Here is a 57,671-nt window from a genome sequence, read left to right as displayed (position 1 = left end):
AGATAATCCATGTTCTTTGCGAAGCGAATTTTCACAAAGAGTTCCCCCTTCAATGGTCCAATACTCCTCAGCTGACGGCCCATAACTATACATGGAGTTTGTAGGATATAAGGCTTGCATTAAGGGGTCATCAGTATATTTTGGCCCATGGAAAAAAGGCGCAAAATTATGCCTCGCTTTGCCAGTAAGATTGTGCAGGGCGTGAATCAGCTCATGACCTAATAAAATAAAGGGTGGGCCAATATCCGTTAGTCCTTTGCCAGGTGAAGCATATACTTCTAAATTTAAGGCGGAAATTTTATCATTATAGTGATAATCTACACCAATGTTCACTCGTGCCGTACCGGTTCCGCGAACGGTCTCTCTTTTAAAAATCGCTTTAAAATCTTGCTCGGATGTTATCGATTTTCTGGCATATTCTGGACTGGTTTTTGCGAGTCCACCTGCAGCCATTGAGCATTCAAAATTATTGCTGGGCTTTAATATTAATTGGGCGTCTTTAGTAGTCAGTAAATAATTTAGTTTTACAATCAACTTTATTCCTTCGGGTCTGGAAGCCAGTTGCATTAATAGAGAGTTAACATAATTAAATTCCTTTTTATTTAGTGAATTATTTTTACTTATATTAGCAAGGAGTTGATAAAAATTGGCTCGTACGATTTCTTTAGGTTCTTTCTCTTTTAACTCTGGAAGAATGTATTGAGGGTTTAATGCAATTTCTTGTTCATCATGAATATAGAGCGCTGAACTTGCATATAAATTTTCTGTTAAGTCATTATGGACAACTTGTAAGTCCCTCAAGATGTTTTTTATCGCAAGAATTTTTTGGGAAAATATAATTTGCTCATCTTTAGATGCTTGAGGGTTAAATTGAGCATATTGCGCTTCGATAGCGTCGTATGCCACGTGATTTAACTGCTCAATATAAGCCGCTCGTTGCATTAAGTCATGATCATAGTCCTGAGGCAATTCACTTTGGTGCTTAATGCCAAGTTCTGATAGTTGTTTGGAAATAGCCTCAATTCTTTCTCTCATGATCCAAATAAACTCATTTGGTTTTTTTAATAGTATAGACGATTATATTTTGCTCAATTAAGAGAAGGGGATGAGTGATGTTCTTTTTGCAGGAGAACTTTTAATTAACGCAAGCAAACTGTAATGAGGTGATGCGAGTATTAAATATCAGTTCTATGCTGTTGAAAAAGGGCTTTTTAGGGAGCTGCGATGTACGAACTTTTTACCCGTACTCTTCTTCCTATTCAATGGTGTCTAGGAAAATAAAGAGACTCCGAAAGAGTCTCCTTTATGGGAATTTTTATTATTATGGAGAAGCATTTAATGATGGAATATCCTGATTCGATTCTTCATCCGTGTCAAATAATTCATCTTTTGCTGCATTAATACCTGTTAATTGTTTTTGGTGATAGGCAAGCATTACTCCATAAACACTAGAGAGCGTTGTAGAAAACATGCCTACGGTAGGTGCTTCAATCAACTCAATCCCTTTTTCAGCAAGCTTTGCCTGTATATCGACTTTTGTTTCAGCAATAAGTTTTGCTGCTTTTCTTAATAGTTCGATTTTAAGCAAAGGTATTTGGGTTAAGTTTGTAGCTTCAAACTGATCTATTTCAGTTTTGATAAGACCAGTAAACTCTTTCTTAATCGTCAATGTGCCATATAAAGTAGAGTAGGTATATTGATCTGCATAGAGTAGTCCCGAAAGAGTCTTGAGTAACGCATGCCAGCTGCGATCATGTAGCATCCATAAGATGGGATTGTTAGGAAATTCTGTATAGCAATTTTGTAAATGAACAGCGCCAGACTCTAATAGGTCAACCAGTTTTCTTTTGAAGAAATCAATATCGTTTTCAAATTGAGTTAATCCTTCATGTACTTTCGCCGCTCGCAGCAAACCCGTGATTTCTTTTTTTATTGTTTTTACTTGTTTATATAGCAAAATTAAATCGACTTCTTCATTTACTTGTTGTTTCAAATAATGCGCTGAGTCAATGTGATTTTGAAGCTGCTTCGTTTGTATGCTTTTGTGGCTATAGATAGCAAAATAGATCTCGCCAATCCCCAAACATACTCGGTAAGCACCCAAAGCATAAGCAAATTGTCGCATAAAAGCTTGGGCTTCAGGAGTATAGTTTTTTTCAGGTTTAAAGTAATATGTACCCTCTTGCTTGTGAAACTCTAACGGTAAGCCACTTTTTGATACGTGGGTATCAAAAGCTGCGACAAGGTTTGGATGTCCTGCTGAATTGTTAATTTCTTCTGCGGTTTTCGCTAATATATGTTCTTCGACAAGGCATTGTTCCATCGCTTCACGAACCAGGTTGAAGCTAAAAACTTGTTCTTCTCCATGAGCCACTTCGGTGAGTTTTTGTGTTCGTCCTTCATTAAAAAAGTAGTCCTTTAGTAATTTCCTTATTTCCAACATGACCGTACCATAGTGATCAAGACGGGTAAAAATTGGCTGAGTTACTTTGTTTATTTCTTGGCGATGGAGCTCTAGTTTTTCTTCCATAATTTCTCCTTCTCTATCCTTTATTGTTTCAATTTCTACAGTGCGCCAGCTTCGGTGTCAAGGTGTTTAATTTTTTCGATAAGATTTTAAATTGTTAAAAAAATGAGTATGCAAATGATGAAAATGTTTCTATTTGCTCGCTGCTATACTTAAATTAACTAACATAACGAGTTTTTTTATGCAGGATGCCAAATTACCTTCTAACGGCAAAGAGTGTTCTACTTGGTATGTTTCAGCAATGGAACACTTGGTTAAGGTCGTACAAGATTTATCTCAGGCAAATGATATTCAAGCGATCACTGAAATTGTGCGTCATGCCGCGCGCGAACTCACTGGAGCGGATGGTGCAACATTTGTATTAAAGGACGGTAATTATTGTTACTATGTGGAAGAAAATGCGATCGGTCCACTATGGAAAGGCAAACGTTTTCCAATGAAAACATGTATCAGTGGTTGGGTGATGCTGCATAAAAAATTAGCCGTGATTGAGGACATTTATCGTGATCCACGCATCCCACAAGATGCATATCGACCGACATTTGTTAAGAGTTTGGCGATGGTACCTATTCGTAGAGAAGATCCTATAGGTGCTATTGGCAATTACTGGGCCAAAAAACGCTTACCCACACAAGAAGAACTCAATATTTTACAAGCTCTTGCCGATACGACATCGGTTGCATTGAAAAATGCGCATCTTTATATCGATCTAAAAAAACATATAGAAACCATACGAGAGCGAGAGGCGAATGTTCGAGAGCAACGAGATACCTTGGAGATTTTTACCCGTGCCTTAGCTCATGATCTTAGAGAGCCAGCACGAACCATGAGTTCTTTCGTTGACATCATCGCTCAGGAAGAATCTCATTTTACTGGTAGAGTAGCCGATTACTTTCAGCATATTTACAATGCCAGTAAACGCATGCTGACGCTAATCGATACTGTATTTAATTACATGCAACTTGATGAATTGAAAACGAAACTTAATGAACCATGTGATATGAATGAGGTTATCGTAGAGGTTGTAAAAAACCTTGACTACCTGATCAGAGAAAAAAATGCGAATATTCGTGCAGATACGGTACCTCACGTATGTGCAAATCGAACTCAAATGATCCAATTGATGCAAAATTTAATTAGCAACGCCATTTATTATAATGAAAATATTCCCGAAATATCTATTTCTGCAAACCCAAAGAAAAAATGTGTAACGTTTCATGTATCGGATAATGGTTTAGGTCTCGATTGCAAAGACAATGAAACCATTTTTCTACCATTCAAACGAGCTACCCGCATAAGTAATGGGCCTGGATTAGGGTTGGCGATATGTGCCAAAATTGTAGAATTACATGGTGGAACAATAAATTGTAAATCCAAACCTGAAGGTGGCACAATATTTTCTTTTACTCTCCCAAGTGCTTTGAAGATTAATAGACGAGGAAAAGTAAAAGAAACCTCAGTGAATCCAGTTAATGTATCCAGTAAAACATCCTTAGCGAATATTTTATTTGTAGATGATCTTAATGAGGATCTGGAGTTTACTAAAATTATCCTAGAGCGAGCGCATATAAATTTTAATCTATTTATAGCGCAAAGCGGGACAGAAGCACTTAATTTATTACATGATCAATTTACTCGAAATAATCCTATTGATCTGATATTTCTTGATATTAACCTGCCAGGCATGAATGGATTTGAAATATTGAAACAAATTCAAACTGATAAAATACTCGGTAAAACTCCGGTTATTATGTGTACCGGTTCGGATTATAGTAAGGACAGAGAAAAATCCGCCGCTCTAGGAGCTGCAGGTTATCTGATTAAGCCAATTGAAATAGAATCGTTGCTCGACATAATCAATAATTTAGCCACAGTAAGCTATTGTCAAACAGATGAAGGGTACGTCATTATTCGCAATGAAAATTAGTTTCAAATGAATACTTGAAGACCATGTGATTTGTTATGAGAATGACAATTTTCGGATTTCGCTTCGTTGCATCCAGGCCGGAATGTTGAAAGATTAAGTCCATCTAAGGCCCATATTAATTTCAATTTTACCGCTGCCGGCACTTTTTATGACTATTTGGGATAAGTTCGCTGCATAAAAGAAAGATGCTGCACTAAATGGTGATTTTTATGCTATAATTCACCATATGGTTAATGAGTGAGTATGAATGATGCATGCAGCAGAGAAGCCTAATCCTGCAACTGTTTTGGCTACGGCAATAAATCAACTTAAACACGTGATTAAAATTAACAGCCAGGATCTGGCGGCCATTATTGGCCAACATCGCAATACTATTGATAGATGTTTAAAAAAAGGTGAGCTTGACCCTAGTAGCAAGCCAGGAGAGTTGGCTTTGCTATTGATTCGCGTTTATCGATCACTATACGCACTTAATGGCGGGGATAAAAAAGCGATGATTCATTGGTTAAATACCTATAACCACCATATTCAAGGCGTTCCTTTGCAGGAAATGAAAACCATAATGGGACTATCACGTGTTGTGAATTATTTAGATGCAATGAGAGGTAAAGTTTAGTGGGAGATCTATGGGATGAAATGGATGGTACACAATATATTACCTCGATAATGGCAACAATACATCGAGTTGTAGAAGACCAAGAAGAGGTTGCAACACTCTCTCTTGTTAATAATATTGAAGAACAAGGTATATTAGAAGAACTATTAGAAACATCTAAACCTAAAAAGCCTGAAGAATATGAAGATTTGCATTATTTACTCATCACTCCATTTCGCTATCCACCGTTGCAATATGGTTCACGATTTGGCAGTACTTTTGAACCCAGCCTATTTTACGGAGCGCTGAATAGTTCCACCGCATTAGCTGAAACTGCTTATTATCGATTTGTTTTTATGTCAGGGATGAAGGAACCATATCCTGATAACATTCAGATGACTTATTCAAGCTACACAGTAGGGATTAAAACAGCTCACGGCGTTTTTTTGAATAAGCAGCCATTTGATGCATTTGAAAAAATAATTACATCGCCTCAATACTATGGTGATACTCAAAAATTGGGTACTTCAATGAGAAACGCGGATGTAGAAGCATTTCAATATATTTCTGCTCGCGATCCTGAAAAAGGAATCAATGTCGCGTTATTTACCCCCAAAGCGTTTCAATCTAAAAAACCAATAAGTCTTGAGCGTTGGATATGTAATATAACCAATCAGGAAATTGGTTTCATCTCTAATGATACTCATAAGCGATTAAGTTTTAAGCGAGATATATTTTTAGTGGATGGACTTCTTCCTGCACCAGCGTGTTAAGCATGATTTCATAAATCAGTACACACTGATGTCAATCGTATATTTCTACTTCGGTTTACAAATACGGTTGGCAAATTATACCCATCGCTATAAACTTTTCAGTTTCACTTAGAATGCACGTGTTGTTTCCGCTCGTTTGGGGCTCCAGATTAAATCTATACCTCACTGGTGAAGTGGTACCGATTAAGTTATTATTTATTCCTAATGAGATGTGCTTAGCCTAAGGATAGGAGTTCATTCTTAATGAAACGTCTTGGTTTATCATTGCTACTGATTTTTGTTGGCTTTGGTGCAGCATCTGCTGCGCAAAAGACTGTTGTCTGTCATATGCAAGGAATAGAAGATGCTATTTCCTTTGTGGCACCCAATAAAATCGGGGATTTACCTCAAATTGATTTTGATTATCCAGTGAATGTGACCCGATTCAGCTTGCGAGCAGATAATTTACTCCTTGTGGCAATGGATCAGGATGAGAAAGATCGCCCACGGATTTTCTTTTCAGCACAATTTAACAAACAAAAACAAGCGTACATAGGGCAATTTATGACGGATTTTGGAGGTAATGAATTGCAACTGGATAATGGACTGGTTTCCTGTACATTAAAGTAAATTCATTTTCTTAGGGTTCAATCGAACGATTCAGTTCTTCGATTTCATCGAGAATCTTTAGAAATTTTTCCCCAAAAGGAGTGACGAAATATTCAACTCTAGGGGGAAGTTCGTGAAAAGTGGTTTTGCCAAGAATTCCGAATTCAAGATTTTTTTTAAGGCATTGATTTAAAACCTTAGTGGAGAGGCCCTCGACACAACGTACCATTTCCCCTGGACGATTGATTCCTTCTCGCAAAAGAGAATAGATGGTAAGTGACCACTTACAACCGTAAATAGTCTCAACCATAGTTGCTGTTTTTAAAGGTTTTTTTTCTTTCAACGTCTTCTTCAAATAATTCAAGAATGCATACCAATAAGTACCTACTGTACCACTAAGTACTTACTTTTTTTAGGATTATATATCTCCCATACTCAGCGGAACAGATTTTCTATCAACTAAAAGGTGAGAGACATGTTAAATCATAATTTAGCCATTATTATCGGTGGTTCTAGTGGCATGGGATTGGAAACCGCAAAAAAGCTTGCTGCAAGTGGTGTTGATTTACTCATCACCGGCAGGGATGAGCAAAAGTTGAAACATGCAGCCAATGAAATAAAACAGATGGGAGGCCAGGTCGAAGAGTTCGTTATTGATCTTTATGATAAAGCACAGGTGGCACACTTGGTTATGAAAATAAAGAATGAAACGCGTACAATAAAGTATCTTATCAATGCGGCGGGTTATTTTAGACCAGTATCTTTTTTAGACCATACAGAAGAGGATTATGATCTGCAAATAAACCTTAATAAAGCATTTTTCTTTATTACTCAGGCTGTTGCAAAAAAAATGAAACACGAGGGCGGTGGGGCCATAGTTAACATTGGATCCATGTGGGCAAATCAAGCGATCAAGGCTACTCCTTCTTCGGCCTATTCAATGCAAAAGGCAGGTCTTCATTCATTAACCCAGCATTTAGCTATGGAGCTTGCAGATCACAACATCAGAGTGAATGCGGTAGCTCCGGCAGTGGTTGTCACACCTATCTATAAGTCCTTCATCGCTGAAGAGCAAATTGAAGTATCGCTGCAGAATTTTAATGGCTTTCACCCTATTGGTAGGATAGGAAAGGTTACTGATGTTGCAAATGCTATTGAATTTCTGCTGTCCGAGAAATCCAGCTGGATCACCGGGGAAATTATTAATGTTGATGGCGGGGTTATGGCGGGAAGGAATTAATGGTGATTTAGGGGAGTGGCCCTTATCCGCCCTGTCGGGCACCTTCTCCCCAAGGGGAGAAGGTGTTTAATTTTTTATTCAGGATGAAATCGCTTAAAAAATCGAAGCATTTCATAAAAGACATAGGGCCCTGCATCACGATGATCGAGTGTGTCACTTACTGAATGAATAAATACATTACTACCCGCGTTCCTAAATTGTTCATAAGCCATTTCTGCTCCATGATAAGGAACATCTCTATCACCCTTGGTACCAACAAGTAATAAAGGTGCCGTGGGAGAAAAACTATAATGATTGAAATAGTTCTTCAGTATTTCTGAATTTTCTTCCGTATGATTTAAAATGGCATCAAAAAATTCGGGCTGAAAAATTAATGCGGGGTTTTGCGGCAGCGCATTGAGTATTTCCTTAGTGGAATGATGTCCATCAAATAACTCGGGGATCTTACTATTATAGGGGGCAACAAATAGCTGGTTTAAATCAGCCCAATAGTTTTTATAGGTTTGCAGCGAATAGAAAAAATACGCCAAATATGCGGTAGCTCGTGGCCCCGGATCCCGCATAATAAATTGCATGGTTTCATTCCAGTCGTAAGGAGCCGAACCTAAAGCAACAGCAGTAACCGGGATATTAGGATACTGGGTGGTAAGTAACTCGAACAATACTAAAGAAGAAAAACCTCCTTCTGAATAGCCTCCAATATAGAGTTGGTCATTGAGATCAATCTTTATTATCTTCGTAAGCTCCTTGGCGGCTAACAGCATATTTACACTGCTACTGGCCAGGGTTTCATATTGTACGTAAGGATGGAGTGGTAACTCGTTGTCTCCGAAACCAAGATAATCCGGCATAACGGTTAGATAACCGCCATGGCTGGAAAATAGAGCCGGGTATATTGCATCGCCTTCTTTCATCCTCGAAGGAGCATCATCATGGTTGAAGCGTGTTCCATGCTGATAGCTGACAATTCCTAGCCTACCGATTACACGAGGTACAGCAACCAAGCCAGAAGCCGTGGTGATATGACCATCAGGAGCTGGAGTTTTATAGTTGATCTTATAAAGAGTTACATCGTAATTGGCTTCAAGTACATCAAGTGGAGGCATTTTTCTTAATGCTATTTGCGCCATCTCTTTAGAAAACGTGCCTAAGTAATTGTAATCAACTAGAATTTTCTCATCAATTGCTTGTGATTGGCTATGAACGTTGATATTTAAAAAGAAATATAACGAGAAGAAAATTATTTTTTTAATATTTGCCATTGCGAGTTCGTTCCAAATTATATTTAAAATGAAAAAAGACCAATAAATTGAGCAACTCCAATGGCACGAAGCTAAGCTTTTCCCCAGGTCTACGTTCAGCGACCTGTTCGCGAAAACCAAGGAATGTAGCTTCGTCGCTGCTCCCGCGAACAAGTCGCAGACAGGAAGAAAAGTTCTTAACTTAGTACCTTGGAGCATGCTCTATAACTCAGGTTCAACTTTTTCTGAAGGGCTGTCAATTATAAATTTTTTTTCTGCATCTTATTGTTTCATAATCATATTTCACCATTTACATGAAAAAAATAACCACTGTATATATAAATGTCTCTAATAAAGGTTAAAATTGGGCCATTTTAAATCTGTTCAAGTAGTATTTAGATAAAACAGGATGTGGAAAAATGAAAACAAAAAAAATACAAAATTTAATTTCTACAGAAAACGATCAAGCGGCGATCTTAAAAAAGTTGGATTTATGGTTTAGTAAAGATCGCCAATTAATTGAAAAAACCTACATTTTGGGACGCAATGTTTTTCATCTTTTAGTATTAAAAAACAAAACGAAGGTTCTTGATATCTTGTTATCTGATGAACATCGAAAAGCAGTTGCGCAAAGACCCGATCGACTAGGTAATACACTATTACATTTCGCAATAAGAAATGGAGAAGAAAATCAAGAAACCTTGAATATTGTGCTTAAGCATTTCCCAGACATGGTCAATAGTCAGAATAGCAATGGAAATACCCCTTTACATGAAGCGGTTCTTTTTGATCAGCTTTGGGCGGTTAACATTCTTCTTAAACATAAGCAAACAAAGCGTTCGATAAAAAATGCAAACAAGAAAACAGCTCCCGAATTGGCTGTTGCAAACCCTGCAATCAGACAGGCAATTCTCAATATTGATTTGTCCAAGATTCAATTACTTGATTTACGTAAACGTCCAAGTAGCCCTGACTCGAGTTCTCTTAATAGTTTTCAAGTATCATTTCCGTTGATGTCTTCACGAAGTGCCTCCTCGTATCGTTTAGTTTCTCCAGATAGTGGTGGCTCTTCTAGTCCCACCTACAAATTACAAGAAATCAACTCGCAGGCACTTAACTTTGAGCCAATGGAAGAACAAGGGGGAAGAGGGGGGCTTGATAGAAAACCAGTTGGACCTTATTCGTTAACACCTTATCTCAAGAGTTTACTCGCGGCACATCAAGCAAAAGACTCTTCTTATCAGATATTATTCGAACGAGTAGTTAAGCTATTTTGTAAATATCATATCAACGAGGCGTTGGATTTAAGTGAGTTTTCAGCGGACACTGTTCAAGAGGTCCTCCTGAATATTCTTTCTTCTTCGTATTCGGTTGTGAACGCACAATATAAACAAATTCAAAATAGAAATTTCAAATTATTCAGTGACTTTTCTTCTTTGTTACTCGGTAATAATTTAATGCTTCCAAAGCAAAAAGAAATAGAAGTTTCCAAAAAAATATCGCTTACTAACACCCTCAAATTATTAACAGCCTGCAAGGAAACACCCGATTCAATACGAGAATTTGATTTTGAACGAGTTGCTCATAGAACTTTAGGCTTGTTAAGTTCTTATGATTTAGTAACCATCCTCATTAATTTGAGAAAATTATATAAGAACTTTGATTATCACCAAAAGCTCGTTGCTAATTATGTTGTGTGGCAATTATTTACCTATCAATGCATTGAAGGGATAAGCTCTGATCCCATGGTTTTTTTACAAATGGAATCATTTTTCAAATGTAATGTTGATGAAGAAATGGGCTTAGGCTTGTTGGGTATGCAAATTAACTCTCTTTTTGAGGCATTAATTGAAAATAATTCGGAAGTGTTTAATGATCCTGTTTTAAGTAATTATCAAATAATCACTCAACGATTGGCAGAATATGAGGTTGCACAAGAGTCTTTTGATCAGCTTGTGGATCAAGCATTAGATTTGAAGAAAGGCGAACGGGAGCACGAAGTAAAACAAATTGCTCAAGAAATGCGTCTTCTTACGATCAGTTTTTACCAAAATGTACTTATTAAAGAATTTGGCACCGATTGGGTAAAAGCAGGGGCTAAAAAAAATGCTCCTCACATCGATGATTTAACTCAATTTTTTAACAAGTTAAGCGCTTATTTTGAAAAGAAAATATTGAGTCAGACCAGTGCTAACATTAAAAATGCTTTACAATTTATGCTGGAATTGGCTCACGAGCTTTGTCTTTTAGATGGTGAAAAATATCCAGATTTAAACCATTTAATGTTAATTTGCAGCGTATTTAATAACACGAATATTTTACGACTCACGAATTCATTTGAACTTTTGTCATCCAAAGAACGAAAAACACTTATTGAATTAGAGCAAATGGTCAGTAAGGAAGGAAATTCCAAATGGATGCGTGAAGTCTATCGACTTTATCGAACGACATTGCCATTTTTAGGAGTTATTTTAACCGATGTTACTTTTGCTAAGGATGGAAATCATTATCCTTTAGGCCGATTTGAGGCAGTAGGTGCAATCTTGATGAGAGTTCTTGAGCTCAAGACTTTATTGAATCATAAGTTCAGCCGAAATATTACAGACCTGAGGGTTCTTTTAAATAATAGTTTTGAAGCTAATGAGGACGACTTATATTTGGCTTCACTTAGGATCCAACTAAGAAAAACTGATGTGATTAATTTAGATGATCCAAGCAGAGATTGCCAATCGATTTTGGATGATCTGAACCAGAATTTTTTAAACAATAATTTGCTACCAGCGGTTCTTTTTAAAGGGCAACTTCACCCTCCCATTCAGTTGGCGAATCGTTTAATTTCTTATGTTAGTTCTTATATAAAAAACCTAAATAAAGCGGTTAGAGAATTCAAGGCGGTCGAGGAGCTTTCCCCTGAGCAACTCAAATTGAAAGAGGCGCATGGAACATTGGATCAGTTGATTGAGGAACTTGAAAAAACGATTGGACGAATCATCGAAGTGAATAGAACATACTATGTGAAACAAAAGCTTATGGCACCCCTAAGTCTAGAATTTTATCAGGCTAAAATAAAACACTTAAGTCATCAATCGACTTCATGTGATGAATTAACGTTTTCAAAGAAAACACGAAGATCTTCTTGGCGTCAAGTAACTTCTCTGGTACATAAAAAAATGTTTTTCTCGACCGATGCGAAATCCTTGACTGCTAGGGAAGTTCGTTCGGGGGATCTGAATCCTGATGATCCGGAGGCTCAAGCTGAACTGATAGAACGCAAAAGTAATACATTAAACGGTTTAAGCTAATGTCGACCACCTTCAAGGATTCTAATTGGCAGAAAAAATTTAAATAAAAATTGGGCTTGTGAACCTAAGGTATATTGAATTAGGATTTTCATTCAATTTTCAAAAGGAATTATTATGAAAACAGCATTGGTATCTGGATTTGCACGATCATTTATATCCGGTTGGCCCATCGCAGATGCAACAATTACCGTTCTTGAAAATGAGAAGTTAAAATTTAAAACAGACTCTTCGGGACGATTTGGACCTTTTGAATGGCCCGTGGGAGAGCCGATTACTTTGGTTTTTGAGAAACCTGGATCTTTTTGGACCGGATATAAGACCATACAAACAGCAACTTTAATTGTCCCGCCTGAAGGCATAAATAATGAGAATTTTCTAAAAAATATTTCCTTCCAAGTGCCTTCAATTATGGCTTATCAATTTTTATCTTATGCGATGTGGAAAACTGAAGATCCCCACACCTGCCAAATCGCGGCAACAGTTACCCCACCCAATACTACGATGGATGATATCCCGCAAGGAGTGGAGGGAGTGACCGTTAGTTTATCGCCTAAAGTTAATGCAGAAACCTTTTATTTTGGTATTTTTCCTATAGTTCACAAAACAAACCCTTTTATTCATAAATTGAAATCGACGTCATTGGATGGCGGAGTTGCGTTCATTAATGTCCCGCCAGGTGATTACATCATGGAGGCCAAAAAGGATAATATTCCTTTTTCTAAAGTAGCCATCAAAGCACGTAAAGGAATGATTGTGAATGCCAGCCCGCCACTCGGCCCTACAATGCTCGAAGCACCTAAAGCGGATACAGAAAAGAAAAACAATCATTTTGGCTTTTTTAAATCTGTCTGGGCACTAGGATCAGCCAAGTCGAGTGCTCTTGTTACAACTACCGGACTGAGCAAGCCAACACCATAAATTCTCAATTGAGTGAACTATACTGTAATTATTCCCAGAACCAGCACACTTGAGTGCAATAAACACTTACAGGTTAAGGAAAAACGAATGAACATGACTGTCACGGCAATGGAAAAAACAGTGAGAAGAGTTTTCGATGAGATGTGGAACCAGCAAAAGGCCGCCTTAGCTGATGAGCTCTTTTCAGCAAAGACCTCAATCCATTTTAGCTATGAGCAAGCGGCCAATTTGCAGAATTTTAAAGAAGCCTTACTACAATGGTATCTCGCTTTTCCAGATCTGATGCACTCCATTGATGATCTGATGGTAAGTGGTGATAAAGTTGTGACTCGTTGGCATGGTCAGGGTACCCACAGGGATGAATTTTCGGGAATTCCTGCCACGGGTATCCCTGTATTTTATAGTGGGATTACCATTTTTCGCTTGGATAAGAATCAGCAAATCGCTGAAGCCTGGGTATATAGTGATTTGAACGAGATGATCTCCAAAATGCAACAAGCTCAAAAATAACAGGCATGATTATGAAAAAAGATGAGGAAAAGCGTTATGAGCGGGCAAAAAAATTTCTTCCGCAAAATGTGGTGCGTTTGATAAAAAACATTCAACCTGCAATTGCGTGGTCACCTGATGATAAGCGTATTTGCCATCGCCACGACACGGCTGAAGGTTATGAATATTTTATTTTCAATCTACAAACTAAAACGAAGGAGCTTGCCTTTGACCACTCAATATTGGCAGGACAAATTGCGGAACAATTAAATCGGGATGTAAAGGCTTTTGCCTTGCCAATCAATCAAATTGATTTTTTTGACGAACACATTTTGCAATTGCATATTGAGCAATTTATTTTTCAATATGATCGAACAACTCAGGTACTTTCGCGAGTCAGCGAGGAGAAGCCGGTTGCGATGTCTCGGTGTCCCACGATTATGGAGATATGGGGGCTTTTGCCCATTCCTATGGGGCCAAGAATTCGCTCCCCAAATAAACATTGGGATTTATACAGTAAGGAGCATAATCTATTTCTTTTTTCATTTGACGAAAATAAAGAATATCAGCTCACTACAGAGGGTACTTCAACGAATGCATACGCGGTTTCTCCCGATACTAATTTAACTTCATTAACGCTGCGCCGCACCCAAGTTGTACTGCCTCCTATGGCTATTTGGTCTCCTGATTCACAAAAAATTGTCAGCTTTCAATGCAAGCAAAAACATGTAAAAAAATTGGCATTATTACAATATGTTCCTGAAGATGGTTCTTTTCGTCCCCAAGTGCATGAAGCACATATTCCTTTTTTAGGTGATGAACTGATCCCGGAAATTAAATTATGTTGGATTGATGTCAGTGAAAAGAAGCTGCACGAAATCGATATGCCTCCTCTGATGCCTGCATTGGTGGGCTCTCCAATTGAAGCTGGCTATGTCTGGTGGAGTGAAGACAGCACGAAAATCTTTTTTTTAAAGGAAGAACGAGGTAATCATCAACTTTCTTTATGTGAATTGCATGTTGCCACCCAAAAGCTACGCGTTATTTTTACCGAAAAGTCCAAGAGGTATGTCGAACCCAGCCAATTAATTTTGTGGCAGAATTACACGGGAATGCTTGAAGCGTCAAATGAATTTATTTGGTTATCCGATCATCAGGGCTGGGCTCATCTTTATTTACATGATTTACAAACGGGGCAAATAAAAAATCAGATTACGCAAGGGCCATGGGTAGTTCGCAAAGTGTTTCATGTTGATGCGAAACATCGATGGGTTTATTTTTTGGGTAATGGTAAAGAGCCTGGAGTTGATCCATATTTCCGTTATTTATATCGTGCTCGTTTGGATGGAAGTGAGGTGCAATTGTTGACCCCAGAAACTGCAGATCATTCAATTGTTTTTTCACCATCTCAAGAATATTTTATCGATTATTATTCCACTATGGATTCCATTCCAGTCACAAAACTACGGGATAAAAATGGCCAACAAATTGATACCTTAGAAAAGGCTGATTTTTCTCAGCTCTTTTCCTTAGGATATAAACATCCTAAGCCTTTTTGTCTAAAAGGTGCAGATGAAGAAACTGATATTTATGGCGTCATTTATTTCCCTACTGATTTTGATCCAAAGAAAAAATATCCAATAATTGATGATATTTATCCGGGGCCACAATTAACACGAGTACCTAAAACGTATTGTTATGACCCTCCTGAATATTTTTATGGCTGTTGGTGGCCTCAAAGTATTGCGGAATTAGGTTTTATTGTCGTCAACATCGATGGACGAGGCACGCCTTTGCGGTCTAAAAAATTCCATGATTATTCCTATCAACATTTAGAAACTGCGGGAGGATTAGAAGATCACGTTGCTGTTATTAAAAGCCTCGCACAACACTACTCATATATTGATGTAAATCAAGTCGGCATTTTGGGACAATCCGCAGGCGGATATGCTGCGACCCGGGCATTATTAGACTATCCTGATTTTTATCGAGTGGGCGTCTGTGTTTCCGGATTACAAGATTTACGAAGTTATTTAGCATTTTGGGGCGAGCGGTATCAGGGACTGCCAAATGATGTAGACTATACATTGCAATCCAACTATCCCCATGCAGATAAACTTAAAGGTAAGTTATTTCTAATTCATGGTGATTTAGATGATAACGTTCATCCATCCAATATGATGCACCTTATTGATGCGTTGATTAAAGCAGATAAAAATTTTGATATGTTATTAGTTCCTAATGCAAACCATGGTTTGTATTTTATGAATCCTTATGTTTGGCGTCGAATTTGGGATTATTTTGTGGATCATTTAAAAAGTGACTACCGATGAATTCCTTGAAGAAAGAGTAACCCACTGCCATAATGAATTTACTCTTTAGCAGTATTTTCAAGAAAAGGATTCCTTATGGCTACTGTAGGCACTTATCTCGCACAACGCCTCCAAGAATTAGGTATGACGGATTATTTCGCTATCCCTGGTGACTATAATTTGGGTTTATTGGACGAGCTATTAAAAAATAAATCACTCAACATGATCAATTGTTGCAATGAGTTGAATGCAGGTTATGCAGCTGATGGTTATGCACGTATAAAAGGGGTTTCAGCGTTATTTGTTACCTTTAGTGTAGGGGGCTTAAGTGCGGTCAATGCTGTGGCCGGTGCCTATGCAGAGAATCTACCCATTATCGTTATTTCAGGGGGACCGAATACAAACTCCGTGCAAGATGCGGAAATTTTGCACCATACTTTGGCAACCGAAAATTACAGCTATGTTCGCGAAATTTTTGCGAAAATTACGGCACACAGCGTGTTTATCCATAGACCAAGTGATGCGCCCATGCAAATTGATACCGCGTTAGCAATCGCACTTGAAAAGAAAAAACCCGTATATATTGAAATCGCATGTAATATTGCAGGGCTTAGTGTTTCGCCGCCAACGCAAAGGGCACTGAATGTCAAACGATTAAGTGATACTTCATCTCTTGCTGCTGCAATTGAAGATGCGGCTGCTAAACTCAACGCTGCAGTTAAACCGGTGCTTATCGCTGGCAGTAAATCGCGTTCTTGTGAAGCAACAGCGATGATCGAAACGTTAAGCCAATCTTGTGGCTATGCCCTGGCTGCAATGCCTGATGCGAAGGGATTCGTTTCAGAGCAGCATCCCAATTACATTGGTATTTATTGGGGACCGGTGAGCTCACCAGGATGTGGCGAAATTGTAGAATCAAGTGATCTGTATTTCTTTATAGGACCCAATTTTAATGATTATACGACGGTAGGCCATGTATGTAATATTCAGCCTAAGAAGCTGATTGTTATTGCCGATGGTAGTGTGTCTATCGCAGGAAAGGTTTATACCGACGTGTATATGAATGAGTTTTTACGCGGTCTAAAGGATCAATTGAAATTCAATGATGCATCTCTTAAAGCGTACAAACGAATTGCTGGTTCCGCCCCTTTATATAACGAGCCAGATGATTTGAACTCACCACTTACGACACGATTTCTATTTGGGCAAATTCAAAAGCTACTAAGTAGTGATTATGGGGTTTTGGCGGAAACCGGTGACTCATGGTTTAATGGCATGCGTCTTAATTTACCTGAAGGTTGCCCTTTTGAAATTCAAATGCAGTATGGCTCTATTGGATGGTCTGTAGGTGCTCTTTTGGGAATGCAAGCAGCACTTCATAATAAAAAGCGCGTTATTGCTTTGATTGGCGATGGTTCCTTTCAAATGAGTGCCCAAGAGTTATCAACACTCATTCGTTATGGGTATAAACCGATTATTTTTTTAATGAATAATGCTTCGTATACAATTGAAGTTCAAATTCATGATGGTCCGTATAATGTAATTAATAATTGGCGTTATGCTGATTTAGTGGATGTGTTTAATGGAGAACAAGTAAACGCTCGAGCTTTTAGAGCTCCTACCCATCAAACACTTCTTGATGCAATCGAAGAGGCTAAAAAATCAGATGCTTTATGCTTTATTGAAGTAATTTTAGATAAAGATGATTGCAATAAAAATCTATTGGAATGGGGCGCCCGGGTCGCATCATACAATAGTCGGTCACCAAGAACGAATTAGTCAAGCCTGCTATGCTACCTTGATCGCATCTGCGCTTACACCCCATGGCTTGTCCGTGGGGTGTCGAAATAGAGATGGAATGGTTTCTCAGAGATGTGTTGGGGACTCTGTGCTTTACCCAACTACAACGGTCTATACTTATACTAATAGTGAAAGTTTAAAAAGGACTTATATGAAAAACTATTTAAATCCTCATCCACATGCCGTGGAACGAGTAAATAAGGTTCGAAATAAACCCGGTGGCATGCCAGTTCCTAAACATAAAAAAGTAGCGAAAGATCTGTCGGAAAAATCAGACACAGAGATTTTTGCAACGCAGTCTGAAGAGCAAGCTTGGAAAGAGTCCCTAAAAAAGGATAAAAATTCCTAGGGTTTTTAGATAAGGACAATAAGTGATTAACTTGTTACAGGTTTTTTTGGCGTTCCTGTTGGTTTTACTCAATGCATTTTTTGTTGCTGCCGAATTCGGCATGGTAAAGCTTCGCGCAACTCGCGTTGAAGCGATCAAGGATAGTTATGGTCTACGCGGTACTATTTTAGTTCATATACATAAACATCTGGATGCCTATTTATCTGCCTGTCAGCTCGGGATCACTATTGCATCACTTGGATTGGGGTGGGTGGGAGAGCCGGCTTTTGCGGAATTGCTTAAACCTTTTTTGATTTTTATTGGCATTGACTCACCACGATTAATTACAGTAATTGCTTTTTTTGTGGCGTTTTCATTTATTTCATTTCTCCATATTGTTGTTGGCGAGTTAATGCCTAAATCCCTTGCAGTTCGTCAATCAGAACGTGTATCGGTGTGGACTGCGCTCCCTTTATATGGTTTTTACTGGATAATGTACCCGGCAATATGGATGCTTAATACATGCTCAAATTTTCTTTTGAAAGTTTTTAAATTAGATGAAGTTCATCATACGGAATATTTTTATTCCACAGAGGAAATCAAATTGCTCTTGGGAGCCAGTCATTTGCATGGTGAGCTTACAGAGGAAGAGGTCGAAATCATTGAACATACCCTTGATTTAGCCGATCTAAAAGTTACTGAAGTCATGCGATATAGTGAAGAAATGATTATGATTCACATCAATAAGCCCATGCAGCAAATTATTGAGGTAATCATGCAGCATCGCTACAGTCGATATCCGGTTTATGATCCAGATAAAAAAGAGGTGATTGGGATTATTCATGTAAAGGATCTGCTACCTATTTTTTATCAGCAGGGCGAAATCAAAGAACTACACTCATTGATTAGACCTGTTCTTAAAGTGTCACGTCGCGTGCCTGCCTTAGATTTATTAAACAAATTTCGTGAAGGAACGTCTCATTTTGCCCTTGTGTATAGCGGCAAAGGAAGTATTTTAGGCTTTGTCACTCTCGATAATTTGCTGCAAGTAATGCTTGGCCGCATTAAAGATGAGTTTCATCGTACTAAAGTGGATTGGGTATTAAATGCGGATGGAAGCATATCTGCTTCTGGGAATTGCTCTATTTATTTTTTAGAGCAAGCAATTAATCAAGAGATTGATATAGAAGATGAAATTGATATTTTAAATGGATTATTCATTCATCGATTAGGTTACTTACCTAAGGAAGGCGAACGTATTGAATTCCCAGAGTTTAATGCCAAAATTGAAAAAGCAACGCCCTCAAAAATTATTAAAGTAAGAATTTTTCCAAAAACTACCGATAGTTGGAAAGAGCAAGATAATGCAAAAAACTGATTATCTAATTGCTTTGGATGTCATTGCGAAGCATATAATTCATAAATAGTCAGTACTATAGGGATTCCTAAAATGAGTACAGCAATGATTATTTTATACATCGATATCGATTGATGAGTAATTGTAAAATTCTCTGATTTATCCCAAGTAGTTATCTTGTTTTTGTTTAATTCAAAATAAGCGCAAAATAAGGTAAATACAGCAATGAACGGGATACCCATTGCCATTCCAAAAAACCAAACTTTGATGCTTCGTCGAAACGCATTGAGCAGTTGGGGTTTTTTATCATTAGTGGTTTTTATCCGAATATTTAAAAGCCTTTTTCCTGGGGTAGTGCCCCAGGTAGTCAATAATATAGTTTCAACAAATATCCATAAAAAAAGAAAAATAAAGACAAAGATTGGATCAGGTAAATCGAGAAAAAATGAGGGAGTCAAATAAGAGAGAATTAGGGCGAAAAGGAATGAACATAGGGTAATATCAATAGAGCGAGCAAAGAAACGTGACCATGGTCTTGCATTCGCTGAGGGCTCAGGTGCGTTTGCACCTTGAATTGGTTCCGATGCTTCAGAATCATCTGGAAATGCAAGAAAAAGTTGAGGCGGCTTCTTTCCTTGAGTCATTGATTAATCCCTTATTTGTTTCAATGCCCATATCAATATTAATAGTATAATACAAAATAGATTAAAACAGGCTTGCTTCAATGTGCTAAACCCTCATTCTAACCATGAATTGATTGCGATAAAATTTCTAACGATTTTAGAATTTGCTCTGGTGTATGAATAGCAGTTATAAAAAAGCGTAATCGAGCAGAATTTTCAGGTACAGCGGGATAAATAATGGGTTTTACATTCAATCCCAGGCTAAAACATTGCTTTGAGATATTGAAGCATTTTTGTGAGTCTCCCAATATAATGGGTAGAATAGGTGTACTCTCATTTAATCCTATATCAAAACCATATTGCATTGCAGTCTTCCTTGCTAGCTGACTCAACTCATTCAATCGTTTAATTCGCTCAGGTTCTTTAGCCATAAGTCTTATGGCGGCTAAGGCGGAAGCTGTGTTTGCTGGAGGTAACCCCACTGTAAATACAAATCCGGGGCACGTATATTTTAAGTATTCGATTAATTCTCTTTTACCGGCAATGTATCCACCACAACTGGCAAACGATTTGCTTAAAGTTCCCATCCATATTTCTACATCTGTTGGATTAAGGTCATAGTACTCACCAATGCCTCTGCCATTTATCCCAAGAACACCCATGGAGTGTGCTTCATCTACCATGAGCCAGGCACCATGGCGATTTTTTACGCTAATGAGTTCGTTAAGTTTAGCGATATCGCCGTCCATGCTATAAACTCCCTCGACAACAATTAATACTCTTTTATAAAAACCTCGATCTTTAGATAAAATAGTATCAACAGCCTGCCAATCGTTGTGAGGAAAAGCAATGCGCGTTGCTTTAGAATAAACCGCGCCTAAGACCAGACTGTTATGAGCTAATTCATCATGCAAAATTAAGTCATCAGGTCCATAGAGGTGAGCAATGGTCATTACATTTGTAGCGTGGCCACTGGTAAAAACAATGGCATCGTCGACTCCAAGCAACTTCGCTAATCCATCTTCCAGTTCTTGATGAATTATTTTTTGTCCCGATACGAGCCGGCTTGCAGAAACCGAGGTCCCATATGTTCTAATTGCATCGCAGCTTGCGGCAATTACCTCTGGATGAGAAGCAAGACCCAAGTAATTATAGGAGGTAAAATTAATGTATTCTTTTCCATCAATAATGCACGTACTCTCGGAAGTTCCTTCTTGGGAATCAAAAAAAATAGTATTACCCAGTTTTGCTTGCATGTTTTTTAGCTGCACATAGGGAGGATATTCCTTAAACTCGGTATAATTCCCATTAGTTTTTTCGATACTTTTTTGTTTTGTGTCTGAAAAACCATTGAGTGTACTGAAGTCAGGTTTTGCTTGTTGTTCATTAATGCACTCCAGTAGATAGTCGGCCAGTTCTTTAATATTCTCGAAATTTATAATTAAATCACTGTCGATTGTAATCTGAAAGCCATCTTCAATATTGGCAATGAACTGTTGGATATGCAAAGAATCAAACCCAAAATTCATTAAAGGAGATGTTGTATCGATATTGTCTTTAGGCTGACTTAGAATGTTCGCTATATTATTTTGTAAATAATCTTCAATTTCGCTAACAGTAACATGATCTTTACTCATCATAGTTTTTACTTCCAGATTGCCATACATAAAAAGCGTTTAACTCATTGTTGGTTACCAATTTTTTAATGATGTTTCTTCTCAATTTGCCACTGGTGGTTTTAGGAATTTTTTTAGGTGGTAATAAGGCGATGAAATGAGGGGTTAAACCAAAACTTGAACTGATAGCGGCTTTTATTTTATTTACAATCTCTTCACATTCATGAACAGGGAACAGTTGCTTGACTTCGGCTACAATGGCCAATTGCTCCGATTCAGCAACATGCGTCGAAAATGCCGCAATACAACCCGTTTTTAAACGAGACTCTAATGAGCCAATGAGGATTTCAATATCATAAGGATAGTGATTTTTGCCATTGATTATAATGAGTTCTTTTATTCTTCCTGTAATGTATAAATTATCTTTATATAAAAATCCCAAGTCTCCAGTTCTCAGATATTTTATTTCTTTTATATCCTCTAAATTGGCATGAAATGTTTCCTTGTTTGCTTCCTCATTTTCCCAATAACCTGAGGAGACACTAGGCCCGCGTATCCAGATTTCTCCGATTTCACCCTCCGCACACAGTCTAAAAGGCGCTTTAGAGACAATAATTAAAGGGACCATTGGCTTACCGCAGCCAACCAGAACACTATGTGCGTTATTTTTAGTTCCGTCAGATAGCTCGACCCTATCTTGATGTAAGGATTCCAGATCAAGATTCAATAATTGCGGATAGTCATGTCCATTTTTGTAGCCGCTCACGAATACAGTTGATTCAGCCAGACCATAAATCGGATAAAAAGATTTTTTTTGAAATCCATATTTACTAAATTTATTATAAAAATTACTTAAGATCTTATGATTAATAAATTCTGCTCCATTGTATGCAACTCTCCATGAATTTAATTGCAGATTTTCGAGTAATTGCTCATCAATTCTTTTTTCGCAAATTTCATATGAAAAATTCGGCCCGCCACTGATATTCGCTTGGAAATCAGAAATTGCTTTTAGCCACAAATAAGGGTGTTTGAGAAACGACATAGGAGACATCATAAAAATGCTAAAGCCTGTGTAGACGGGGAATAATAAATTGCCTATTAATCCCATATCATGGTAAGGCGGTAACCAGGAAACCATCCGTTCATTGCTTGTTTTTCCTATAGTTTCATAAACCAAGCTCAAATTATCCAATAGGTTTCCATGCCGTACGATGACCCCTTTGGGCATAGCTGTTGATCCCGATGTGTATTGCAAATAACACATGTCGGAACTTTTGAATGATAAAGGCTTATATAAATCAGCCATCTCAAGGGAGGCCTTATTGATGTCAACCCAGCGAAAACTTTGAAAATCCCACTCCATTAAATGATCTACTTTTGTAGAGAACTTACTAACAAATTTTTGAATCAAGGGAATGGAGGCAAGATTTTTTATAAACCCTAATTTTCTAATTTTTTGGGTTATTTCTGTATTTGATAAAATAATAGATGGTTTTGAGTTGTTAATAATTGCTTGTAATTTTTCAACCGTACTTTTATCAAATGGAGGATACGCGGGTACTGCAAGCACTCCAGAAAACAAGCAAGCCCAAAAAGTAACTATATAATCAAGGCTAGGCGTAAAAATCAACAATACTCGCTCTCCAGGTTTAGTGTACTGTTGAATCAATGCAGCTATAGAATATATCTTTTGTTGTAGTTCACCGTAGGTGAGTTGTTGACTGTTTTCAAACAGCCCTGTTGCAGAAAAGTAATATATCGGAGCTGATGGATTGGAGAGACAACGCTCGGTGAACAGTTCGACTAAACTTTCGATTTTTGTCCTGGAGTTCATTTTCACAGCCAAAATAATTTTCAGATACAAATTTATCTATATCTTAGTTTTCACATATTTTATGAGTGTAGTCTTTTTTCGGGAATGTTCAAAAAATAATCAGTTTTTTGCTAATTTTTTTCATATAAGAGTAAGCCGAATTATTGTGACTAAGCGTACGGGACGCCTTATTATTGCAAGGGATTGATTGAATATTACTCTGATTGGTTGAATTGTGGAAACCAATTACCTATAGTTATAAGAATTATCAATTCAATCGGGGTGACTTAACAAGTCTTCTATAAAAGGTAGTTATGAATCAGACCGAATTGCATTTGTATCGTGGTTTAACCAGTTCGGAAAAACGTTACAGTAGGGCCATCATTTGGATACCCTTATTAGTGACACTCTACAGTATTATTTCAGGGATGTTATTTAATATTGGTGTTGGTACCTTAATATTATTTTTGATTTGTTACAGTTGTACTGTGTTAGGGATTACGATTGGTTTTCACCGTTTGTTAACACATCACTCATTCAAAACAAAGCGATGGGTTAAACTTGTGTTTGCTTGTTTTGGTTGTATGGCTTATGAAGGTCCTCCCTTCTTTTGGATAGCAGCTCATCGAAGACATCACAAATATACAGAAACCGAATTCGATCCTCATTCGCCCCTTTCGGCAAATAAAGGGAAGCTATACGGTTTTTATCACGCCCATATGGGATGGATGTCTAACCATACTCTTGAGAACTGGCGATATTACTTGGGTGATTTGCTCCGGGATCGCGATTTATTATTTATAAACAAATATTATGGCCCTATTGCGCTGAGTGGAATAATTATTCCTGGGATTATCAATGGATTACTCTACATGAACTGGTATTCGTTCTGGGAAGGAGTTGTTGTGTGTGGATTTGTCAGAGTCTGTTTCCAACAACATGTGACCTGGTCCATCAATTCGGTTTGTCACATTTGGGGTAGGAAAGACTTTAACACGCAAGACAACAGTAAAAATAATTGGCTTTTGGCGATTCTTGCTTATGGTGAGGGTTGGCATAATGGACATCATGCCTTTCCAAGCTCTGCCAAGCATGGGCTCAAAAATGGACAAATTGACCTTTCTTATATATTAATAGTTTTATTATCACGTGTTGGGTTAGCCCATGACATCAAATTACCATCAGAAGAACAAATAAAACAAAAAACGATACAATAATACGATGGTCACTTCCTCTGAAACTTATCAATTACTATTCGTTTTCTGAAGAGAACGATTCATCTTCCCCATTATGAACAGCAACTTTGAGGTCTGGATCAAGGGTATTTCCAGGAATTGTTCGCGTTTCGCTCGCCCATTCTCCTAGATCAATGAGTTTACATCGGTCAGAGCAAAAAGGTTTGAACCGGTTTTCAGGGCGCCAGGTATTTTGTTTCCCACAAATAGGGCACGTGATTTTTTGATGGTTATTCATAACGGTCTTCATAAATTTACATTGAGTATGGAGTATGTAATCCGGAGCCATAAATGTTCAAAATCTCGGATTACTTTGATTTTAGCATATTCGAATCTTAGGGAAACGATTTGGGATGAAATTTAAGGAAAGGGGGCATTTTATGTGCTCTATTGAGCATCTCGAATTGCCCATTATTAAACGTTTAATAAAAAAAAATCAAATAAAATAATAAATTTATCTTATATTTTTGAACTATACTGATAGGAAAAAGAAATACGATAACCTAAAGAATATTAATAATAAAAAAGAGCAAGCGCTCAAGATCAAGGATGAATTTATGAGGACGCCTATTTCATCGCGAGTTTCTTATTTTATCTTAATTCTTGCTGCTGCCTTGGGAGTTTCATGTAGCCAGGAGCAAAAGAAAAGCTCCCCGAATACAGCAAGGCCGGTTAAGGCCATTCAAATAGGTAATATCAGTGCATTTAACGGCCGTGCCTTTCCTGGGCGGGCAAGTGCAGTTCAACAAGTCAATTTGTCGTTTAATGTGAGCGGTTCTTTAATTGAATTGCCGGTAAAAGTTGGGGACAACGTAAAAAAAGGTTCATTAATTGCAAAACTTGATCCGCGAGAGTTTGAGGCAAAATTGCAAGCAGCTCAAGCGGAGTTTAATCGAGATCAACAAAATTTCCTTAGAGCCAAGGCCTTGGTCGGCAAAGGGCATATTTCAAAGGCAGATTACGATCTTTTAAAAGCAAAACTTGGAGTGTCGCAAGCCAATCAAGTATTAGCGGAAAAATCGCTTAAAGACAGTGTGCTTAAAGCCCCATTTGATGGAAAAATTTCAAATTTGTATGTTGAAAATTACCAGACAATAGCCAACCAGCAAAATATAGCCAGACTCTTAGATACTTCTCAAATTGAAATGGTAGTGCAGATTCCCGAAGGGGCGATCAGTTCTATTTCTGAGGTAAAAGATATTATTGTGTATTTTGATCCATTCCCTGATTCTGCAATTCCGGCAAAAATAAAAGAAGTCAGCAATGAGGCCTCTCCAGAAACTCGGACTTATCCAGTGACATTAATTATGCAACAACCTAAAGAGATTGAAATCTTGCCCGGTATGGCTGGGAAAGCGACTGGGCATATTGAGCGAACGAAAAAGGCACAAAACAAATATACAATTCCTGCGTCCGCAGTGCTGACGAGTGACTCCGAAAAAAAGACTTATGTGTGGATAATCAATCTAACAAAACACGAAGTGAATCGACGTGAAATCCAAATTGGAGAACTTACTCCGACGGGCATTTCGGTTATAAAAGGGTTGCATGAAGGCGATTGGATCGTGACAGCAGGTATCCATAGTTTGGAAGAGGGAGAGCGCGTCACTCTTTTGAATGAGCAGGATAATTAGCCATGGCTTTAGCGGACTATGCAATTAAAAATAAAACAGTAACCTCATTTATCCTGGTGTTGTTCTTTATCGCAGGATCGTTGTGTTTCTTCCAACTAGGACGGCTTGAGGATCCTGAATTTACAGTTAAAACTGCGACGATTACTACGCATTACCCAGGTGCTAGTGCAGAGCAAGTTGAATTAGAGGTCACCGATCGAATTGAGAAAAAAATCCAAGAAATGTCTGAGGTGAAAGATATTTCTTCTATTTCCAGAGCAGGACTTTCAATTATTAAAGTCAATATTAAAAACGAATATTGGTCGGATCGTTTACCGCAAGTTTGGGACACTTTACGTAAAAAAGTAGATGACATTCAAAACAGTTTACCACCAGGAGCAGAAAAACCCGTTGTAGGAGATGATTTCGGGTATGTGTTTGGCTTCCTTCTGGCCGTGACCTCAGATGGATTCAATTATGCTGAACTTGAAAACTATACGAAAGAAATTCAAAAGGAACTCAGCATTGTTCCAGGGGTGGCTCGTGTGGATTTATGGGGTGTTCAGCAAAAAAGAATTTATTTGAATGTGTCAAATACTCAACTTTCCCAATTAGAAGTGACTTTAGACGATTTGGAACGTACATTAAAGTTACAAAATCAGGTTGTTGATGCCGGACATGTAAATTATCAATTACAACGTTTGCGTATTGCTCCAACAGGTGAGTTTAATGCAGCCGATGCCATTGGCGACTTAGCAATTATTCCGAAGTTTAAATTAAATGAGCAACCTAAAAAAAGCGAAGAAATCATTAGAATTCGCGATTTTGCTGAGGTTAAAGAAGGATACATTGATCCTCCTGAACAATTAATGCGTTATTCAGGATTACCAGCGATTGGCATTGCATTAGCACCATTGCCTGGTGTGAATGCAGTTAAAGTGGGGCAGGATGTAGATAAACGGTTAAATGAGATTCAGGAAAAGTTACCTCGAGGAATCGAGATTCATAAAATTTCGTGGCAATCCGATATCGTTGCTGAGTCCATTAATGCATTCATCATCAATTTAGTTGAAGCAGTAGTCATTGTCTTACTGGTATTGGCATTCACTATGGGAATGAGAGCCGGCATGATCATCGGTGTGTCCGGGCTCATTTTGGCAATTTTAGGAACATTCATCGTTATGAAAATGTTGCATATTGATTTGCAACGTGTTTCTTTAGGCGCATTAATTATTGCTATGGGGATGATGGTTGATAATGCAATTGTGGTAGTTGATGGATTTATTACTCGTTTGCAGCAAGGTAAGACACGACAAGATGCTGCAATAGAAGCAGCACAGATCTCAGCTTGGCCATTACTGGGAGCAACCATTGTTGCATCTATGGCTTTTTTTCCCATTTTTGCATCGACTTATGATACTGGGGAATATGCGGGAAGTTTGTTTACTGTAATTGCAGTTTCACTTATTTTAAGCTGGGTATTTTCCCAAACAGCGACACCTCTTTTGTGTATTTTATTTATGCCTGATCCAAAACAAGTAGGTGAAGGTGCGGAATATACAAGTCGGTTTTATAAAGGATATAAGTTTGTATTGGAAGAAGCGGTACGTTATCGCCTCTTTTTTTCCTTAATTATGTGTGGGCTACTTGTACTTTCTATTATTTGTTTTCGCTTTGTTCCGATCATGTATTTTCCTGACTCGTCACGCTTACAAGTAATGATTGATTATTGGGCTCCAGAAGGAACTCGTATAGAGGTTGTATCTAAGGACCTTGAACAACTTGAGAAAAAGCTGCTTGCTGATCCAGGCGTTACGAGTGTGAGTACTTTCATTGGTCAAGGTCCACCTCGTTTTTACTTGCCGGTGGAGTCGGAATTTCCTTATTCTTCGTACGCTCAGTTAATCGTAAATATGAAGAGTTTAAAGGATGTCGATCGCATGGTCGCGACCTTACCCGCATGGAATAGTAAAAATTATCCACAATCTATGGTGCGAGTTCGTAAATATGCGGTGGGTGCATTTAATAACTGGAAAATCGCAGCACGATTTAGTGGGCCTGCGAATGCTAATCCTGCAGTTTTACGAGATCTTGCCGATCAGGCGGTAGCAATACTACGGAACAATCAAAACACGATTGATGTACGCACCGATTGGCGGGAACCGGTTTTGCAAATTGTTCCTGATTACCACCAAGAACGTGCGCGTTGGGCAAATATTTCTCGGCTTGATTTGGCACAAGCCTTGCAAAGAGCCAGTGATGGGGTTACGGTTGGTCTTTATCGAGAACAAGATAATTTGATTCCGATTATTTTACGCCAACCTTTAAATGAACGAGATACCGCAGCAGTTGACTTGCCTTTGTTACAAGTTAATTCACAATTTAGTACAAAAACAATTCCCGTCTCGCAAGTAGTAAATGATATTAAACTCGCCTGGACAGACCCTATTATTTGGCGTTGGGACCGTAAAAGAGCAATTACTGTCCAATGTTCTCCCTATGAGGTTACAGCAAATACCTTACGAGAGAGCATATTGCCACAATTCGAAAAAATTAAATTACCTCCTGGATATACGTTGACATGGGATGGAGAATACAAAAGCAGTAGAGAATCTGCAGATGCACTAAAGCCGGGACTTTTCCCAGCAGTAGTAATTATGGTGTTGATTATTGTGATGCTTTTTAATGCGTACCGACCACCACTGATTATTATTGCGGTAATTCCTTTTGCGATGATTGGAATTACCTTTGGTTTACTTCTTACAGGCGTTCCCTTTGGGTTCATTGCCTTGTTGGGCGCGATGAGTCTATCGGGGATGATGATTAAAAACTCCGTGGTGTTATTGGATCAGGTGAATATAAATCGTGCGAGTGGAATGACGCCTTATGATGCAGTCATTTCAGCAGGGGTCAGTCGGTTATCGCCTGTGGTGAATGCAGCTGTGACAACCATATTGGGGGTTATTCCTTTATTACAAGATATTTTTTGGGTTTCCCTGGCAGTTACTATTATGTTTGGATTAACTATAGGAACGATCCTCACAATGTTTTTAGTTCCGGCTTTTTATTGTATTTTATATCGAATTGATCCTAAAAAAGAGCAGTAAATAGGTTCAACAGACCCTGATGAATCCTGGGTATCGTGCTTTACGCGCGGTACGTAAAGGAGGGGGAGTAGCATAATCATCACATGTCGAGTGAGCGATTAAAATCTGGGTCTTCTTCCTGAGCATTTTTGGAATTGCTTAATCTACCTTTTATCGAATTTACAGTTTTATAAAAGCCCAATCCACCTAACACGAGCACTGAACCAACCCCTAAAGTTGTCTTGGAATCTTGAAAAAAACCTTCTTGTGCTACTTTTTTTAAGGCGAAACCTGCAACCAGTGATAAAGCAAGCCCTGTAGAAATTTTAAGCCCTGCTGTTAATAAAAAATTATAACTGTTCTCACCTTGATTAACTTCCGCCGTTTGTTCTAGGGTCTCTGTAATTTCTATATTAAATTCAGTTAAGGGTATTGTTTCAGGAACATTGTATTTTTTTCTATAAAGCTCTAATTCTGTGTTGTAGGTTTGCGCCAACACGTTTAGGTTTTTAGTAATTTTAGCAATAATATCTTTTGTCGCCTTATCATCCAATAAGATAATGGGCTTTCCCTTGTCGTCCTTTTCGGCGTTAAAGGCACCATTTCTCTTTACTGTATATTCAATTAAAGTCCCTTGATTTTCACAACAAATGAATTTATTCAAAGTGCCAATGTATTCATCTTTTTGTCTTTCAGTTAAGCTTTCATACTCTATGCCAAACCCTATTGCGTTCCCAAATTGGATGTCTTTACTCTGAAGCTCAGCGGGGGGTCCAGATAATGCTAACCCTCCATCTACAATTATTGCTTCTGCTCGCCCATCTTCGATGGTATAACCCGAATTACTACCAGAGCCCCCTATCCAGTCTGGATCACCAAGTATTTTGGCTATCGCAGCAATTTTCATTAATCCGTCTAACGGAAATTCGGTCCCCTTTTTTACCACCACCTCCGGTGGTCTTTTATGCACTGCAATGTAGTCAACAAACTCAGGACCAAGATCGCTGTATTGATCAATTTTTTTTCCTAAAAAAGTAGCATATTGCCTATTATGAGTTGAACCATAATAGGTCATGGTTGCTATATAATCACTACTTAATGCTTCTATATCTTTATGAGTCCAACCTTTACCTTTAAAGTAGTTAAAGAGGAAATCGAGCATATAGTCTTGTGAATGTAAACCGATTCGAGAAGTTGGTGATTTAGCAGCGAGTCCATAAAAGTCGAGGCAAATTTTTTCTTTCACCACACTTCCGCGAGCACCATCCTCCATTTTTTCAATAAAATGAATTTCATTATCATGGTCTCCATTGCTTTTCACCTTCCTAAGTATTTTGGGTACTGTACCTCCTTCTTGTACATGCATGGTTCCTTTTTCATATTCTCCATATTTGCCTTTAAATATTTTCCTGACATTACTCATAACATTTCAATCTAAAGAATACGTCTTATGATTAATTTTAGATTAAATTTATGTCAATTAGTTATTTTTTGGGTCTTTTTGGATTTATATGGGCGTTATTTATATATGCGTGCGTCTAGCTTTGCAGGAACCAGCCTTGCAAATTGAGCTGATTATCAATGTTGAATATTATTGAAAATAGAGATCAAAATATGATAACTGATAGGCTCTAAGTCAACGTGCCCTAACCCAATAATATGGTAGCCACTCTCAATATAAATGAGAGCGCCAGGAATGTTTTTCGCAGGTTTTAAGCATGGAACACCTGAACAATCGCTACAACATTGTCTACCTACGTAACAATTCTATGCACTGAATAACGACCATTTTTCAAACAAAAAAACACGTCATCTTCTGTTAATAATAATCAAGTAATATAATATATATATATAGGCTGTAATTAGGGGGGGAATTATGGCTACGTCAAAACAAATCTTAGAGCCATGGCTTGCTTCTAAAAAGCAATGGGAAAAAATATTCTCTCTGCAATTGCCAACTCCTTCTGAGTTATTAGAATTAATGGACTCATGGTCCAGTTTTAGACAGAAAACTATTGTTCTAGCAGAGACTCCTGAGAAAATACCTGGCGGTGAGATATTTTTTCTTGATGCTCGGACTTTTTTACAATCTGCATGTACATTTTTTAAAGTTGCATCTGCGCAAAATTTGCCTGTGGTTATGAATTTAGCAAAGAAATTGCAAGAGGCATCAAAAGAACCTGCTGGTAAATCTTCAATATCGATAGAAATTTTTGAATCTGATTTTCCGCGTATTATAAAAAAAGCTGAGGAATTGAAAGAAGAAAGAAAAGCAGAACAAAAAAGATTAGATGAAGAAGAACGATTACAAATAAAAAGATTGCAAGAAGAACAAAGAATACAAAAAATATCTGAACAGGTAGAAAAAGATCCGTTTTTTATCGCTGTACAGGAGATTCAAGATAAAATTCAAAGGGAAATAACGAGAATTGGAGGTAAAAATTCTAAGGATAGCCGTCTTGGTCCTTTAAAGGGCGTTAATAGTTCACTACAACAGCAAATTAAGAAAGCAAAAGAAGAATCTAAAAGCGCTTATTTATCAAAAGAACCCGGCACGAAGCAGGAAGAAATAAAATCCAATTGCAAAATTGAAATGGCAAAAATTGTTAAAACGGATTTAATGGATAATAATGCATTAGATCTAAAATTTCGAACATGGGTTGGAAGAGCAATACTTAATTTAATTATTGCTTTACCTGTTAAAATTTATAGCAAGAGTAAAAGCATTCCCGAAAACCAATTGTTTTTTAAATTAAAAACTGAGTCACAAGCTAATGTTGAAAAAATTCAAGAAGATATTGATCACTTGAAACCTATTGTGAAAGGTTAAGAGGATATTGTCTAAAATGCTATATCTTTTTGAGGTAGCATTTTTAAGTTTTCTCTCTTCTTGGTTTTTAAAAGCAAATTATCTTAAATGCGCAATATCTCCGAATGAATCCGTTTTGCAAATTTATTTGTTTTAATGTGCTAAATTTATCATAATGGCCCTTTTTTCAGTCTAAGGATCGTATGTCATCATTGCTTACAATCAATTTGCTCGAAGATTTAGTTCGTGTGGCGGAGTTGAATGAAGAGGGTAAGACCGCAGATTATATTCCAGAACTAGCCAATGTGAATCCCGATTTGACAGCCATCGCTGTTCAACCATTAGGTGGTCAAGTTCTTGCGCACAGCAACAATCCCCTGAATCCTGTGACCTTGCAAAGTACATCTAAGATGATCCCTCTAATTGGACTCCTTGAAGAAGTGGGTGACCAACAGGTGTTTGAATGGGTTAAGGTTGAGCCCTCAGGAGATGATTTTGCATCAATTACTCGCCTAGAGCAATTTGGTCCTAAACCTTCAAATCCCATGTTGAATGCTGGGGCGATTACTTTATGTTCACATATTCCAGGCAAAGGCGAGCAACAATTTGGATGGTTAGAACATTGGACCCAAAAGTTGTTTAATCAACGCCTGAGTATTAATCCTTTGGTTTTCGCTTCTGAAAAACGAACGGGTAACCGCAATCGTGCACTCGCCTATTTATTGAAAAGCAGGAGTAATCTTGGGGCGGATGTTCATGAAACCTTGGATTTATATTTCGCCCTATGCTCCTATGAAGCTAAGTTAGAGCAAATGCTCTTTTTACCTACTTTATTAGCTAATGGGGGACGAGATCCAGAAAGTGGGGAGCAAATCATTTCCGCCGAAACGTGTAAGATTACTTTAGCAATTATGGCAACGTGTGGATTATATGATGAAACTGGAACTCATATGGTTAAAACCGGGATGCCGGCTAAAAGCGGGGTGTCGGGCTATACCATCGCCGTTGTTCCTGGCAAAGCAGGGATTGTTGTATTAAGTCCACGCGTTAATGCGAAAGGAAATAGTATTCGCGGCGAAATCATGCTGGAAGGCTTGTCTAAAGCCATGAACTGGCATTTTGCATTACCTTAATTGGATCTTTGGGAATCGTAGCCTGGGTGCAGCGTAGCGTAACCGGATTTTCTTTGCAGATTTCCGGATACGACGTTCGCTTTCCCCTGCTATATTCTTAGTTGCAACTTATACATTACAATACGACTGTTGAGAGGGCAAAAAGTTTATCGTATTCATGTTGCAATTCCTCATTCTCATGACGGTGTTCAATTAAGACGTTTTGTAATGAGTGCAACAAATCGTCACATCTAGCCAGTCTTAAATTTAATGCTTCAAGAGTTTTTTCTTTTTCTGGGAAGACTTCTTCTTTAACTTGGTTTATTGCTTCATCCAGACTTTCTTTGGCTTCAATGACCGCCTCTAGCGCTTTAAGTTCCTTCCCTTTAATTTGTGATGCAACACGGGCAATGTTTATATTAGCATCAGCGCGTTTAACATAACCAAGAAATAGAAAACTTGCATTTTTATAATAAGCATAGGCATTATTCAGATCCCCGCTGCGTTCACATGCCGCACCAGCAAGAGTTGAAAAGAATAGCTTATCATCTTCATATTCAGCTTTTTGCATACTGGTTGCATAATCGGCTGCTTTGCTAAAATAAAATGCACTTTTAGAATAGTTTTCAGCACATACATACAACAAGCCTAGCTGCTTGTATGTATCATACAAAGCAGGACTACCCAGATTTATTACTGGGTTTTTACTTTCGCTAATGACGGACTCCATTTTATTGATAAGTGATTCTATTTGGGTTCTTTGACCCCGAGCCAACTCAATAAAATTATGGGGTGGGTTCAACACGAGTTGCTCTAATCCGTCATAGGGAGAAAGTGCGCCAAATAAGGGCTCTAAAATTCCAACAGCTTGATTTCGAAGATCTTTAAGATTGTTCTTAAGCTCTGTTTGCTTTTCTGCTGGGAGCATCTCATTAGCATATTGATGTACATTATTGTCAAAGGCCTTCTCATAAGGTTCGGTGTATAAACCATTATCAGAAATGACGGTTAAAGATTCAGATTTTGGATCAAATGCAACGCTATAATAATAGGCATGCTGTAATGCTTCATTAATAATTACATTAGATTTGCTTATTTTTCCCGGAACTCGTTCTTGCAACGTTTTTAAAATATTTTGTTGAACTTTCTCTGTATTCCAATATTCATGGTTTGCAACAACAATTACTTCTAATTCTGAATCCGGATGGGTGCCTAATTTACCATCAAAATAATAGGGGTCTAAATCAATATAGGCTGGTTTTTTTGAGTTAGTCATGGCTGTATCACTGTCCATGGAAAACAGACCAAAACCACTAGTATTCATTAAGGTTCCAACTTCTTTATTTACTGGATCATAGGGTCTACGCAGTGATTGCGGGGAGACATGGAGCATAAAATAACTGTTGTATGTGCGATCTTTGATAATCACAGTATGGCAGTGGTGAATACCTTTTGATTTTAAGACTACTTGTTCTTTAGGATCGATTTTTGTGGATTCATAAGGGGTTTTATAGCTCTGAAAAGTCTTATCGAATTGTGGATGTAATTCATAATAAGTTGATTGGTTTGGTGAGTATTGAACAGCATCATCTTCTGAAACCGAAACAAATTTAGGCATATTTTTTTTCATTTTGATTAATAATTGGGATTTGTATTGTATCGAGAAAACCTTAAGATTTTATTAAGATAATAATAGAGAAAATGGGCTCAGCAAAACCCTAGTCTAACCTAGTTCTTATGCTTAATAAGGCTCATCAATCTTTATAAAGCTAAATTATCTCATTTCTTACCGCCTGCGGAGAATTCCACACGAAATTAGAATATAACTTAACTTTTTAAATAAAGTACATTCAACCTTCTACGTACCGCGCTTTATGCGCGGTACGTAGAAGGTAAATTTCGCGAGGAACTCCCCGGACGAGCCCGGGAGGTTGAACTTTGTAGTTTAAAAAAATTAAATAGTTGTGGATACCTCAGCTTGACTTCCAGGGTTACCACTTTCGCCTAGGCTACATCATTTAAGACTTCTTCATTAATGTACTTAGCTGTTCCAGTTCATTGCTCAGCGCCGAAAAATCATTTTTTTTATTTCCCTCTTCTTGTTTTGATAAAGTTTTTGAGATCTTTACAGAAGAAGAAAATAGTTCTGAAAATTCCAACAATAAAGTGCTTACTTTTTTGTCTGAATCTGCTGCCTCCTGATATTTAGGATTATGCACCCGAGCCGTTTCCTTTTGTAATTCATGAATTTCTTGAAGTAAACCTGCTTCACGGCTCCTAAGTCTTCGGTAGGATTTGCTTGTTGGACGAGTTCCAATTAATTCTTGCTGTACATCGCACAACTCTATCTTTTTGGTGAGTAACGATAAATCCTTGTTCAATTGTTTTAAAGCTGCTTTTTTCAGTGTATCAAAATCAAGGTCCGTGGTATCAAATTTTTCAAAAAGCTGTTCTAAATCGTCCAAGTGCTCAGAAGCACGTAATTTGGCTTGTCTTTGTTGCGCTTTGGTAAGCCTGAGCGTTAATTCTGTTGCTGTTTGTTGAACTTCCCTGTTTAAATTCGCTATATCAGGATCATTTTTTAATTTAGTTCTCAGTCCATTTAAGTATTTATTTTCTAATTGATTACCCTGTTTTATTAATAAACGTATGCTTGGATTATTAAGTTTATCGTTTTGTAAAAATTCCAAATGTTGTTCAAAGCTTTTCACTTCTGATTCTGTTGAATTTGCATCCGCCGGACTGATATCACCTCGCGTGAGGTGGGCTCGCAATAGGGCAATCAATTTTTTTATAAACTCAACGGAATCAATTGTCTTCTCACGATTCATGAATAAAACTTTTTGAAGCGGATGGAGTTCATCAATTAGTATTGAATAAACAAGAGGTAGCCCTTTCTCATCGGGTGCCAAAAGATTTGCCCCATGTTGGATGAGAATTGCAAGGCAGTCATTCATTGGGGTAGAGGGGGTATTCTCATAAAAGCAGGCCTGTACGGGAGAAGGATATTGTTTTTTTTGTACCGTGACGGGCTGATTATTTAAATCCAAGTCACCGTAAGTCAAAATAAAATCTAGCATTTTGCTATTTCTTTTTTGCAAGGCAAGATTGAGGAATTTTTCAGCATGCAGTAGATGATGAAATGAAGTTAATAGGGATGCTAACTCAAATTGATTTTCAAACAATAAAGCAGGTAATAAATTAGCACCAATTATGTATAGTTCTCGACGGATCTTTTGTAGTTGTTCCAACTCATCTATGCTAATTACTTTTTCGAAGATAAGTCCTATTTCATATGTTTTAGCCAGCAAATCTTCAATTTTCTTAGCCTTAAGCTCCCTTGGCGCCATAGACAATGCTGTAAATTCAGATTTCAAGGTTGTAAGCTCAAGTTTTAATTGACTGATAATCTTTGGATCTGATTTCTCGACCTGTTTTGGGGTGAGCGAAGATAAGATAACTAATGAGGAAGTTTGGGTTATTGATGATGCTAGAGGGGTTTCCGTATCTACTTCTGAGGTGGTATTCTTCTCTGGTTCTTTTGCTTGAATTTGGGGGGGGTGTTCTATAGGAGTTACTAGACGTTCCTGAAGTGCCCGTGTGGTGGTTTCGTGAAATGAAAGCAGCTTTGAGTAATATGAGGAGCGAACAAGAGGAAGGATTTTTCTTAAGATTTCACAGGCTTCTGTCGTAATTACAAGGAGTTCATTTGCATCTTTTTCTTGGAACTCAAAATATTTTGAAAGTAGCTCATCACATGTGGTGTAACGATGTTCTAACGCCCTAATGACTTCATTATGTTGTTGTCGTAATTGCTTGAGCAAAGGCTCTGTATGTTTGAGTGCTAGGGTTAGGAATTGATTTTTTGGATTTTTGATATCCACCAATTTATAGTTAGCACCAATTTTTTGTTCAAAGGTACTGTTTAGGTGCTCATCAAAAGCGTTGAAATAGACATGCAACCGATAGCATTCCCCTGCTTTGTTTCTCAATTCGGCAGTATAATGATATTGGTTTAGTTTAGGATCGTCACGACATTCATTCTCATACACACTAATATGATGGTTTTCTAAAAGATATTCCTTCTCTTCAACTGTAATCACCAATTTTTCTTGGTTAGGGCATATTACACGGAAATAGTAGTGACCATTTTTATTGGTGTCTAATTCCAATTTGTGCCCTTGGGGGAATTGGACAGTAGTTTTATGGAGAGAAAGGAAATTAAAGAGTGTATTTTTAGCCATAAAGGGTCCTTAAAATAAAAGTTGCGCATTTTATAATGAAAATATACTTATAGTAAAAAAATATATTTTTTTGTAAATTGGTCCTGCTTTTTGTTTTTAAGGTGGTCTTTTTGTTCGTATGATTTACTAATGGGCTTGTAATGACAACGTAGTGATCAATAAATTGAATTGTTGGATAAAAATTGCGGTAAATGCTTGAAAAAATATATTAAATTTCTATAATGCCGGAATGTTTAACTATCTCAATAAGTTATGTTTTTTTATTCCAGAATATATTTTCCACGTTTTTTTCCCACAGTTCTTGAAAAACAAATTCAAAACAAGCTTTCCGATAGGAACACTTTGAATTGGGGACGAGCTCAATATCAAGCTTTGTTAAATTTAAAGAAGCATGCTTCTCAAATGATCTCAAGTCTTGAGCAATTAAAAGGAGTTACAGAGGGGCAACAAATTAATTCGATGTATTCACTCATCGAAACAGCGCTTGAAGAAGCAATATCTGAGACACACTTCGATGCAAGTAAGCATTTTAATTTATTGAACAATCAATTTTCGCTATTAAAAGATGAGATTGAAGAATATAAGAATTTGGAGAAGTGTTTTTCTGGATGTAACTTACTCGGGAATTCCATAGTGACTTCTGTAGCTGCTCTGGGTGTTGTTTTATTTGGGACTGCCGTAGCTACAGGACCACTGGGGGTCGCTCTTTTAGGATTAGGGATGGCCATTGTGTCTGCGCTCATTTGTAGCACTGCTGCTTACAGTGTTTATGTAGATGCACGGTTTATCGGAGATAAACAGCTTAAAGAACTTGAAACAGGTATAAAATTCTTAAATATCTATCCTAATGTGGAAGGTGTGTTTGAAGAGGAGCAACTCAGCAACACTCCATGTTGTATTTAAAGTCACGAAATACTTTTTGTATGAAATTTCCTAGCTGCTCTTGCAGCCGTCTCTTGGTTACATCTCTGCCGACGTCCCCCGGCTTGTCCGCGGGATCCCGTGTTTTAGCGGAGCTCTCCTGGAGCCCAAGGACAAGCCGCGGCACGTAGAGTTCAGAGCTAGACAAGATTTTCAGCGATGTGTATAAGATTCAGCTGATTGCAGCGGGGTGAATCGATGATATTCTTGGATCAACCTTGCCCTAAATTAGAAGATGGAGCCACGACGTGACTTTGTTCGATTTTGAATTGCTTTAGTTCTTCGATTTCTTCCCGAGTAAGCATTCCTTCAGGGGTGGATATGGCTAATTTATTAAGCCTGTCAAACTCGGGGCTGTATGGGTAATAAGTGTTCTTCCCGCGAGATTGACTAAAATTATGTAATTTTTCAGGCTCTTTATTTAATTCAAAAACAAGATCCAAGGTGGGATCACATATAACCCTATCTTCATCACTCCCCAAACTGACTACAACATGTCGACCACTAACTCCCAGGAGGGTAAGGTTCATTTCCTCAAGTTGTCCAGGATGCATTTTCTCAATATAGTGAAAGGCCAGAGTGGCAAATTCCCCGCAATTACCTATTTGTTTCTCTAAAACACAGAGTTCTAGGCAATACCTTCTAATGGACTGACCGCGCGCAGAGTCTTCGTCCACCTTTTTATGGGCACAAAAAGCCATCCATAACTTATCAGCTTGCTCTCTTATATCAGCTACTTCATTTGCAAGAGTTAATCTATCTAAATACTGTAAATTATGGAAAATAGAGCTTTCATAATGTCCAGCTGCTTTACGTTGTTCAAAACGTTCTGCATATTTATTTTTCAATTCATCTTTTCTTTTCGAAGTTAAATCTTTATCCAATAAAGCGGCATTTTTCTTATAAAACTTAATCCGCGGTGTTGTCTCACCTTGTTTTATATGTTCCCTAGCATAGGCGCATGCTTCGTTCGCTATTTCCAGCAATTCGGCGTTTTTCATAGGAATAGCCATCATTATTTGAGTTCTATATAATATATATACTATTTGTCTGTTATTGTGCAAATATGAAAAAAATAAGCCACTCAAGATGAGGGATTTCAGTGTCTAAGCGCGACACAGAGTCCCTCTCAGTATTTTAAGGCTTGGCAGAATGATGGGATTCTTCTTTTTGTTTTTCGAACGTTGATTTATGCCTCATCGCATAAGTCTCGATAATTAGAGATTTTAATTGATCAAGTCCAATTCTTTCTTTCGCGGATGTTTCGATATAATCCGTATAGAAACTTCCCGCAAGTTCTTGTGCCTCTTGCTTGCTTACTTGTCGCTCCGAATTGGTATCTCCTTTTAATCCTACAAATAAAAACCCGAATCGAGAATTATATTCGTTATATCGAAAAACATCCTGATACCAGAATTTTAAATTATTAAAACTCTCGCGAGAACTGATATCAAAGCACAGAAGATGAATTTTATCTCCCAGATATTGCCTTTGATAATAAGCCACCGCGTTATGAGTCATTGGATAATCGCGTCCCTGAATTAACGGGCTTTGATAATTCAACCGCAGCGTTCCATATTTTTTATCATTCCGAACCTCACTCTTCTCAATTTGAAACGTATGTGAATCAATAAATTTGTTTTCGGCCAGCTGGCAGATGAGGCTTCTAATACCGATATCTGAATCGCCAATAAGATTAACATTAATTTGGGGGATACTTTTCTCAAAAGAAGTTTTACACGTTGCTCTGGGGATCTCGGTTATTTTTCTAAAAAACTGTCCTGTTTCTGAGAGTCTGCATAGATCCTTGGGTTTGAGAAAAGAAGTAATACATGCTGTAATTTCCCAAGGTAGTTTACTGAAACTGCCAGCCCTGGTCGTAATTAATTGGTTTTGCTTTTTTAGAGGCAAGTTGCGTTCAATGACTTTTTGCTTTTGTTGAATGGCGGTAGTCAATTCAGCAATGTATTTTTTTAATCCCACTTTAAATTGTTTGATAGCAAGCAAGTCAGTAAAAGGTGAAGTAAATTGCGTCAGAAACGATTTTTCTTGAGCCTGCAGGGCGCTAAATGTTTTTGCCAGAAGCATACTATATTGTTTCTTAAGCGCCGTTTGGGATGAAGCAGGGCAGCTCAGATCAATGATGTTAGCAAGTAGTTTTTCTACGTGCATTCCTATTTGAGCGCCCTGGGAATTAAAGGCTGATTTGTCGTCTTTTTTTTGCTTTAGCGCGTTAAGCATTTCTTGTAAATTGCTCTCCAGTCCTGCATGCTCATCCAATGCCTGTTTAATTTTTAATAATTGACTCGCTCCATTAGACTCATCAGGGCCTTCCAGATCAAATCGGCCTAAATAATTGTAGGAATGTGCTAATAGTAAGTAAACAGCGTGAATAAATTTTATTTGTTCTTGAAAGTACGTAACGCGTGAGTTCATATTTTCTTCTAAATACCTAATAAATTAATTGTTGGCCCAAATATAATACATTTTGAAGGGTTGTCACATGTGTAATATTACCCAATCGCTTGTGTTTTTTTAGTAGGGGTGACGCGGAAGAGGCAATTCAATCCATTAATTTTAAAGCGATTTGGCTTTTAGAAAAACAACCAAATTTCTCGCGTAAGTTTTCAAAATGTCGTTCAATAGTTCGTCTGGATACATTCAATAGTTGTGCCGTTTCATCAGATGTTTTTCCTTTGATATACCAAAATAATACCTCTTTTTCACGTGGCGTAATTTGAATTTTAGATTCTAACGAATAAAAAGTGGCAGGTAGCGTTTGCTCTATAAAATTATTTTGTCTAAATGTTAAATCCCATAAATTGGTAAATTCAGAAAATTGATCTTCTGGAAGGGGGTTTAGATTTATTTTATTACGAATGAATGCAATTTGGTTTTCAAAATAGAGATTAAACTTTTTAAAAATATGGAGGTTATTTAAATAAACCTGGTTTATATCCTGCTTTCCAAGGGGAGCATCAAATGAATACAATTTAATGGTGCAAGGATCTGTAATTTCTAATATACGAAAAGAATGTCCATAATCGAAATGATTTAGTAATTGAAATACAGGAAGACTATATTGTTTGTACTCATCTTGATATACATCAATAAGATAAAATCCTTTTTTAGGATAAGTTTTTAAAATACTGGTAGGTGCGTTATTAACCAATTGTTGGTTAACGCATTCTTCCAAATAATTGCTGTCGCTTCCCAACCAAATCAAATTACCTTGATTATTTATTTCGACATAACTGAAATGATTAATACCTGTAACTTTAAATAGATCGTTACAAATGTGATTTACCCAATCGGTATAATTTATTAATTCGCATGTGCTCATTGAGGGGTCGAAAATGAGGTCATTCTATCAAAAGGACAATAATTTAACATTTAGACCAAAATAACACAATCATGCTCCACATTTCTGGCTTTGAAATAGAGCATTGATGTTTGCAACCTATTTTCTGCTTAGATCTGCCTACGCGCCGCGGCTTATCCGCGGGTCTAGTGACTTAGTACAGTTTAGAAATAGAGTTTTGCGCTTTTATAAAATGTTGTACACTGCCTTTCTTATTTACTAAGTGGTTAAATAAAATGCCTGGTCATTCGCGGGATACTAAAAATAAAAAAAGTAGTTGTGTAGGAGATGAGTTATCCGGAGCGATAGTTGCATCAGTAGAGACCTCAGAAGAGGGAAAAAGTTCTCCAAAAAGCTTGAAAGATATTATACTTAAGCAAATTGCTCAAAATCCATTCTTAAGTATTCAGCTGATTCAAAATAAAAGTTTTGATGATTCTAATATTCCTGAAGTTCTCACAAAGATAACCCCGTTTATTCATATATTACCCGAAGAGCTAAAATGCGAGCTTCTTACATTTCTTCCTATTAGAGATTGGAGTTCACTTTTTAATGTAAGCAGTGAATGGCGACGATTAGTGGTGTGTGGGGCAGATACTTTTCTTAATGAGGTCGCACGTGATAAACCAAACGTCATTTCAGTTTATAATTTTGAGGGTATGCTGAACAGTTTGCTGAAGAAGGTTGAGAATTACTCCTTACTCACTCGAAGACGTCCTAAGCAAGTGGGGGAGTTAAAGAAACTAGAAGAAGAAATGAGTTCCTTAACCCAGCCGTTGGCAAAATTGTTTCATTGCCAGCAAAGGATAGATGAAATTCAAAGAGCTATAACCCGTGAATATGGAATCAGTACGAGGGTACCCTTTTTCGTTGGCCCCAATAACAGTAAGTTGTATCAAATTCTTGAATCGTCGCGCAAAGAAATCCACACATTAACAAATTCATCTTGGTTTAAAAAGGTCCAGTTTTGTGTGAGCCTGCATCCTAATCATGTGGTTGCGAAACAATTTTCTGATGCTTTTTTAGAGTTGAAGAATTTGCAACATGACTCAAAAATGGTGTTACTTTCATTTTAAATTGTACGAGTTAATTGTATGAGCTGGAAACGGTTAACATTAATTAAAACAACTCTTTCACAATAGTTAATATATTTTGGGGATTTCTCGCAATATGGGTTGGATTGTAACGAGTCAGTAATGATTCTGAATTAAATCCCCAGGTGACCGCGATAGATTGGATATGACATTTTTTAGCTGCTTCAATGTCGCGTGTTTCATCTCCTATATAAAAAGTATCATCTAAGTTCATGGAGTATGATTTAATTGCTTTTTTTAATAAATATCGTTTACCAAAATAACTTGATTCTGCGTGAATAAAATTAAATATATTTTGCATTTGATGTTGTTCAAGCCAGGTTGAAACATTTGCTAATGAATTCGATGTTACTATTCCTAAGGTGCAATCTAAATCTTTCAATTCACCAAGTACTTCGGGCAGCTCGATAAAGGTAGATAGGATGGGAATTTCCTTTTTCATATGCTCTCTTGCTCGATGCATTATATGAGGCAGTTTATAAAATGGAATTTTTAGATAACGGATGAGTTCTTTTGATGTTAAATTCCTTAATATTTCTAGTTCTGAAGGATCTATTTTGCGTAGGTTAAGTTCATTTGCCAAGAGGGTCAATTTCTCAATAGCAATGGGAAAACTATCTGCTAATGTACCATCAAAATCAAAGATTAAATTGAAATTTCGATTATTCATTTTCCTCTCTTTGCCTATCGCAGGTTAGTGATAAATACAGCTCCTAATATAGAGTATGTCCTAACATTTGCAAATGCACGAGCATGTGAAAACAAATAGTTAATTTTTATCTGTTGAGATGGTGTAAGACAAAAGAGTCACTCCAAAAATTCTTCAAAAAATCAGAGGACTTGAGCGTTTTTTTGGCATTACCTCATTCATAAGTGATTGATTTTTTACCTATTTGATGTTATAATGGTCATCTGGTTTTGGAGTTCCAGGTTGTTTCAGAAAACCAGATCTATTTCAAAATCGAAACAAATCAAAAAAGAAAATCTGTTTCCAGGAGTACATCATGTGGTTCACTTTTGCTATCTTTGCCGCCATCTTATGGGGATTTAACTATGCTTTAGCTGAAAAAATACTAAATAGTATTTCACCTATTACCTTATTGGCATTAGAAATGACAATTGGAGCGATATTATTTACTGGTATTTCTTTTTTTACCACGATGAAAAGAGACATTCAAATACTAACAACAGACTCAAGTCTCCTCTTATTAACTGGAGCTGAGATTGCAATTGTACTCATCGCCAGTTATTTTATCGCTACGTCCATTACCCTTAAAAACGCTACAATTGCTGGTATCGTTGAATTAACTTATCCTATATTTACCATTATTTTTACTTGGTTTTTATTTAATCAAGTGCATGTGAATTTTTCTGTGATCCTTGGGGGACTTTTAATCTTCATCGGTGTCTTGGTAATAGGGTTTGCTTAAGCTAGAGGTGTCTCGTACCAACAATTAAAAGAAATCTCTCCGAGTTCTTTTCAGCGATAAGATATCAGTTTTCTTATTAAATAAACTGCAGAAGTTAGTAAAAAAATGTTGTGCTATGGTCATTGACTGAGGTAAATGGAGTGGGGTTTCTGCGCGAATGGCACTAATATCTTCGGGCTGTAGATGACGGAGCAAATGCTCTAAATAGTCTGGATGCTCTAGCCAGCGTTGAATCAAATGGGGATCGACTTCCAAATGAAATTGTATCCCTATGCTATTTTGATGATAACAAAAAGCTTGTACGCATTGAGTATTTTCCAAAAGAACCTCAACACCTGGGGCTGTTTGGCTTGCAAATTGATGCCATTGAAAAACATGTATGGGCTGAGTAAAAGCTCCAAATAAGTCATGTTCACCACGCTTGTCGACCCTTACCCATCCAAATTCAGGTTTGTCTAAAGCATAACAATTTCCACCTAGGGCGATATTCAACAATTGTGAACCTAAGCAAATACCTAAAATGGGTATTTCTTTGGCAATCGCTACTTGCAATAATTCGATTTCGTGAGTTAAGTGGGGATATAGATCAATCTCGCTGGGATGCATCATTCCACCAAGTACAACAATACCATGATAACAATTCATGTCTAATCGCTGATGGGGCTCTTTAGCAAAATTGACATAGCGAACCCGCAAATCCGAACTCTTTAAGGTACTAATAATGATACCTAAGGGTTCATAAGGTGAATGTTGTAAAACTAGAATTGGTGCCATTTATCAAAATTTTTTCAACACGTTATTTTAAGTATAGCCTGATGGTGCCGATAATTTAAATTTGACCTACAAAAATCAAGATGGGAATGCACCGACTGTAAGCAACCAGATTTCCTTGGTTTGCATCATGTTCAATTCTTTTTTAAAACAATCATTTTTTCCTTGGACATATCCTTCATTGTCCATGGTATCCCTCCGATGCCGTAACCTGATTGTTTTAATCCTGCAAATGGCATCCAATCGGCGCGAAAGGCGGTATGATCATTTATGAGCACTGTAGAGGCCTCAAGGTATTCTGCTGCTTTTAGTGCAGGCTCTATATCCTCAGAAAATATGCTGGATTGAAAGGCAACGGGGAGGGAGTTTGCAATACGAATTGCCTCATCGAGTTGTTCATATTCATAAACACAGGTTACCGGACCAAAAATTTCCAATTGGGACACTTTAGCATCAGCGGGTGGATTGAGTAATACGGCTGGAAGTAAGGTGGTTTCAGAAAGTCGGCCCCCACCAAATAGTTTTGCTCCTTTAGCAACTGCTTCATCAATCCAAGACATGACACGTTCTGTTTCGCGTGGGAGAATCAATGGCCCCACCTCTGTTTCCTTTAGGAGTGGATCCCCAACGTGCAATGAGTTAACCCGTTTCACGAATTCATCCATAAATGTTGTGATAATGTCTTTATGGACAAAAATGCGCTGCACTGAAACACATACTTGTCCAGCATGGTAATACCCACCTTTGACAAGCGATTGGGTGGTTTTCTGAATGTCCGCGCTGCGATCGACAATTACTGGCGCTGCACCGCCATGCTCTAAGGCACAACGAGTTCCAGGTGACAGTTTGCTGCGTAAACTCCAACCGACTTTGGCGGAGCCAATAAAGCTTAAGAACGCAATCCGCTCATCGGTTGCAAGTTGTTCTGCAAGAGCATTGTCCTCTGTAATTAGGGTTTGACACCATGCTTCTGGAAGTCCTGCTTGTCGTAATAAGTTGATAAGTTCTAAGCAACACAAGGGTGTTGTGGAAGCAGGCTTAATAATGACCGGGCATCCCACCGCGATTGCTGGAGCAACTTGATGCACAATAAGATTTAGAGGATGGTTAAACGCAGAAATAGCCGCTACGACCCCAATGGGTTCTTTAATTGTGAACGCCCATCGATGCTCACTTGCAGCGGTAAGTCCCATAGGAATTTCTTTGCCTGCGAAATGGCGCAATTCTTCTGCGGCATCGTTTAAGCCATCTATGGCACGTGTCACTTCAATTGCTGCGTCAGTAAAAGGTTTCCCACCTTCTTGCGCAATGAGTTTTGCAAAGCGCTCCTGTTCAGAGGTTAATAATTGGGCCGCGCGTTTTAAAATCGCCATGCGCTCATAGGGTTTAAGCCAATTTTTGCGATTTTTTAGGGTTGATGCAGCAGTCCCAAGCTTTGCTTTCAGCGCTGGCTCATCATCGACGGGAATTTCTTTGATTAAGACCCGATCAAATGCTTGTACCACGCGGAGTGTTTTTCTCATGATGATCCTTATTTCGCTGGTGCTGGTGGCAGACGTTGTTGTAATTCATCGACCAGGACACGTTTATTTTCTGAGTAATCGATTGGGAAAATAACAAGCTGTACTCCGCCAGCAGTGAAGGCATTTTCCAGAATGGATTGAAAGTCTTCAATTTTTTCCACTCGGGTTCCATGCGCTCCATATGCCTCAGCATATTTGATTAAATCTGGATTCGTGAAGGTCATGCCAAAATCAGGGAAGTGATCCACGGCCTGTTTCCAACGGATCATGCCAAATGCATGATCTTCAATCACCAGCACCACCAGGTTTAATTTAAGCCGGACCGCAGTTTCTAACTCTTGGCTATTCATCATAAAACCTCCATCGCCGCACACAGCCATCACCCGACGGTTAGGATATAAAAGTGAGGCCATAATTGCGGATGGCAGCCCAGCTCCCATAGTTGCTAGTGCATTATCAAGAAGGAGAGTGTTTGCCATTTGCGTCCGATAATTGCGGGCAAACCAGATTTTATACATCCCATTATCCAAAGCGAGAATTCCATCATGTGGCATGACTTGTCGTACGTCATACACCATGCGTTGTGGAGTAAAGCGATCTTCAGTAGCTCGCGCAGCGATTTTGCTCAAAATACCTTCGCGTAAATGTAAAAGTGCAGTTGCATGTGGAAGTTTGCCTTCGAGTTTGTCCGCAAGCAAATTTAATGAAGGCCCCATATCACCTAACACTTCTGCTTGAGGAAAATAAATTTGTTCCACGGTAGCTGATAGGTATCCAACATGAATGACCTTAAGATGACTGGTTTCCATGATAAAGGGAGGTTTTTCTACAGTACTATGGCCAATGGTAATAATGAGATCCGCTTGTTCGATTGCTTCATGAACATAATCCCGTGCTGAAAGGGCTGCGGTCCCCATATAAAGTTCGGTTGCCCCAGAAACGGTTCCCTTCCCCATCTGGGTGGTGAAATAAGGAAGTTTTGTTCGCAAAATAAATTGGGCAAGCGCGTTGGTTGCTCTGGGACGTGAGGCTGCCGCACCGAGCATCACGAGTGGTCGCTTGGCTTGTATAATCATTTCTGCGGCGCGATTTAGGGCTGCTTCGCTGGCTACGGGATATTCAATAGGGTGTGGGGGAATGAGTGCAACTTTTTTGGTTCGTTCTGCAGCAATGTCTTCAGGAAGTTCTAAATGCACGGGTCCCGGTGTTTCTGCTTGAGCAAGATGAAACGCTTCGCGCACAATAGTGGGGATCATCGACGGCGATATAATTTGACGCGACATTTTAGTCAAGGGTTGCATGGTCGCTATCGTATTCACCATCTGAAATCGGGCTTGGTGTGAGGATAGGATTCCCTTTTGTCCGGTGATCATGATCATGGGCATTTCACCTAGAAGGGCATAAGCTGCTCCGGTAGTGAGATTTAGTGCCCCGGGGCCAAGGGTAGTCATACACACTCCGGGTTTTCCGGTTAATCGCCCATAGGTTGCTGCCATAAAAGCTGCCGCTTGTTCGTGTCGGGTAAGTACGAGTTTGATGGAAGAGTTGCGAAGTGCCTCCACAACATCGAGATTTTCTTCGCCTGGAATACCAAAAATGTGTTCGACACCCTCGTTTTCAAGGGCGGCAACTAGGAGCTCGGAACCTTTGATCATAATATCCCTCATAGAGTTCAAATGTTCTTATTACAATATTATAAACCAAAACCCACATATATTTGTTACTTCTATTATTTTAGGTTGATTATCAGAAAGATTTAACCATCTTAATTGAGAACTATTAATAATGCTCCGTATGTCTTGCTGCAATTACATGGCATATAAAGGGATCAAAATTGAACACATGGTTGTAATAATATACACTTAAATGAGGTGATAACACCAATTAACACTGTATGATTCAATAACATTTTTTAAGGCAAAAAATGAGTGAAGATAAATTTGAGGGCCCGGAAAGCCTGGAGGCTCGCAAGAAAAAAAAAGTAGCACTTGTTGATATTGACGGATGTCTTTTAATAAATGGTAAACTCAATCTTGATCTCGTCAAACTACTGCGCGAGGGCGATTATGATGAGATTATTCTATTTACTCAACGAAGTAAGTTTGTTCAGTCCTTGAACATCCCCAATCAAATTATGGCAGGTAATGAACTTAAAACTACTGAAGATGCTGTGACACACCTTTCCGAGGCACTGGGTAGACCTGTTAAAGTATCTACTTCTGTTGATTTTATGTTGGTTAAACCATTAGCCTATTTTGATGAATTAAAACCCGTTGAGGATTTAATCCTTGAAAATGCAAGGAATATGGCGAAACTTCGCTCACATCAAGCGAACCTACAGCAAATAGAACAACTGGGCCGTGAGTTAGCAACTGCCCAAAAATCTGAAGTCAGTAAATTAAAACAAGAAATAAGCGTTATTAAACAGCGTTTACTTTCGGAAAAAGAACTAGAAGAAATAGAGCGAAAAAAAGCTACACTAGAGCAGGAGATTAAAAAGGAAAAATTAGCCATAGTTGATTATCAAAAAAAACATCCTGAATATAAAACAACGGATCCAGAGGGATATCCGGTTAATAAGGAACACCAATTAAGAGACTTGCGAAAGGAGTTGACTCAAGATGGAGTTGAAGTCGAAGAAGATTATTTTGACGACAACTATCTGAATTTACAAGAGTTTGACGAACTTGATGATAAACCAAATCGTTTTGTGGTATCCAAAGGCAAAATATTGCCCTTTGAAGAGGTTGCGCCAAATCTTGATGCGATAAATGACGAAATAGCAAAACTAAGAGCAGAATGTGAGAAGGTGATCGAAGACCTCAATATGAATGTGGCAACGGTTATTACTATGAGTTATAAACAAAGGAATGAACTGGGTGAGCCGCAAAAAACAGCAGTTATTAATTTACAACAGCTGAATGATATTCAGGAATTGATAAAAACACAAAGCCAGGAAAGTCTTGGAGCAGGTTTGCAAACGGCTGAGTTTTTAATGTCAAAAAAGTCGTCTGCCCAGAATATCCCACAAATTAAAGAGGGACTCGAAAAGATAAGAAGTTTGAAGCCGTTTTTGGATAATCTTGGTAAAACAAAAGCCGAACTATCAAGTTTAAAAACTGAATATGAGAATGTAATTAACGATAAGCTTGGAATTAAGGTGTCAACGGCACATGAAATGAGTGCAAAACAAATCCAAGAATTGAGGGAGCCGCATAAAACAGCGGTTACTAATTTACATGAGTTAATTAAGATTCAAGAGATGCTCGAAACGGAAGGAGACGCTGCTAAATTTTTTATGTCTAAACAATCGACCTACCAAAATATTCCCGTTATCAAAGAAGAACTAGAAAAAATAAAAACTTTGGAGCCATTTCTCGATAAACTCAATAAGACCAAAGTTGAACTATCAAGTTTAAAAACTGAATACGAAAGGATAATTGAAGATAAGCTTGGAATTAAGGTGTCAACGGCACAGGAAATGAGTGCAGAACAAATCCAAGAATTGCGGGAGCCGCATAAAACAGCAGTTACCCATTTACAGGAGTTGACCAAGATGCAGGCGATGAACGAAAATGATGCTGCTGAACATATGTCAAAAAGATCGTGCCCAAATGTTCAAGAGCTTAAAGAGTCACTAAAAGCAATATATATTAAAACGATTTATAGTCCTGCGGACCTGGAAAATCCAAGAGATCATCAATATGAGGTTACGACAGATACTGTTAAAAACACTTCAGTGGAATTCAAGCAGAAATATCAAGATGCAAAAGGGGATGCATTAAAGACTCGTATTTTATCGGATTTTAAATCTAAAATTGAAGAATTTTCCTCGGAACAGGATATTAAGAAATATTTAAAAGAATATAAAAAATCTGATGCATATAAAACCCTTGCTGCTGGTCAAGGAGAGTTCACAAGAATAGCTCATAAAGTTGGTTTGGAAAAATGGATTACCACATCTTCGGTGAAAGCAATTAATCAAATTGTTAAAGATGCTGTGAAAAAAATTGAGGAACAACAAGCACCAAGACCTACAACATAAAGACTTGCTCTCTATTGTAATGTTCAAAATTATTTAAGCATTCAGAAGTAGGGTTTTTAATCGAGAAGTTAAAAAATGATTTAGTAGGGTATGATGGGTAACGAGGAGGAGCTACCACTTCCGTGTGGTGTTGCAGCGTCCATGCCGCTCTAAATTCCTTTTAAAACATCCACTGTTTGTTTCCTCGTTCTATTAAGCATAGCAAAATCCTCTAAAAGGTCATTAGTCTACTTGCTTAAACTTTTGTAAGACATTTCTTAAAATGAACATGAACTCTTTGAAAGAGACTGAATTGATTTTTCCTATAAGAGGGTGCTGCCAATTTATTTCTCTGGCAATACATCAATTTTGCTTACAAAACATTTAGTCTCACCACTCCATGGGAGAGTAAAGGCATCACAATGATAGCTAATGATTACATGTTTGTTATTTTGCATGGCAAAATCGGCTTGCTCAACCAGCTCGGATTTGAATTGGCCTAGAGTGAAATGAAAAGCACGTCCGCTTGCCCCGCTGGCATTTTCTAAACCACCCAGGATCATTTCTCCTTCATAGGTGCCCCAAAACCTACCTTCTTTGGCAACTTTAACAATTACCCCGGATTTTTGGCCTTTTTGTACAGACCAGCATCCGGTTAATAAACAGGAGGTGATGAGTACAATGGATGAGAAGAATATTTTTGGCATCGTCGTATTCTATAGTACGAGTGACAAGCACTCTTTTAGTTAGTTTCTTTATATTGTAAAGCAGTTTTGCGATTGAAGTAATATTCGATTTAATGAATAGTCGTCCCCGGCTATTCACTTTTATAACGTTTTACTTTTTTAAATAAGCGAATTAACTTGATGTTGAGTTTATTTTCTAGTTGAGTAAGGATGGTTTGGTAGTGATCTAGATGCAAATCTACAAGGGACTTGTTGGCAAATAAAATATAATTATCGCTCACTGTAGGGCAGATAAATAATTCAGCAAAATGAGCTTGCATGTATTGTATAAAAGCGGAATCCAACTCAGGAAGTTCATGGAAATTGATAACCAGCCAACCTGTATCATCCAATACTCGATAAGCTTGTTCGATAAACTGTTGTTGGATTTGAAATGAATCCATCCCATAATCGAGGTATATGTCAGAGAAAATGACTTGCGTGTTGTTACTTTTTTGAAATTTGATTGCAGTTTGGGCGTCTGCAATTAATATTTCGATGTTTGGGCTTTCTGGTAATTGAAAAAAATTCGTTGCTACATCATATACTTTTTCGCGTAGTTCAATACAAAAAAGCGAGCATTCAGGTAAAAGAAAGTTAAGGCAATGAATCAAACTTCCTCCACCAAGGCCTAATAAAGTGATGTGGCTTGGATTGACGAATGCAAGAACTAACAACATCACACGAGTGTATTCATGCACGGGAATATGAGGGAATTGTATATAAATACCGCTCTGATCATAAACTGGATCGAAATTTAGCGCTCTAATATTTCCTCTATCAACGACGAAAATATTGCCCCAGGAATCATGCGTGCGATAAATTATCGTTTTTCCAAAAAAATCATCATTTGTTAAGTTCTTAGCGCTCAATTAAATATCCTTGCTGCATCGCTTTTTGAGTAACTCGAGATAAAGCATTCATTTTGACGTATTCCATTGCATGTTCCAAGACGATTTTTTTAATTCACGAGACCTTATGGTTTCAATCTGTAAATCGAGAATTTTTTCGTATCCAGGTGCTTGCAACAGAATCTTATACACATTTCTGAAAAACCTGTTTAGCTCTATTCTCTGACGTCCCGCGGCTTTACCGCGAGATCCAGGAGAGCTGTGCTAAGCCCCTAGACCCCACAGACAAGACGCGGGGCGAGGGTAGAAATGTGCTCAAGACAGTTGCTTGCAGTCAGGAGACACATTATAAATTAAATGGTGGTGTTGTTGTAAAAGTCTCTTCTTCTTTGGTTTTATTTGGCTGGAATTTAAATACACCAACATGAGTTGCGGTTTTTGCAGTACCTGGCAATAGAGAGGTCTCCATTGGTTTATTTGCAAACATTTTTTTATCATCCAGTAGTGTTTTACCCTGACTATCGGTGATTGTTAAATGTAACATTTCGTTGTTTTGATATTGTTTTGGCTTTAATGCAACAAATTGGCCGGAAAGATCATAAGAACAAACATATTCATCTGCTTTCGCATCAAGACTGGTATTGTCAACCACTTCCATACGACAGTTAAATAATTCTCGAGCCGCTGCCCATTCCTGAAGTTTCTCTTTTTTGTCTAAAGCCTCAACAAAATCAACATCATCTGTCTGCAGAACAAGTGAGCCAAATAGTTCAGCGACTGTATGTATGATCTGAGGTTGGTTCACACCATAACTCAGGATAAAAAATTTATTGCGAATAGGAACAAGGGGTGAAGTCTTTTTTAAGAGATCAATAGAGCTTTCAACATGTTCCATCATTATGTCGTAAGTGCCTACGGTATTCTCACCATCAGTAAATAATAGAACATTATTGTGTTGAGTTGATTTCATAAGCATCGATAATTGATCGGCGATGGTACCAAAAAGACGAGTCTCTCCTCGAGCACGTAAACTTTTGACATCATCAGACAATTTAACCATATCTTTAGTTTGGTAGCTACCCATGCCCACGTTCGTCGTGTTGATATTAAACTCAATGAGATTAATGACTGCGTCGGGCTGAAATTTAAATAAAGCATCAGCAAATTCAATGACACTCTTTTTCAATTTCGTTAACCGCTCTCCCTCCATACTGAAGCTAGTATCTAGAATAAAATGATAAGTGGGAGGTGTTAATGCTTCGGGAACGAAAAAGTAAGGAGTTACTTCAAGCGTATCTTCGCTAACTTGCTTTTGTGCATAAAAAACTTTTTTATCTTCAAATGACTTTGAGTGAGCCAGAAGCAAAGGTGATTTTCCATCAAGCAAAATGAGTTCTTGCGGGTGATTTTTTAGAAACGCTTTGACGTTGAATTTTATCTTCTCACCTTCAATACTCATGTTTTTATAATTCAGTGAATTAAATAATGGGGCAAAGGCAAAAGACGGTAATTGAATACTCAAGTATTCCTGTTGTTCATCGATGGTGAAATCGAGCCCGGTAAGTTGTAAAACATTTAATACGGCAAGGCAGGATTTTTTGTGGGTATCAGCAGTGACACTGTCAACACAGGTTGCTTGAGTTATCTCATCAGTCAGCAACTCTGCCATAGTTACTTTTTTTAGGGCGGGTTTTACAGTATTTTGTTGTAAAAGTTCTTGCAGCTCCGCCCCAAGACTTTCATTTTCTTTTGTTGTTTTAGAGTGAAAAACAACGCGCTCATCATGACATACCACTTTAGTGTCATCCAAATGAACACCCATAGCATGTAACAATTCCACCATATTTTTTGTGCGCAGCATATTATTAACAAGATGCTTCATAAAACTCCCCTTTTATTAAAATAAACACAAATTGCCGGTGATAATACACAGAAATTTCAGGCAATCATAGACAATTGCGAATGCCTGTTGATTTAATGTGATTATTTTGCTGTTTTTGGCCTAAATTAAAACAAACATGCTGATATTAAAAGGAACTCGCGAATTATTACTTTAAGTCAACTTATTGAAAATAAGATAAAATTGCTGTTACGACTTGGAGCAGTTCTACCTTTTGAGGTGAGTGCAACGCCTCTCCACCTACGTGCCCACGAAGTGTTTGCGACACGTAAGTAGTGAGGATGAATTAACAAATAGATCCCCTTATTCACCAATAATTTTTATGAGGACTCTTTTATCCCGACATCCATCGAATTCACCATAAAAAATTTGTTCCCAAGGTCCAAAATCAAGCGCTCCTTCCGTAATCGCGACTACAACTTCTCGGCCCATTATTTGTCTTTTGATATGAGCATCTCCATTATCTTCTCCAGTATTATTATGTTGATAATGCGATATGGGCTCATGCGGAGCCATTTGTTCTAACCATTTTTTGAAATCTTGGTGTAAACCTTCCTCATCATCATTAATAAAAACCGATGCGGTAATATGCATTGCATTGACTAGAACAAATCCTTCTTGAATGCGACTTTCCTTTAGACATTCACGTACTTGTTCGGTGATATTAATAAATCCCATACGTTCGGGTACGTGGAACCATAACTCTTTTCGATACGATTTCATTTAAGACCTTAAAAAACGACAAAATTTTGAAATAAAGCGAAGATAGTACTCTAAATAATAACAAAGACAAGTTGCCATATTTATGGACAACGCTGCGCTGGCCATATAAATGTTCCTCCAATTGCTCACGTTAGTACGCAAAGCATTGTTTCAGAAACCATTAAACGCGGCTTTTTAGGTTTTTGGTGGTATAAGCCATAACGGTTCTTTCCAAGTAACAGATTTTCAGCCTCATCCTGCGGAGTTTCGGTCCCCCCACTTTCTTTTTCAGCGAGGGACGCTATTCTTGTGATTGGAGCCAATTTAGGTACAGGCCCTTTTTGGGTTGCAAAAATGTAATGCGTGATGCTTGCTCTCAACTCAAGAGCTGCTCGCGTAGCTGCTACCTCCTCTGGATATAGATAATATCCACCACGAGTCGAGTCAAGATTGAGGAGATTTAAAGGCAGGTAGATTTCAGACTTTATTGAAAAGTAAGATTCGATATCAAACCCAAACTTTAAACGTTTGTTCTGAAAATCAATAACTTCAACCTTAACGGGGCAATAACCTTTACCTCCCGGAGTATAGCTAATCAATAAGCCCCCCAATTTTACTTTGTTTAAGTTGCGCCCGCTTTTCTTGATAATAAAATCTTCATCGCCATAAAGATAAGTGTCTAATTCTTCGGGCTGGATTTTTTGTAATTGCTCAAGGTTAAACAACTCGCCATCAAATATTTGACTGGCATACCGCGAGTAATCCTCTCTAACACTTTTTTCATGTTGTGGGTAATTCACTAAATAGGGTTTAAGCTTTGAGTATTTGGAGTTTAAATAAAACAGTTGCTGAAGAAAAAAATGCTTGCCTGTGAGCTGACAAATCTGATTCACATTCGTTAACCCTGGCACCTTTGTGAAACAATCGCCGAATTTTTTATCTAAGTCCCCAGTCCTGACTGGACAGTCGGGGAAGGGAGAACCATCAATTCGATGTTGCAACTCATCTAGTATGGAAATTACTTCCTCCTGCAGAGGGGGTTTTTCATTATTCATTGGATGTTCAGCTTGAATTAATTGAAAGTGTTCGAATAAATATTTAAATGGATGTTTCTTGGTAAAAATAGTGTTTGATAATGATTGCGGAGGATACTGCGCGAGAATTTTTTTTAAAAATTGTAGATTGGTTTCATGACTTTCTGAAGATGAACTTATCAATCGTTTCAAATCCTTTAACATCTGGAACCGCCATTTTATTTGACTCTCATGAGGATGTTCCGTAAGACTTTGTTCAAAGGAATTAAAAAAATCTTCCAATGCTTCAACATGTGCAAGAGCTACATCAGGTACCACGCGCACCTTGTTCAAATAACTCCATTCAACATTAACTTGGCTCAAATCGATGTTGCGCATATCCAGATTAATAAGCTGAGCATTTGCTAGGTTTACGCCGGTAAAATCAGCCCCATCAAGAAGAGTACCCTCAAGTACAGCACCACTCAAATTAGCTCCTCTCAAATTTGCGTGTTGCAGATTAGCGAACTTCAATGAGCTACCGCTCAGGTTAGCCCATTTCAAATTTGCGTGCTGCATATTAGCAAAATTCAATGAACTACGTGTAAAACTTATATACCTCAAGTCTGCGTTAGCCAAGTTTATTTTGGACATGTCCCTCATGAAGATATGAGTATGAGAAAGCGGTGCATGTGATAAATCTACATCAACCAAGTGGATACTTGGAAAATAGACAGAGGGTAGAAGATTGAGGTAGCGGTTAGAAAAAGTTTTTAGAAATAAATCGAATAATGCATTTATTTTCTCGGATATCCTGTGCGATGACTGATTAGATTCACTTGCTATATCAATTTCCAGGGCATTTTGGATAAGTATAAGTAGATGGTCTTTTGTCTGTTCATCAATATGCGAAGCAGTGCAAATCCTTTTTAATTGTTCGACATTGGGAAGTAGCTGATGATGTCGAGTCAACATGTAACAGGCCACCTCATAATCAGACATTGGCATTCTATGTTCAACCAGACTTTTTAGAGCTTTATATTCACTTGTCCGTTGATATCCTTCAACAAACTCATAGGCCTCCTTTGGAGGAATTTTATTCAAATGGTCGAGAACTTGCATAGGATTTTTTTTAAAGCGCACTGCAAAAGCGGTACTTGCAGTAGTTGATAAATCTTTTGATGCAAGCTGGGCGGAGATTAAATCCCTTACATCCAAATGAGTCAAAATACCTACTTTTAGCTCTTCTGGCAGCGAAAAAAATAGGTGCTCTTCCTTTGGTGGCATGACAGAAGACATTGCCGGCTGCTGGTCACTCAATCCAGAGTTTTGGACAAGCGGAAATAATTCGTGAGTTTTTAATTTTAAATCATCAATCAGATGGTTTAGCAATTGACACAGTTCATCATCAATCTTATGGTTGGGCAAGTCTTCAATGTGATGTCCGCTGTCAGTATTGGAGAGTCTTTTAGCAAAGGCGTTGATGATACAGATTCGAAGCGCTTCGCATGTTAAGGAAAAAGCAGTCCAACGGTTGCGAACGTGGGTATCATCAAGTTTATTTTGAAAGGCAATTACATAGATAGGATCTTCCCCCCACCTATCAAATCTTTGTAGATTTTCAATCCGTTTCTTTAATGACAAGAGAGTATGAATCATGTTATAGGAAAAAGGGGTGGTACTATGGAGTAGTTCTTCGCTTAGATTGCCATAAGAATCTAAAAAAATTTTTAATTCAGTGAGCTGGGGAATAAATCGTTCTATTCGGGATATCAAATCCTTAATACTTTTAATGGGTAAATGAG

Annotated in this window: 44 protein-coding genes (2 of these 44 running past the window's edge); 21 read left to right on the top strand and 23 right to left on the bottom strand. The window is 37.9% G+C overall.

Annotated features, from left to right (window positions below; all coding sequences use genetic code 11):
- A protein-coding gene (locus ACWTEW_RS13765; protein ID WP_454782218.1) for a type III secretion system effector protein crosses the window boundary here: on the bottom strand, positions 1 to 1,035 show its 5' portion. Its footprint begins 567 nt before the window's first position; the window shows 1,035 of its 1,602 coding nt (coding positions 1-1,035); the start codon lies at positions 1,033 to 1,035; the stop codon falls past the left edge of the window.
- 286 nt (positions 1,036 to 1,321) lie between these two features.
- Positions 1,322 to 2,530, bottom strand: a complete 1,209-nt coding sequence (locus ACWTEW_RS13760; RefSeq protein WP_454782217.1) for a hypothetical protein — start codon at positions 2,528 to 2,530, stop codon at positions 1,322 to 1,324.
- Positions 2,531 to 2,708: 178 nt separating this feature from the next.
- Between ACWTEW_RS13760 and ACWTEW_RS13755 the strand changes: the two genes are divergently transcribed.
- The 4 genes from ACWTEW_RS13755 to ACWTEW_RS13740 all read left to right on the top strand — a co-directional run bounded on the left by ACWTEW_RS13755 (position 2,709) and on the right by ACWTEW_RS13740 (position 6,431).
- Positions 2,709 to 4,454, top strand: coding sequence for an ATP-binding protein (locus ACWTEW_RS13755; RefSeq protein ID WP_454782216.1), 1,746 nt, complete (start codon positions 2,709 to 2,711; stop codon positions 4,452 to 4,454).
- A gap of 247 nt (positions 4,455 to 4,701) precedes the next feature.
- Positions 4,702 to 5,070 (top strand): MbcA/ParS/Xre antitoxin family protein, encoded by a 369-nt coding sequence (locus ACWTEW_RS13750; RefSeq protein WP_454782215.1) that lies wholly within the window; start codon positions 4,702 to 4,704, stop codon positions 5,068 to 5,070.
- Positions 5,070 to 5,822 carry an RES family NAD+ phosphorylase gene (locus ACWTEW_RS13745; RefSeq protein ID WP_454782214.1) on the top strand — a complete coding sequence of 251 codons (753 nt, stop codon included), beginning with the start codon at positions 5,070 to 5,072 and terminating at the stop codon, positions 5,820 to 5,822. The genes ACWTEW_RS13750 and ACWTEW_RS13745 overlap by 1 nt, the downstream gene beginning before the upstream one ends.
- A gap of 243 nt (positions 5,823 to 6,065) precedes the next feature.
- On the top strand, positions 6,066 to 6,431 hold the full coding sequence (locus ACWTEW_RS13740; RefSeq protein WP_454782213.1) for a hypothetical protein: 366 nt from the start codon (positions 6,066 to 6,068) through the stop codon (positions 6,429 to 6,431).
- A 10-nt stretch (positions 6,432 to 6,441) separates the two neighbouring features.
- On the opposite strand, the gene ACWTEW_RS13735 is transcribed toward ACWTEW_RS13740, so the two are convergent.
- Positions 6,442 to 6,720, bottom strand: a complete 279-nt coding sequence (locus ACWTEW_RS13735) for a winged helix-turn-helix transcriptional regulator (RefSeq protein ID WP_454782328.1) — start codon at positions 6,718 to 6,720, stop codon at positions 6,442 to 6,444.
- A 165-nt stretch (positions 6,721 to 6,885) separates the two neighbouring features.
- On the opposite strand from ACWTEW_RS13735, the gene ACWTEW_RS13730 reads away from it, so the two are divergent.
- Positions 6,886 to 7,650 carry an SDR family NAD(P)-dependent oxidoreductase gene (locus ACWTEW_RS13730; RefSeq protein WP_454782212.1) on the top strand — a complete coding sequence of 255 codons (765 nt, stop codon included), beginning with the start codon at positions 6,886 to 6,888 and terminating at the stop codon, positions 7,648 to 7,650.
- 74 nt (positions 7,651 to 7,724) lie between these two features.
- On the opposite strand, the gene ACWTEW_RS13725 is transcribed toward ACWTEW_RS13730, so the two are convergent.
- A complete protein-coding gene (locus tag ACWTEW_RS13725) occupies positions 7,725 to 8,912 on the bottom strand; it encodes an alpha/beta hydrolase family protein (RefSeq protein ID WP_454782211.1) in 1,188 nt (395 codons plus the stop codon).
- Positions 8,913 to 9,310: 398 nt separating this feature from the next.
- Here ACWTEW_RS13725 and ACWTEW_RS13720 point away from each other — a divergent pair, with 398 nt between their 5' ends.
- The 7 genes from ACWTEW_RS13720 to ACWTEW_RS13690 all read left to right on the top strand — a co-directional run bounded on the left by ACWTEW_RS13720 (position 9,311) and on the right by ACWTEW_RS13690 (position 19,418).
- Positions 9,311 to 12,193: a RasGEF domain-containing protein gene (locus ACWTEW_RS13720; RefSeq protein WP_454782210.1), complete on the top strand. Its 2,883-nt coding sequence runs from the start codon at positions 9,311 to 9,313 to the stop codon at positions 12,191 to 12,193.
- A gap of 114 nt (positions 12,194 to 12,307) precedes the next feature.
- Positions 12,308 to 13,111: a carboxypeptidase regulatory-like domain-containing protein gene (locus ACWTEW_RS13715; protein ID WP_454782209.1), complete on the top strand. Its 804-nt coding sequence runs from the start codon at positions 12,308 to 12,310 to the stop codon at positions 13,109 to 13,111.
- 87 nt (positions 13,112 to 13,198) lie between these two features.
- Positions 13,199 to 13,621 carry an ester cyclase gene (locus ACWTEW_RS13710; RefSeq protein ID WP_454782208.1) on the top strand — a complete coding sequence of 141 codons (423 nt, stop codon included), beginning with the start codon at positions 13,199 to 13,201 and terminating at the stop codon, positions 13,619 to 13,621.
- A gap of 11 nt (positions 13,622 to 13,632) precedes the next feature.
- Positions 13,633 to 15,933, top strand: coding sequence for a S9 family peptidase (locus tag ACWTEW_RS13705; protein ID WP_454782207.1), 2,301 nt, complete (start codon positions 13,633 to 13,635; stop codon positions 15,931 to 15,933).
- 75 nt (positions 15,934 to 16,008) lie between these two features.
- A complete protein-coding gene (locus ACWTEW_RS13700) occupies positions 16,009 to 17,691 on the top strand; it encodes a thiamine pyrophosphate-binding protein (protein WP_454782206.1) in 1,683 nt (560 codons plus the stop codon).
- 172 nt (positions 17,692 to 17,863) lie between these two features.
- Positions 17,864 to 18,061, top strand: coding sequence for a hypothetical protein (locus ACWTEW_RS13695; RefSeq protein WP_454782205.1), 198 nt, complete (start codon positions 17,864 to 17,866; stop codon positions 18,059 to 18,061).
- Between the two features lie 22 nt (positions 18,062 to 18,083).
- Positions 18,084 to 19,418 carry a hemolysin family protein gene (locus tag ACWTEW_RS13690; protein WP_454782204.1) on the top strand — a complete coding sequence of 445 codons (1,335 nt, stop codon included), beginning with the start codon at positions 18,084 to 18,086 and terminating at the stop codon, positions 19,416 to 19,418.
- Positions 19,419 to 19,438: 20 nt separating this feature from the next.
- Here the strand turns inward: ACWTEW_RS13690 and ACWTEW_RS13685 are convergent, their stop codons facing one another.
- From ACWTEW_RS13685 to ACWTEW_RS13675, 3 genes are all read right to left on the bottom strand, one after another.
- Positions 19,439 to 20,041: an RDD family protein gene (locus tag ACWTEW_RS13685; protein ID WP_454782203.1), complete on the bottom strand. Its 603-nt coding sequence runs from the start codon at positions 20,039 to 20,041 to the stop codon at positions 19,439 to 19,441.
- Positions 20,042 to 20,139: 98 nt separating this feature from the next.
- A complete protein-coding gene (locus tag ACWTEW_RS13680) occupies positions 20,140 to 21,660 on the bottom strand; it encodes an aminotransferase class I/II-fold pyridoxal phosphate-dependent enzyme (RefSeq protein WP_454782202.1) in 1,521 nt (506 codons plus the stop codon).
- Positions 21,650 to 23,473 carry a fatty acyl-AMP ligase gene (locus ACWTEW_RS13675; protein ID WP_454782201.1) on the bottom strand — a complete coding sequence of 608 codons (1,824 nt, stop codon included), beginning with the start codon at positions 23,471 to 23,473 and terminating at the stop codon, positions 21,650 to 21,652. Before ACWTEW_RS13675 ends, ACWTEW_RS13680 begins: the two co-directional genes overlap by 11 nt.
- A gap of 293 nt (positions 23,474 to 23,766) precedes the next feature.
- On the opposite strand from ACWTEW_RS13675, the gene ACWTEW_RS13670 reads away from it, so the two are divergent.
- Positions 23,767 to 24,669: an acyl-CoA desaturase gene (locus tag ACWTEW_RS13670; protein ID WP_454782200.1), complete on the top strand. Its 903-nt coding sequence runs from the start codon at positions 23,767 to 23,769 to the stop codon at positions 24,667 to 24,669.
- Between the two features lie 34 nt (positions 24,670 to 24,703).
- On the opposite strand, the gene ACWTEW_RS13665 is transcribed toward ACWTEW_RS13670, so the two are convergent.
- Entirely contained in the window at positions 24,704 to 24,925 is a 222-nt protein-coding gene (locus ACWTEW_RS13665) for a DNA gyrase inhibitor YacG (RefSeq protein WP_454782199.1), read from the bottom strand.
- A gap of 319 nt (positions 24,926 to 25,244) precedes the next feature.
- Here ACWTEW_RS13665 and ACWTEW_RS13660 point away from each other — a divergent pair, with 319 nt between their 5' ends.
- Together ACWTEW_RS13660 and ACWTEW_RS13655 are read left to right on the top strand one after the other, a co-directional pair.
- Positions 25,245 to 26,321: an efflux RND transporter periplasmic adaptor subunit gene (locus ACWTEW_RS13660; RefSeq protein WP_454782198.1), complete on the top strand. Its 1,077-nt coding sequence runs from the start codon at positions 25,245 to 25,247 to the stop codon at positions 26,319 to 26,321.
- A 2-nt stretch (positions 26,322 to 26,323) separates the two neighbouring features.
- The gene (locus ACWTEW_RS13655; RefSeq protein WP_454782197.1) at positions 26,324 to 29,407 is read left to right on the top strand and encodes an efflux RND transporter permease subunit; all 3,084 of its coding nucleotides are present in this window, start codon (positions 26,324 to 26,326) and stop codon (positions 29,405 to 29,407) included.
- 79 nt (positions 29,408 to 29,486) lie between these two features.
- On the opposite strand, the gene ACWTEW_RS13650 is transcribed toward ACWTEW_RS13655, so the two are convergent.
- Positions 29,487 to 30,809 (bottom strand): hypothetical protein, encoded by a 1,323-nt coding sequence (locus tag ACWTEW_RS13650; protein WP_454782196.1) that lies wholly within the window; start codon positions 30,807 to 30,809, stop codon positions 29,487 to 29,489.
- Positions 30,810 to 31,262: 453 nt separating this feature from the next.
- Here ACWTEW_RS13650 and ACWTEW_RS13645 point away from each other — a divergent pair, with 453 nt between their 5' ends.
- Together ACWTEW_RS13645 and glsA are read left to right on the top strand one after the other, a co-directional pair.
- Positions 31,263 to 32,216, top strand: a complete 954-nt coding sequence (locus ACWTEW_RS13645; protein WP_454782195.1) for a hypothetical protein — start codon at positions 31,263 to 31,265, stop codon at positions 32,214 to 32,216.
- Positions 32,217 to 32,398: 182 nt separating this feature from the next.
- Positions 32,399 to 33,328, top strand: coding sequence for a glutaminase A (gene glsA, locus ACWTEW_RS13640; RefSeq protein ID WP_454782194.1), 930 nt, complete (start codon positions 32,399 to 32,401; stop codon positions 33,326 to 33,328).
- A 115-nt stretch (positions 33,329 to 33,443) separates the two neighbouring features.
- Here the strand turns inward: glsA and ACWTEW_RS13635 are convergent, their stop codons facing one another.
- On the bottom strand, positions 33,444 to 34,925 hold the full coding sequence (locus ACWTEW_RS13635) for a hypothetical protein (protein ID WP_454782193.1): 1,482 nt from the start codon (positions 34,923 to 34,925) through the stop codon (positions 33,444 to 33,446).
- Positions 34,926 to 35,325: 400 nt separating this feature from the next.
- On the bottom strand, positions 35,326 to 37,551 hold the full coding sequence (locus ACWTEW_RS13630) for a hypothetical protein (RefSeq protein WP_454782192.1): 2,226 nt from the start codon (positions 37,549 to 37,551) through the stop codon (positions 35,326 to 35,328).
- Between the two features lie 342 nt (positions 37,552 to 37,893).
- Here ACWTEW_RS13630 and ACWTEW_RS13625 point away from each other — a divergent pair, with 342 nt between their 5' ends.
- A complete protein-coding gene (locus ACWTEW_RS13625; protein WP_454782191.1) occupies positions 37,894 to 38,454 on the top strand; it encodes a hypothetical protein in 561 nt (186 codons plus the stop codon).
- A gap of 230 nt (positions 38,455 to 38,684) precedes the next feature.
- Here ACWTEW_RS13625 and ACWTEW_RS13620 read toward each other — a convergent pair whose 3' ends face one another.
- The 3 genes from ACWTEW_RS13620 to ACWTEW_RS13610 all read right to left on the bottom strand — a co-directional run bounded on the left by ACWTEW_RS13620 (position 38,685) and on the right by ACWTEW_RS13610 (position 41,815).
- The gene (locus ACWTEW_RS13620) at positions 38,685 to 39,473 is read right to left on the bottom strand and encodes a hypothetical protein (RefSeq protein ID WP_454782190.1); all 789 of its coding nucleotides are present in this window, start codon (positions 39,471 to 39,473) and stop codon (positions 38,685 to 38,687) included.
- Positions 39,474 to 39,609: 136 nt separating this feature from the next.
- Positions 39,610 to 40,908, bottom strand: coding sequence for a hypothetical protein (locus tag ACWTEW_RS13615; RefSeq protein ID WP_454782189.1), 1,299 nt, complete (start codon positions 40,906 to 40,908; stop codon positions 39,610 to 39,612).
- A gap of 127 nt (positions 40,909 to 41,035) precedes the next feature.
- Positions 41,036 to 41,815 (bottom strand): helix-turn-helix transcriptional regulator, encoded by a 780-nt coding sequence (locus ACWTEW_RS13610; protein ID WP_454782188.1) that lies wholly within the window; start codon positions 41,813 to 41,815, stop codon positions 41,036 to 41,038.
- A gap of 254 nt (positions 41,816 to 42,069) precedes the next feature.
- On the opposite strand from ACWTEW_RS13610, the gene ACWTEW_RS13605 reads away from it, so the two are divergent.
- Positions 42,070 to 42,909 carry an F-box protein gene (locus tag ACWTEW_RS13605; protein WP_454782187.1) on the top strand — a complete coding sequence of 280 codons (840 nt, stop codon included), beginning with the start codon at positions 42,070 to 42,072 and terminating at the stop codon, positions 42,907 to 42,909.
- 43 nt (positions 42,910 to 42,952) lie between these two features.
- Here ACWTEW_RS13605 and ACWTEW_RS13600 read toward each other — a convergent pair whose 3' ends face one another.
- Complete coding sequence (locus tag ACWTEW_RS13600) at positions 42,953 to 43,597, bottom strand: HAD hydrolase-like protein (protein WP_454782186.1); 645 nt, start codon at positions 43,595 to 43,597, stop codon at positions 42,953 to 42,955.
- A 334-nt stretch (positions 43,598 to 43,931) separates the two neighbouring features.
- On the opposite strand from ACWTEW_RS13600, the gene ACWTEW_RS13595 reads away from it, so the two are divergent.
- Positions 43,932 to 44,357: a DMT family transporter gene (locus ACWTEW_RS13595; RefSeq protein WP_454782185.1), complete on the top strand. Its 426-nt coding sequence runs from the start codon at positions 43,932 to 43,934 to the stop codon at positions 44,355 to 44,357.
- A gap of 24 nt (positions 44,358 to 44,381) precedes the next feature.
- Here the strand turns inward: ACWTEW_RS13595 and ACWTEW_RS13590 are convergent, their stop codons facing one another.
- The 3 genes from ACWTEW_RS13590 to ACWTEW_RS13580 all read right to left on the bottom strand — a co-directional run bounded on the left by ACWTEW_RS13590 (position 44,382) and on the right by ACWTEW_RS13580 (position 48,306).
- Positions 44,382 to 45,131, bottom strand: coding sequence for a type 1 glutamine amidotransferase (locus ACWTEW_RS13590; protein ID WP_454782184.1), 750 nt, complete (start codon positions 45,129 to 45,131; stop codon positions 44,382 to 44,384).
- Positions 45,132 to 45,262: 131 nt separating this feature from the next.
- Positions 45,263 to 46,651, bottom strand: a complete 1,389-nt coding sequence (locus ACWTEW_RS13585; RefSeq protein ID WP_454782183.1) for an aldehyde dehydrogenase family protein — start codon at positions 46,649 to 46,651, stop codon at positions 45,263 to 45,265.
- An 8-nt stretch (positions 46,652 to 46,659) separates the two neighbouring features.
- Entirely contained in the window at positions 46,660 to 48,306 is a 1,647-nt protein-coding gene (locus ACWTEW_RS13580; protein WP_454782182.1) for an acetolactate synthase large subunit, read from the bottom strand.
- 269 nt (positions 48,307 to 48,575) lie between these two features.
- On the opposite strand from ACWTEW_RS13580, the gene ACWTEW_RS13575 reads away from it, so the two are divergent.
- Positions 48,576 to 50,696 (top strand): hypothetical protein, encoded by a 2,121-nt coding sequence (locus tag ACWTEW_RS13575; protein WP_454782181.1) that lies wholly within the window; start codon positions 48,576 to 48,578, stop codon positions 50,694 to 50,696.
- A gap of 323 nt (positions 50,697 to 51,019) precedes the next feature.
- Here ACWTEW_RS13575 and ACWTEW_RS13570 read toward each other — a convergent pair whose 3' ends face one another.
- The 5 genes from ACWTEW_RS13570 to ACWTEW_RS13550 all read right to left on the bottom strand — a co-directional run.
- Positions 51,020 to 51,382, bottom strand: coding sequence for a hypothetical protein (locus ACWTEW_RS13570; protein ID WP_454782180.1), 363 nt, complete (start codon positions 51,380 to 51,382; stop codon positions 51,020 to 51,022).
- A gap of 110 nt (positions 51,383 to 51,492) precedes the next feature.
- Positions 51,493 to 52,272, bottom strand: a complete 780-nt coding sequence (locus ACWTEW_RS13565; RefSeq protein WP_454782179.1) for a polyamine aminopropyltransferase — start codon at positions 52,270 to 52,272, stop codon at positions 51,493 to 51,495.
- A 325-nt stretch (positions 52,273 to 52,597) separates the two neighbouring features.
- Positions 52,598 to 54,133, bottom strand: a complete 1,536-nt coding sequence (locus ACWTEW_RS13560) for a VWA domain-containing protein (RefSeq protein WP_454782178.1) — start codon at positions 54,131 to 54,133, stop codon at positions 52,598 to 52,600.
- Positions 54,134 to 54,454: 321 nt separating this feature from the next.
- Positions 54,455 to 54,874, bottom strand: a complete 420-nt coding sequence (locus ACWTEW_RS13555; RefSeq protein ID WP_454782177.1) for a secondary thiamine-phosphate synthase enzyme YjbQ — start codon at positions 54,872 to 54,874, stop codon at positions 54,455 to 54,457.
- 125 nt (positions 54,875 to 54,999) lie between these two features.
- A protein-coding gene (locus ACWTEW_RS13550) for a pentapeptide repeat-containing protein (protein WP_454782176.1) crosses the window boundary here: on the bottom strand, positions 55,000 to 57,671 show its 3' portion. The gene runs 37 nt beyond the window's last position; the window shows 2,672 of its 2,709 coding nt (coding positions 38-2,709); the start codon falls outside the window, past its right edge; it ends in the stop codon at positions 55,000 to 55,002.

The sequence above is a fragment of the Legionella stuttgartensis genome (assembly GCF_977063405.2).
Note: the sequence above shows the minus strand (reverse complement) of the source record. Positions and strands in the feature narration are given on the sequence as shown.

Excerpts from the sequence above, each read along its gene's own strand:
- ACWTEW_RS13760 (WP_454782217.1), bottom strand. The coding sequence starts at position 2,530 with ATGGAAGAAAAACTAGAGCTCCATCGCCAAGAAATAAACAAAGTAACT.
- ACWTEW_RS13755 (WP_454782216.1), top strand. The coding sequence starts at position 2,709 with ATGCAGGATGCCAAATTACCTTCTAACGGCAAAGAGTGTTCTACTTGG.
- ACWTEW_RS13750 (WP_454782215.1), top strand. The coding sequence starts at position 4,702 with ATGATGCATGCAGCAGAGAAGCCTAATCCTGCAACTGTTTTGGCTACG.
- ACWTEW_RS13740 (WP_454782213.1), top strand. The coding sequence starts at position 6,066 with ATGAAACGTCTTGGTTTATCATTGCTACTGATTTTTGTTGGCTTTGGT.
- ACWTEW_RS13735 (WP_454782328.1), bottom strand. The coding sequence starts at position 6,720 with ATGGTTGAGACTATTTACGGTTGTAAGTGGTCACTTACCATCTATTCT.
- ACWTEW_RS13730 (WP_454782212.1), top strand. The coding sequence starts at position 6,886 with ATGTTAAATCATAATTTAGCCATTATTATCGGTGGTTCTAGTGGCATG.
- ACWTEW_RS13725 (WP_454782211.1), bottom strand. The coding sequence starts at position 8,912 with ATGGCAAATATTAAAAAAATAATTTTCTTCTCGTTATATTTCTTTTTA.
- ACWTEW_RS13720 (WP_454782210.1), top strand. The coding sequence starts at position 9,311 with ATGAAAACAAAAAAAATACAAAATTTAATTTCTACAGAAAACGATCAA.
- ACWTEW_RS13715 (WP_454782209.1), top strand. The coding sequence starts at position 12,308 with ATGAAAACAGCATTGGTATCTGGATTTGCACGATCATTTATATCCGGT.
- ACWTEW_RS13710 (WP_454782208.1), top strand. The coding sequence starts at position 13,199 with ATGAACATGACTGTCACGGCAATGGAAAAAACAGTGAGAAGAGTTTTC.
- ACWTEW_RS13705 (WP_454782207.1), top strand. The coding sequence starts at position 13,633 with ATGAAAAAAGATGAGGAAAAGCGTTATGAGCGGGCAAAAAAATTTCTT.
- ACWTEW_RS13700 (WP_454782206.1), top strand. The coding sequence starts at position 16,009 with ATGGCTACTGTAGGCACTTATCTCGCACAACGCCTCCAAGAATTAGGT.
- ACWTEW_RS13695 (WP_454782205.1), top strand. The coding sequence starts at position 17,864 with ATGAAAAACTATTTAAATCCTCATCCACATGCCGTGGAACGAGTAAAT.
- ACWTEW_RS13685 (WP_454782203.1), bottom strand. The coding sequence starts at position 20,041 with ATGACTCAAGGAAAGAAGCCGCCTCAACTTTTTCTTGCATTTCCAGAT.
- ACWTEW_RS13680 (WP_454782202.1), bottom strand. The coding sequence starts at position 21,660 with ATGATGAGTAAAGATCATGTTACTGTTAGCGAAATTGAAGATTATTTA.
- ACWTEW_RS13675 (WP_454782201.1), bottom strand. The coding sequence starts at position 23,473 with ATGAACTCCAGGACAAAAATCGAAAGTTTAGTCGAACTGTTCACCGAG.
- ACWTEW_RS13670 (WP_454782200.1), top strand. The coding sequence starts at position 23,767 with ATGAATCAGACCGAATTGCATTTGTATCGTGGTTTAACCAGTTCGGAA.
- ACWTEW_RS13665 (WP_454782199.1), bottom strand. The coding sequence starts at position 24,925 with ATGAATAACCATCAAAAAATCACGTGCCCTATTTGTGGGAAACAAAAT.
- ACWTEW_RS13660 (WP_454782198.1), top strand. The coding sequence starts at position 25,245 with ATGAGGACGCCTATTTCATCGCGAGTTTCTTATTTTATCTTAATTCTT.
- ACWTEW_RS13655 (WP_454782197.1), top strand. The coding sequence starts at position 26,324 with ATGGCTTTAGCGGACTATGCAATTAAAAATAAAACAGTAACCTCATTT.
- ACWTEW_RS13650 (WP_454782196.1), bottom strand. The coding sequence starts at position 30,809 with ATGAGTAATGTCAGGAAAATATTTAAAGGCAAATATGGAGAATATGAA.
- ACWTEW_RS13645 (WP_454782195.1), top strand. The coding sequence starts at position 31,263 with ATGGCTACGTCAAAACAAATCTTAGAGCCATGGCTTGCTTCTAAAAAG.
- glsA (WP_454782194.1), top strand. The coding sequence starts at position 32,399 with ATGTCATCATTGCTTACAATCAATTTGCTCGAAGATTTAGTTCGTGTG.
- ACWTEW_RS13635 (WP_454782193.1), bottom strand. The coding sequence starts at position 34,925 with ATGCCTAAATTTGTTTCGGTTTCAGAAGATGATGCTGTTCAATACTCA.
- ACWTEW_RS13630 (WP_454782192.1), bottom strand. The coding sequence starts at position 37,551 with ATGGCTAAAAATACACTCTTTAATTTCCTTTCTCTCCATAAAACTACT.
- ACWTEW_RS13620 (WP_454782190.1), bottom strand. The coding sequence starts at position 39,473 with ATGAAAAACGCCGAATTGCTGGAAATAGCGAACGAAGCATGCGCCTAT.
- ACWTEW_RS13615 (WP_454782189.1), bottom strand. The coding sequence starts at position 40,908 with ATGAACTCACGCGTTACGTACTTTCAAGAACAAATAAAATTTATTCAC.
- ACWTEW_RS13610 (WP_454782188.1), bottom strand. The coding sequence starts at position 41,815 with ATGAGCACATGCGAATTAATAAATTATACCGATTGGGTAAATCACATT.
- ACWTEW_RS13605 (WP_454782187.1), top strand. The coding sequence starts at position 42,070 with ATGCCTGGTCATTCGCGGGATACTAAAAATAAAAAAAGTAGTTGTGTA.
- ACWTEW_RS13600 (WP_454782186.1), bottom strand. The coding sequence starts at position 43,597 with ATGAATAATCGAAATTTCAATTTAATCTTTGATTTTGATGGTACATTA.
- ACWTEW_RS13595 (WP_454782185.1), top strand. The coding sequence starts at position 43,932 with ATGTGGTTCACTTTTGCTATCTTTGCCGCCATCTTATGGGGATTTAAC.
- ACWTEW_RS13590 (WP_454782184.1), bottom strand. The coding sequence starts at position 45,131 with ATGGCACCAATTCTAGTTTTACAACATTCACCTTATGAACCCTTAGGT.
- ACWTEW_RS13585 (WP_454782183.1), bottom strand. The coding sequence starts at position 46,651 with ATGAGAAAAACACTCCGCGTGGTACAAGCATTTGATCGGGTCTTAATC.
- ACWTEW_RS13580 (WP_454782182.1), bottom strand. The coding sequence starts at position 48,306 with ATGATCAAAGGTTCCGAGCTCCTAGTTGCCGCCCTTGAAAACGAGGGT.
- ACWTEW_RS13575 (WP_454782181.1), top strand. The coding sequence starts at position 48,576 with ATGAGTGAAGATAAATTTGAGGGCCCGGAAAGCCTGGAGGCTCGCAAG.
- ACWTEW_RS13570 (WP_454782180.1), bottom strand. The coding sequence starts at position 51,382 with ATGCCAAAAATATTCTTCTCATCCATTGTACTCATCACCTCCTGTTTA.
- ACWTEW_RS13560 (WP_454782178.1), bottom strand. The coding sequence starts at position 54,133 with ATGAAGCATCTTGTTAATAATATGCTGCGCACAAAAAATATGGTGGAA.
- ACWTEW_RS13555 (WP_454782177.1), bottom strand. The coding sequence starts at position 54,874 with ATGAAATCGTATCGAAAAGAGTTATGGTTCCACGTACCCGAACGTATG.